Annotated in this window: 43 protein-coding genes and 1 pseudogene (1 of these 44 running past the window's edge); 24 read left to right on the forward strand and 20 right to left on the reverse strand. The window is 55.8% G+C overall.

What is annotated here, in order from left to right; all coding sequences use genetic code 11:
* Nucleotides 1–1,405 precede the first annotated feature (1,405 nt).
* The 5 genes from K9B37_RS22145 to K9B37_RS22165 all read left to right on the forward strand — a co-directional run bounded on the left by K9B37_RS22145 (nt 1,406) and on the right by K9B37_RS22165 (nt 6,020).
* Nucleotides 1,406–2,041: a TetR/AcrR family transcriptional regulator gene (locus K9B37_RS22145; protein WP_224315717.1), complete on the forward strand. Its 636-nt coding sequence runs from the start codon at nt 1,406–1,408 to the stop codon at nt 2,039–2,041.
* A gap of 84 nt (nt 2,042–2,125) precedes the next feature.
* Nucleotides 2,126–3,442, forward strand: coding sequence for an MFS transporter (locus K9B37_RS22150; protein ID WP_224315718.1), 1,317 nt, complete (start codon nt 2,126–2,128; stop codon nt 3,440–3,442).
* A 57-nt stretch (nt 3,443–3,499) separates the two neighbouring features.
* Nucleotides 3,500–4,537 carry a histone deacetylase family protein gene (locus K9B37_RS22155; RefSeq protein ID WP_224315719.1) on the forward strand — a complete coding sequence of 346 codons (1,038 nt, stop codon included), beginning with the start codon at nt 3,500–3,502 and terminating at the stop codon, nt 4,535–4,537.
* Nucleotides 4,538–4,550: 13 nt separating this feature from the next.
* Entirely contained in the window at nt 4,551–5,483 is a 933-nt protein-coding gene (locus K9B37_RS22160) for a succinylglutamate desuccinylase/aspartoacylase family protein (protein ID WP_224315720.1), read from the forward strand.
* A gap of 231 nt (nt 5,484–5,714) precedes the next feature.
* Nucleotides 5,715–6,020: a c-type cytochrome gene (locus K9B37_RS22165; protein WP_224315721.1), complete on the forward strand. Its 306-nt coding sequence runs from the start codon at nt 5,715–5,717 to the stop codon at nt 6,018–6,020.
* A 58-nt stretch (nt 6,021–6,078) separates the two neighbouring features.
* Here K9B37_RS22165 and K9B37_RS22170 read toward each other — a convergent pair whose 3' ends face one another.
* From K9B37_RS22170 to K9B37_RS22185, 4 genes are all read right to left on the reverse strand, one after another.
* Entirely contained in the window at nt 6,079–7,113 is a 1,035-nt protein-coding gene (locus K9B37_RS22170; RefSeq protein WP_439651775.1) for an amino acid ABC transporter substrate-binding protein, read from the reverse strand.
* 66 nt (nt 7,114–7,179) lie between these two features.
* A complete protein-coding gene (locus K9B37_RS22175; protein ID WP_439651776.1) occupies nt 7,180–7,797 on the reverse strand; it encodes a L,D-transpeptidase in 618 nt (205 codons plus the stop codon).
* 60 nt (nt 7,798–7,857) lie between these two features.
* Nucleotides 7,858–8,421, reverse strand: a complete 564-nt coding sequence (locus tag K9B37_RS22180) for a hypothetical protein (protein ID WP_224315723.1) — start codon at nt 8,419–8,421, stop codon at nt 7,858–7,860.
* Nucleotides 8,422–8,563: 142 nt separating this feature from the next.
* Nucleotides 8,564–10,426, reverse strand: a complete 1,863-nt coding sequence (locus K9B37_RS22185; protein WP_224315724.1) for a mechanosensitive ion channel family protein — start codon at nt 10,424–10,426, stop codon at nt 8,564–8,566.
* A gap of 623 nt (nt 10,427–11,049) precedes the next feature.
* On the opposite strand from K9B37_RS22185, the gene K9B37_RS22190 reads away from it, so the two are divergent.
* Entirely contained in the window at nt 11,050–12,189 is a 1,140-nt protein-coding gene (locus tag K9B37_RS22190) for an MBL fold metallo-hydrolase (RefSeq protein ID WP_224315725.1), read from the forward strand.
* A gap of 75 nt (nt 12,190–12,264) precedes the next feature.
* On the opposite strand, the gene K9B37_RS22195 is transcribed toward K9B37_RS22190, so the two are convergent.
* From K9B37_RS22195 to K9B37_RS22220, 6 genes are read right to left on the reverse strand one after another with little or no spacing between them, the layout of a single operon-like run.
* Entirely contained in the window at nt 12,265–14,121 is a 1,857-nt protein-coding gene (locus tag K9B37_RS22195; protein ID WP_439651777.1) for an ABC transporter ATP-binding protein, read from the reverse strand.
* Between the two features lie 9 nt (nt 14,122–14,130).
* Nucleotides 14,131–15,555, reverse strand: a complete 1,425-nt coding sequence (locus K9B37_RS22200) for an amidase (RefSeq protein ID WP_224315727.1) — start codon at nt 15,553–15,555, stop codon at nt 14,131–14,133.
* Nucleotides 15,556–15,589: 34 nt separating this feature from the next.
* Complete coding sequence (locus K9B37_RS22205) at nt 15,590–16,963, reverse strand: M20/M25/M40 family metallo-hydrolase (protein ID WP_224315728.1); 1,374 nt, start codon at nt 16,961–16,963, stop codon at nt 15,590–15,592.
* A 2-nt stretch (nt 16,964–16,965) separates the two neighbouring features.
* Nucleotides 16,966–17,886 carry an ABC transporter permease gene (locus K9B37_RS22210; protein ID WP_439651778.1) on the reverse strand — a complete coding sequence of 307 codons (921 nt, stop codon included), beginning with the start codon at nt 17,884–17,886 and terminating at the stop codon, nt 16,966–16,968.
* Complete coding sequence (locus K9B37_RS22215) at nt 17,883–18,803, reverse strand: ABC transporter permease (protein WP_224315730.1); 921 nt, start codon at nt 18,801–18,803, stop codon at nt 17,883–17,885. Before K9B37_RS22215 ends, K9B37_RS22210 begins: the two co-directional genes overlap by 4 nt.
* Before the next feature lie 54 nt (nt 18,804–18,857).
* The gene (locus K9B37_RS22220; protein WP_224315731.1) at nt 18,858–20,303 is read right to left on the reverse strand and encodes an ABC transporter substrate-binding protein; all 1,446 of its coding nucleotides are present in this window, start codon (nt 20,301–20,303) and stop codon (nt 18,858–18,860) included.
* Nucleotides 20,304–20,660: 357 nt separating this feature from the next.
* On the opposite strand from K9B37_RS22220, the gene K9B37_RS22225 reads away from it, so the two are divergent.
* From K9B37_RS22225 to goxB, 5 genes are all read left to right on the forward strand, one after another.
* Nucleotides 20,661–21,791 (forward strand): serine hydrolase domain-containing protein, encoded by a 1,131-nt coding sequence (locus tag K9B37_RS22225; protein WP_224315732.1) that lies wholly within the window; start codon nt 20,661–20,663, stop codon nt 21,789–21,791.
* The gene (locus K9B37_RS22230; protein ID WP_224315733.1) at nt 21,791–22,507 is read left to right on the forward strand and encodes a GntR family transcriptional regulator; all 717 of its coding nucleotides are present in this window, start codon (nt 21,791–21,793) and stop codon (nt 22,505–22,507) included. The genes K9B37_RS22225 and K9B37_RS22230 overlap by 1 nt, the downstream gene beginning before the upstream one ends.
* Nucleotides 22,504–23,484: a bile acid:sodium symporter family protein gene (locus K9B37_RS22235; protein WP_224315734.1), complete on the forward strand. Its 981-nt coding sequence runs from the start codon at nt 22,504–22,506 to the stop codon at nt 23,482–23,484. The genes K9B37_RS22230 and K9B37_RS22235 overlap by 4 nt, the downstream gene beginning before the upstream one ends.
* Before the next feature lie 437 nt (nt 23,485–23,921).
* Nucleotides 23,922–25,958 carry a CTQ-dependent glycine oxidase GoxA gene (goxA, locus tag K9B37_RS22240; protein WP_224315735.1) on the forward strand — a complete coding sequence of 679 codons (2,037 nt, stop codon included), beginning with the start codon at nt 23,922–23,924 and terminating at the stop codon, nt 25,956–25,958.
* Nucleotides 25,958–27,076, forward strand: a complete 1,119-nt coding sequence (gene goxB, locus K9B37_RS22245) for a glycine oxidase maturase GoxB (protein ID WP_224315736.1) — start codon at nt 25,958–25,960, stop codon at nt 27,074–27,076. Before goxA ends, goxB begins: the two co-directional genes overlap by 1 nt.
* 170 nt (nt 27,077–27,246) lie before the next feature.
* On the opposite strand, the gene K9B37_RS22250 is transcribed toward goxB, so the two are convergent.
* The 5 genes from K9B37_RS22250 to K9B37_RS22270 all read right to left on the reverse strand — a co-directional run bounded on the left by K9B37_RS22250 (nt 27,247) and on the right by K9B37_RS22270 (nt 33,017).
* The gene (locus tag K9B37_RS22250) at nt 27,247–28,089 is read right to left on the reverse strand and encodes a carbohydrate ABC transporter permease (RefSeq protein ID WP_224315765.1); all 843 of its coding nucleotides are present in this window, start codon (nt 28,087–28,089) and stop codon (nt 27,247–27,249) included.
* The gene (locus tag K9B37_RS22255) at nt 28,079–28,951 is read right to left on the reverse strand and encodes a carbohydrate ABC transporter permease (RefSeq protein ID WP_369414403.1); all 873 of its coding nucleotides are present in this window, start codon (nt 28,949–28,951) and stop codon (nt 28,079–28,081) included. The genes K9B37_RS22250 and K9B37_RS22255 overlap by 11 nt, the downstream gene beginning before the upstream one ends.
* 83 nt (nt 28,952–29,034) lie before the next feature.
* A complete protein-coding gene (locus tag K9B37_RS22260) occupies nt 29,035–30,288 on the reverse strand; it encodes an ABC transporter substrate-binding protein (protein ID WP_224315766.1) in 1,254 nt (417 codons plus the stop codon).
* A gap of 51 nt (nt 30,289–30,339) precedes the next feature.
* A complete protein-coding gene (locus tag K9B37_RS22265) occupies nt 30,340–31,950 on the reverse strand; it encodes an FAD-dependent oxidoreductase (protein WP_224315738.1) in 1,611 nt (536 codons plus the stop codon).
* Entirely contained in the window at nt 31,947–33,017 is a 1,071-nt protein-coding gene (locus K9B37_RS22270) for a LacI family DNA-binding transcriptional regulator (RefSeq protein ID WP_369414400.1), read from the reverse strand. Before K9B37_RS22270 ends, K9B37_RS22265 begins: the two co-directional genes overlap by 4 nt.
* 695 nt (nt 33,018–33,712) lie before the next feature.
* On the opposite strand from K9B37_RS22270, the gene K9B37_RS22275 reads away from it, so the two are divergent.
* The 5 genes from K9B37_RS22275 to pepT all read left to right on the forward strand — a co-directional run bounded on the left by K9B37_RS22275 (nt 33,713) and on the right by pepT (nt 42,432).
* Nucleotides 33,713–35,158 (forward strand): putative bifunctional diguanylate cyclase/phosphodiesterase, encoded by a 1,446-nt coding sequence (locus K9B37_RS22275; RefSeq protein ID WP_224315740.1) that lies wholly within the window; start codon nt 33,713–33,715, stop codon nt 35,156–35,158.
* 994 nt (nt 35,159–36,152) lie between these two features.
* A complete protein-coding gene (locus K9B37_RS22280; protein ID WP_224315741.1) occupies nt 36,153–37,010 on the forward strand; it encodes a pseudouridine synthase in 858 nt (285 codons plus the stop codon).
* A gap of 1,058 nt (nt 37,011–38,068) precedes the next feature.
* The gene (locus K9B37_RS22285) at nt 38,069–39,325 is read left to right on the forward strand and encodes an HlyD family secretion protein (RefSeq protein WP_224315742.1); all 1,257 of its coding nucleotides are present in this window, start codon (nt 38,069–38,071) and stop codon (nt 39,323–39,325) included.
* Nucleotides 39,322–40,941: a DHA2 family efflux MFS transporter permease subunit gene (locus K9B37_RS22290; protein ID WP_439651779.1), complete on the forward strand. Its 1,620-nt coding sequence runs from the start codon at nt 39,322–39,324 to the stop codon at nt 40,939–40,941. Before K9B37_RS22285 ends, K9B37_RS22290 begins: the two co-directional genes overlap by 4 nt.
* 255 nt (nt 40,942–41,196) lie before the next feature.
* Nucleotides 41,197–42,432 (forward strand): peptidase T, encoded by a 1,236-nt coding sequence (gene pepT / locus K9B37_RS22295; protein ID WP_224315743.1) that lies wholly within the window; start codon nt 41,197–41,199, stop codon nt 42,430–42,432.
* Nucleotides 42,433–42,456: 24 nt separating this feature from the next.
* Here pepT and K9B37_RS25075 read toward each other — a convergent pair.
* Nucleotides 42,457–44,354 (reverse strand): annotated as a pseudogene (locus tag K9B37_RS25075) (ABC transporter ATP-binding protein).
* Nucleotides 44,355–44,579: 225 nt separating this feature from the next.
* Complete coding sequence (locus K9B37_RS22310) at nt 44,580–45,521, reverse strand: LysR substrate-binding domain-containing protein (RefSeq protein ID WP_224315746.1); 942 nt, start codon at nt 45,519–45,521, stop codon at nt 44,580–44,582.
* 125 nt (nt 45,522–45,646) lie between these two features.
* On the opposite strand from K9B37_RS22310, the gene K9B37_RS22315 reads away from it, so the two are divergent.
* From K9B37_RS22315 to K9B37_RS22340, 6 genes are all read left to right on the forward strand, one after another.
* Nucleotides 45,647–47,572, forward strand: a complete 1,926-nt coding sequence (locus K9B37_RS22315; RefSeq protein ID WP_224315747.1) for an ABC transporter substrate-binding protein — start codon at nt 45,647–45,649, stop codon at nt 47,570–47,572.
* A gap of 66 nt (nt 47,573–47,638) precedes the next feature.
* Nucleotides 47,639–48,676, forward strand: a complete 1,038-nt coding sequence (locus K9B37_RS22320; protein ID WP_224315748.1) for an ABC transporter permease — start codon at nt 47,639–47,641, stop codon at nt 48,674–48,676.
* Nucleotides 48,673–49,545, forward strand: a complete 873-nt coding sequence (locus K9B37_RS22325) for an ABC transporter permease (RefSeq protein WP_224315749.1) — start codon at nt 48,673–48,675, stop codon at nt 49,543–49,545. Before K9B37_RS22320 ends, K9B37_RS22325 begins: the two co-directional genes overlap by 4 nt.
* A gap of 15 nt (nt 49,546–49,560) precedes the next feature.
* Nucleotides 49,561–51,237, forward strand: coding sequence for a serine hydrolase domain-containing protein (locus K9B37_RS22330; RefSeq protein WP_224315750.1), 1,677 nt, complete (start codon nt 49,561–49,563; stop codon nt 51,235–51,237).
* Nucleotides 51,234–52,346 carry an aminotransferase class I/II-fold pyridoxal phosphate-dependent enzyme gene (locus tag K9B37_RS22335; protein ID WP_224315751.1) on the forward strand — a complete coding sequence of 371 codons (1,113 nt, stop codon included), beginning with the start codon at nt 51,234–51,236 and terminating at the stop codon, nt 52,344–52,346. Before K9B37_RS22330 ends, K9B37_RS22335 begins: the two co-directional genes overlap by 4 nt.
* Before the next feature lie 19 nt (nt 52,347–52,365).
* Nucleotides 52,366–53,163, forward strand: coding sequence for a M55 family metallopeptidase (locus K9B37_RS22340; RefSeq protein WP_224315752.1), 798 nt, complete (start codon nt 52,366–52,368; stop codon nt 53,161–53,163).
* 6 nt (nt 53,164–53,169) lie between these two features.
* Here K9B37_RS22340 and K9B37_RS22345 read toward each other — a convergent pair whose 3' ends face one another.
* The 3 genes from K9B37_RS22345 to K9B37_RS22355 are packed head-to-tail and all read right to left on the reverse strand — an operon-like array spanning nt 53,170 to nt 56,058.
* Nucleotides 53,170–54,630, reverse strand: coding sequence for a M81 family metallopeptidase (locus K9B37_RS22345; protein WP_224315753.1), 1,461 nt, complete (start codon nt 54,628–54,630; stop codon nt 53,170–53,172).
* On the reverse strand, nt 54,627–55,547 hold the full coding sequence (locus K9B37_RS22350; RefSeq protein WP_224315754.1) for an SIS domain-containing protein: 921 nt from the start codon (nt 55,545–55,547) through the stop codon (nt 54,627–54,629). The genes K9B37_RS22345 and K9B37_RS22350 overlap by 4 nt, the downstream gene beginning before the upstream one ends.
* A gap of 31 nt (nt 55,548–55,578) precedes the next feature.
* A complete protein-coding gene (locus tag K9B37_RS22355) occupies nt 55,579–56,058 on the reverse strand; it encodes a RidA family protein (RefSeq protein WP_224315755.1) in 480 nt (159 codons plus the stop codon).
* Between the two features lie 189 nt (nt 56,059–56,247).
* Between K9B37_RS22355 and K9B37_RS22360 the strand changes: the two genes are divergently transcribed.
* Both K9B37_RS22360 and K9B37_RS22365 read left to right on the forward strand, forming a co-directional pair.
* A complete protein-coding gene (locus K9B37_RS22360) occupies nt 56,248–57,276 on the forward strand; it encodes a 1-aminocyclopropane-1-carboxylate deaminase/D-cysteine desulfhydrase (protein ID WP_224315756.1) in 1,029 nt (342 codons plus the stop codon).
* Nucleotides 57,273–57,671 carry the beginning of a succinylglutamate desuccinylase/aspartoacylase family protein gene (locus tag K9B37_RS22365; protein WP_224315757.1) on the forward strand. Its footprint extends 618 nt past the window's final position, so 399 of the gene's 1,017 nt are visible here — the first part of the coding sequence; the start codon lies at nt 57,273–57,275; the stop codon falls past the right edge of the window. Before K9B37_RS22360 ends, K9B37_RS22365 begins: the two co-directional genes overlap by 4 nt.

A 57,671-nucleotide genomic window follows, 5' to 3' on the forward strand; every position in this document is an offset into this window, starting at 1 on the left:
AGGTGATCTTGCAGTTCTGGATGGTGACGTTCTCGGCCCGGACCCAGATCTGGCCGCGGACATTGAGGTTGCTGAGAACCGTGCCGGCTTTGGTGACGATGATGTCGCCGGACGCCGTCAGCGTCACGCCAGCCGGAAGTCCCGTCGTCGATGAAGTCGGAAATGACATCGATAAATCCTTTTCTCAGTGAGTCTAGAAATGATGCGAGGTTCAGGTAAGCCGAAAGTCGGAGGCGGCTGATTAACGAGCAAGATTAAACAGCGCGATTGATCAGCCCGACCGAGTCACGCACCAATCCAGATGGACCTTCTGAAATTTTCAGAAGTACGGATTGGCAAAATGCGATGGCGAAATCCGTGAATGACACAAGGATAGCGCTACCCTTGATAATCATTAGCGGTCCGATAGCAGAGCTATCGTTTCACAGCGGAGATGGACAATGGCATGGCTACCCCTTGATTTCTGCTTTTACTGGCATTTAGGAAAAGCTTTTAACTTTCCGGTCAGTATTCCGCCTCTAGTCATGCGCGTAGAAAGCATGCTGCAGCTTTATTGATTCCATCCCGCAGCCAATCGCCTGATATTATTACAGATACTTGCCTATCGAGGGCGTTGCTTTGAGTTACACATTACGGCAAAGCTTATTCTTGTTCTATCAAGACACTCTCTTGTCAAAGAAAGCCAAACCATAGAAATAGGCATGCAGATGGATCGAAAATTCGAAAAATGACGACCTCATATCGGCAACTGTCGAAAAGCAGTGTGCTCTACTGACTCCACTTCGCAGGCAAGCAGCCAGCATCAAGACCAATACAGGGCCGTGCCCCAGAGACACGTGAAATCCAGATCGATGACATCTGCGTGAATATTATCTGTCTCAAAAAGTTTTTAGGGAGAAAGACCGTCGCGCTTTAATGGAACGCGACGCGCTCCCGATGAAGGTCGTGCCAGCCGCTTCCACCGAGGAGAAACGATCTAAGGTAGACAAGGTGCTTAACAAGGAAGTCGCCCCGTACTCCGCATTCGCTGCGGCTCAAGTTGCGCTGCGTGCTGCGCTCATGGATGGACCAGGACACTTCTTATGGATTCGACAAGCCTCTGTAGCGGATGCCGGACAAAACCCAGCAGGGCTTCGTCGCACAGCGCGCAGATCGTAGCTGCGAGACCAATCCCCAGCCATGCCGTCCCATCAAATTGCGGCTTGGCGACGATGCATGCCGGGAGCATATCGAAACAACATCTCGACATACTCCCTGGGGACCCGGATATTGAGTTGTGCTCCACACATCCTTCGTTGCGACCACCAAGCATCCAGCAAGATGTGCATGCGGACGGTACAAACCTCACTATTGACACGAGCTCTCACATTTACATACTGATCGATATGTATGTAAGTTGGCATGAATGGCGACAGTCCCAAATCGCAGACGTACCCAGGTCGACCGCAGCGCGGAAACGCGGGCGATTCTGATCCGCGCAGCCATCGAGCTCCTTCAGACCCTGGGCTTTGCAGGCACCTCGACAGCGCTCATTGCCAAGCGGGCGGGGGTTACGACTGGCGCCCTTCATCATCATTTCGCAACGAAGGACGAACTCCTGTTCGGCGTCCTCGATCATGCCTCTGAACGTATGCGTGCTCGTCTTGAGCAGGAGAAGCCTGTCTCTCCGGCCGGTACGCTGAACATCTCGGATACCGTGCGCCATCTTTGGGAGGTCTATGGCAACCCTGAATACTGGGCGACCTGGGAAATCATTATCGGCACACGATCCGATCCCGCTCTACATCCTCGCGTCGTCGCACATCGTCTGGAAACGATGCGCATGGTTCTACATCCCTGGCTCGAACATCACACCTCGGAAGAAGGCACGCGCCCTGAGGTGATCGCACTCTTTGAATTCATGCTGATCGCAATCCGCGGCCTGAGTCTCGAGCGCTTCCTGGACAAGGATGAGGCGTATTTCGATCGCAATCTCAAGATCCTGGCAGATCTCGTCGGCCAGCGACTCGAGGCCCTCGCACAACATAACTTCGTCCGCTGACGGCGGTCGAGGCGAGAGAGCGGGGCACGGCGCCAACCACCAAACGAAGCGGCCGCAAAGGCCAAAGAGAAGAGGGACAACAGAGTGAGCGAAAGTGTGCGTGCCTATGGAGGCGCTACGACCTTGCGCGACAGCGCAGCGCCGAGCCGACTGAAAACGATATTCGGCGGCTCGATCGGCCATTTCATCGAATGGTATGAGTGGTCCATATATGGACTTCTGGCGGGCATCTTCGCAAGCCAGATGTTTCCGGCCAGCGACGCGCTGGTCTCGCTGATCGCCAGCTTTTCAGTATTCGCCATTGGCTTTGCCGCCCGTCCGATCGGCGCTTTGGTGCTCTCGCCCATGGCCGACAAATACGGTCGACGCACGATGCTCTCTGCGACAATCATCATGGCAGGGCTTGGCAGTCTCATCATTGCCCTGTGCCCAACCTATGGGCAGATAGGCATCCTGGCCCCCGTCATCATAGTTCTGGCGCGGCTGCTTCAGGGTTTCTCGGCAGGCGGTGAATTTCAGATTGCCGTCACTTTCCTGAACGAACATGCCTCGGACCGTAATCGTGCGCTCAATGCATCGCCGCAAATGGTGTCCATCGGCCTCTCAGTGCTGATCGCAACGGCAGTTGCAGGCCTGACGACTCGCTTCATTCCGACAGATGCTCTCGCCTCATGGGGATGGCGCGTTCCCTTCCTCATCGGAGCGCTGCTGTCACTCTACGGCTTGTACATGCGCCGCGGCCTTACGGAGACACCGGCCTTCGAGAAAGACAGACACGCCCAGAAACTCAGTCTCGGAGGCATCGTCGCCTCGCTAGCCAAGTATCCGAAGGAAGCGTTCATCGTCTTCGTCGTGCAGATGAACGGCGTGCAGTATTATCTCTGGCTGATTTTCCTGCCGACTTATGCAAACCTTGTCGGCGGCCTTGATCGATCCGCCGGGTTCGCCGGCAATATCGCGGCAACCGCCGCCTATTGCATCGGGGTTCCGGTATTTGCCTACCTATCGGATCGCATCGGCCGCAAGCCGTTCCTGATCGGCTCGGCAGCATGCTTCCTGATCTTCACATATCCGCTTCTCTCGATGCTGGTCGGAAGCCCAAGTTTCGGAACATTTCTGTTCGTTGCCGTGGTCGGTGCGTTGTTCATCGCACTCAACAACTCCGTCATCGGAACGGTCTTCTCCGAGCTTTTCCCAACCAAGGTTCGCACGTCCGGGATCGGCATTCCCTACGCCGTCTGCGCGGCCATTTTCGGAGGCACGGCTCCCCTGCTGGCAACGTGGCTCCATGGACTTGGCGGTCCTTTATACATCTCGATCTATGTGGGTGTTATCTGTGCGATCACGCTTGCAACTCACTTCTTCTTGACGCCGGAGACACGGGGTCGGCCGCTCGATTGAGCGGCCAATCTCGCCTCGCGAGCCAAGACAACAACACAAAAGCAAGGATAGCTATCGATGCTCGTCGTTCACCATCCGGACCAGGCCCTCCATGATCCGGAGCTCGTCTTCCGAACCGGCAAATTCATTGCCCAGCCGGATCGGGCGGAGCGTTATCGAATTTTCCTCGATATCGTGAGGGAGGACGGTCATCAGATCGTACAGGCTCCCCTCGGGAATCTCGACCCCATCCTTGAGATTCATGACAGGGACTACGTCGAATTCCTGAAGACCGTCTATAAGCGTTGGACGGAAAATCCGGATTATGGTCCGAACGTCATTCCAAACGTGCATCCTACACACCGCATGCATCGCAAGCCCACTGAACTCCTCGGTGAACTTGGCTGGTATTCGAACTCCACCTCCTGCCCGATGACTGAAGGCACCTGGCCAGCCGTCTACGCCAGCGCGCAAGCCGCGATTCACGGCGCTGATCGCCTCTCCTCATCAAGTGGCCCGGTCTACGCTCTCTGCCGCCCTCCCGGGCACCATGCCTATCCTGACCTGATGACGGGCGTGTGTTTCCTGAACAATGCTGCGATTGCAGCTCATCGTCTCACGAAGCAATACGGGAAGGTTGCTCTCGTCGATATCGATGTGCACCATGGGAACGGGACGCAGTTCATCTTCTACGAGCGTGCAGACGTTCTCTTCTGCTCCATTCATATCGATCCACGTGTTTCTGCACCGTATTATGCTGGCCATGCGGACGAAATCGGCGAAGGAGCCGGTCGCGGCCTTAACTTCAATCAGCCACTTCCATGGGCGACACCGGACTCAGTCTGGCTCAATGCGATCGATGCAGCCCTTGCGAAGGTGCTTGAATTCTCCGCAGGAGCTGTCGTCGTTTCGCTGGGCTTCGATGCGTCTGAGCATGATCCAGTTGCGACTTTCAAAATCACCAATGATGGCTTCGCTCAGGCAGGCCGTAAGTTTTCTGCGCTCGACCTGCCGACGCTGCTGGTGCAGGAGGGGGGATACCTGAGCCCTCATCTCGGCGGGTATCTGCGTAGTTTCCTGCGCGCCGTCGAGACGTCGCAACCCGCATTCTCCTGATCGGATCACGAATATGAACGCACTTCCGTCTTTTCAAACCGGAAAGCCTCGCATCGAGCAGGGCCATGTTCGGCCGTTCGATGGCGTCGAAATCCCGTTCGGCATCATCGAGGGCTCAGAACCTGGTCCTTGCCTGCTCGTCACCGCCGGCGTCCACGGTTCCGAGTTCTGCTCGATCGAAACAGCCATTCGCCTGATGAAAAGGAGGCCTCAGGACATCAAAGGGACTCTTGTCGTTCTGCCCATTCTCAATGTGCAGGGCTTCCACAGGCGCAGCATTTACATCATGCCGGAGGACGGGAAGAATCTGAACCGAATGTTCCCCGGCAAGGCCGACGGATCGACAAGCGAGAGGCTCGCGCACTGGCTCGTGACGCAGGTCTATCCGCAGGTCGATGCCTATCTCGATCTCCACGGAGGTGATCTTAGTGAGTCGCTCGCGCCATTCACGCTCTATCCGAATGGCTGCGAGAAATCGAAGGCGCTTGCGACAGCCTTCGGCATTCCTGTCAATATCGCTGCGGGCGGAGAGGGCTATACGATCAATGCGGCCTATAAGGTAGGTGTGCCGAGCATCTTGCCGGAAGTGAGCGGTAACGGGCTCTGGGGCGAGGATACGGTCGGCGAGATGACGGCCGGTGTAGAGCGTGTCATGCACTATCTCGGCATGATCTCGGGGTCTGTAAAGTCCGTTCTCGAGAAAGCTCCGAAATTCGTCACGATGTGGGTGCCATCGGCTCCGTGCGACGGGCTCTGGTACGCCGCCAAAGAGATCTCCGATTCGGTGGCCGTGGGTGAGGTCCTCGGCGAGGTACGGGACGTCTTCGGAAAGGTGCTCGCAACAATACGCTCCGAGAAGGACGGTTTCATCCTATACCGGCTTACCAGCCTATCGGTAAACAAGGGCGAGGCATTGCTGGGCGTCGGGACCCCGCTCGCGCACTGACATCTTGGCTCAACAGTCCGCGCGACGGTGCGGACTGCTTCCCATAACGAGACATTGTCGCATTATCGGGGAACTTGATCGAGAACGAGAGCCTGCTTGAGCAACGGGCTCGGAAAGATATGTGGATTCATATGTGCCTGGATTGGATCCCTATTGCAGGGACGCCTGCCAAGCAGGAACATCATCGCCTCGGCTCTTATCGATTTCAGGATGTCGTCTGAGGAGAAGCTGATGCGAGTGCTTGTGACAAGGGTGGCAGCTATCCTGATCGGGCTTGTCTTCTTACAAAACGAAGCAAAAGCGCTGGATGTCCAGGACAAGCTCGAGCTCTGCCAATCCTGTCATGGTGAACATGGGCATCCGGAGATGAAGGGAGTTCCTATCTTGGCTGGTCGCCCCACGCAGGAATTGGCGCAGCAACTGGAACTGTTTCGCAATGGCAAGCGTGAGAATCCTCAGATGGTGATGGCAAAGCATCTAACGGATGAGGAAATCCAAGAGCTTGCTGCCTATTTCTCTCGTCAGCCGAATGGCTGACGAGCAATCGAATAGCGCTGGGAAGGCGCCCTCATTGAATTAACAAGCGGTGCCGCAATTATCTCATTGGGGGCGCGTAGAGCACGCCGCCCATGCTCCAGAGTTGGTTCAATCCACGCGGAATACCAAGGCGAGACTCGACGCCAAGGTTTCGCTCATAAATTTCAGCATAGTTCCCGACGGCCCGAACGGCGCGCAGGGCCCACGTATCTTGGAGTCCCAGCATCGCCCCAAAACCGCCCTCCAATCCTATGAAGCGGCGCACGTCCGCCTTCGTGGAGGTCGATGCCTCGCCCGCGTTCCTCGATGAGAGGCCGAGTTCTTCCGCGTTCACTAGCGCGAAGTTCACCCATCTCACGACGTTGAACCAGGCAAAGTCATCCGCACGGGTCGCCGGTCCGAGTGGTTCCTTCGAGATGACATCCGGAAGAATGATGGCATCGTTCGGGCGGGTCAGCTTCAGGCGCTCGGCATAGAGCGCAGACTGATCTCGCGTCAGGACATTGCATTGCCCTGCCTGAAAGGCATCAAGGGCCTCCGCGGCACTCGGGAAAGCGCGTTCCTCAAAAGACATCGAGTTGGCACGGAAGAAATCGGCCAGATTGAGCTGGCTCGTGGTGCCGTTCTCCACGCACACCTTCGCGCGATCAAGATCCAGTGCGGACGTGACGTTGAGCTCTCGCTTAACCATGAAAGACTGGCCGTCGTGATAGGTGATGCCCGCGAAGGCGAGGCCCAGTCCAGCTTCGCGCTCCAGGGTCCAGGTCGAGTTCCGCGACAGAAGATCGACGCGTCCCGCGCGAAGCGCGTCGAACCGATCGCTGGCGGAGAGCGGCACGAAATCGACCTTCGATCGATCGTCAAAGATGGCACCTGCAATGGCGCGACAAAAATCGACATCGAACCCTGACCAGTCGCCCTGAGCGTTCCGCTCCGAGAACCCGAACAGGCCTTCACTAACGCCGCATTTCAGAGTGCCGCGTTGCCTGACAGTCTCAAGAGTGCCAGCTATGGCAGGTAGCGCCATGATGCAGCACAGGAGGGATATGATGCCGGCGAGGGCAAAGCGAATGTGCGCATTGGCATTCGACATAACCTGCGGTCTCCATCAAACGACGCGCCTCATTTTCGGGCCCGAATGCTCGTCTAGGCTCATTCTTCACAGACTCGCTCCATGGCGGACCACCACCTTCGTCCCCACCGGCACACGCTCGTAGAGATCGATGATGTCGCCATTGGCGAGACGAAAGCAGCCAGAGGATATGGCATGACCGATCGTCTCCGGCTGGTTGGTACCATGGATGCGAAAGACCGTTGACCCGAGATACAGGGCACGCGCACCCATCGGATTCCCCGGCCCGCCAGCCATGAAGCGCGGTAGATAGGGTTGGCGCGCAAGCATCTCCGGCGGAGGGCGCCAATCCGGCCACTCGGCCTTGCGGCTCACGCGCACCAATCCGGACCATTGGAAACCTTCACGCCCGACGCCGATGCCGTAGCGCAGGGCTCGATTGTTGCCCTGGACAAGGTAGGCGAAGCGTTCCGATGTGTGGATGACCAGGGTTCCGGGCGGCTCATTGGATCGGAAGAATACCACTTGGCGCGCATAGGGACCCTCGCTGATGACTGCTTCCTCGGTCGAGATCCGACCCGGTTCGTCGTCGACCTGCATATCGAGCGCCGGCGGCGCGGAACTGCCCTGGGCCATTGCTGGTATCGGAAGGCTGGCCATCAACGTCAGTCCGGCTGCCGCCGCGCACGCTCGCCACAGGTCCATTCGATCAGAGTTCACTCGGAGCATAGACAACGTCCCGTCCCCCGCTGAGTGGCTATAGCGTCAGGCGCCGCAGCGTATGTACACGAACGTCCCGTAGCGTCTGTTTGCATCCGGATCGACAAAACGCATGACGACAAGGTTATCCGTCGCCGACAGGATCTCGCGATCCTGCGGATCGCCTGGCGGTGCTTCGAAGCCAAGATAAGTCTTGCCCGAGACGTCACCTTTGAGCTTGAGTTCATAGAGCTTTGGATCGTCGGCGACATGCATCATCACCCCATCGGTCGGGCCTTTCGCGATCGTATAAGGCTGACTGCACTGCGCCCTTGCCTCACGCTCAGTCCTTTGCCTGTCCTTGTCCGTATGGAATGACGCGGTACCCCATCGCCCGACTAGGCGCTCGCGCGCGTAGGCAGCGGGTGCCGAGGCGACGATAGAGGGAGGCGCCTCGTCCGTCGTGACCGTGCAACCTGCCATGAGGAGCGCCACGGCAATCATCGCAGACCCGAGCTGGGACTGCCGATGAAGCAGCACGCGCCAGAATTCCCCAGGAATGGTGATGGCGCGCCGCTCGTTCTCCGCTTCCTGTGTTTCTACTTCGGCAATCCGCACTCCAGGTAACACGCCCCGCTCCCGCCTTCATAGGCTGCAATCTCATTGCCCAGCGCACCACAATGGCATGCCGTTGGGCAATTGGCTCTTCGGGATAACCCCACAAACTCGACAGGCAAACCCTGACCATGAGCCGGGGCGTATCCCGACACACTCATGTTCCCGGCTGCAGGGCCGGCACCGGCATAGGCCGGGGGACGGCCATGATGTCATTCTCTTGGAAGGCGCGCTGAACAGCGGTCAGAACCGCCTTTCGGATGCCAAACTGTTTGCCTGCCCTGGCCTTGAACTTGCCTCGGACAAGCAACGTCCCGTCTTCGACGGATGCAATGCCCTGGCTTTTGAAAGGTTCGAGAAGATCAACGTTCAAGTTCGGGTCGTTCGCAATCTCCTGTCCGATCTGCTTGAACAACTTACGAACCTTCTCGACGTCGGTATCGAATGCCACCCGGAACACGAGCTTCTCGATAACCCAATCTCGCGAGTAGTTCTGGATCTTGCCGATCTGGCCATAGGGAATGGTTGCGATGGCGCCGCGCGGATGCCGCAAACTGACCGAACGGACAGAGATCTTTTCTACCGTCCCCTTAGCACCGGAGGTCTCAATATACTCACCCAGCCTGAACGCATCATCGACGAGGAAGAACAGTCCCGACACAATGTCCTTCACCAGCGTCTGCGAGCCGAAACCTATCGCCAAGCCGAAGACGCTAAGGCCCGTAATGACTGGCCAGACGTTGACGTCGAGGACGACCAGGATCGTCAAGATCGTGAAAACCAGGATGCCGATCTTGGCGGTGCTGCCCAACAAAGGCAGAAGGGTTCCCAGGCGACTGCGGGGCGCTTGCACTTCCTCGTCCGACGGGCCAACGGAATCCTGCCGCGCGATGCGAGCGATGGCGACGCCCGTCGCGTTCCATAGAAGCGATCCGATCAACGCGACGAGAGCAATGGCGATCGCCTTGGCTCGGATCCACTGCACGTCGGAACCGAGGGCCTCGAGAGCCGGCAGCGCCCACTCATAACCGAGAAGCACCAGAACGAGAATCGCGAATGCGAACCGTGCCGTTCGACGCAGTGAGGCAGACATAACAGAGGAAGAGGACGTGCGCTCGCGCCTTTCGGCCCAAACACCGATGGCGCTATCGACATGGGGCGCGACGAGAACGAGCAACAGGGTCAAGAGCATCGGCAATCCGGGAAGTGGGTGTCCCAAGGTCACCCCCAGTTGCAATACCACCGCGGTACCGAGGAGAGCGACGATCGCAATGACCGGCCATGCTTTGGCGAAGCGCTGACGGGTCGGGCTCCATGGCTGAGGTCCTGCTACGGCGACCATGATCGCACTTCGTCTCCGCCAATAGGCGCTGGCGAGGAGGAGTGTGGCAGGCAAGGTCACCGCGAACGTACCAACGACATCATGAAGACCCGGTCCGGCCCCATAGCTTCGCAGAATCGCCAACACGGCAATGCCAAAGAGACCCCAGGCCATTCCCATCGCGACAGTATCGGCAAAGGCCAACATCCCTTGAATCGACGCCGCTGCTTGGGCATCGTCAATCATCAGTCTCCGCAGCAGTTGACGTACAAGGAGGCTCAGGATTGTCGCAGCGCCCAAGGTCCTGAGAATCACGCGTCCGCTTTCATCCAGAGGAGCCAGCCGCGCCACACCGGCAATGACGAGGATCGATAGAAACCCTACAGCGAGAACTCTCAGAATGCGGGTTCGGCACAGCCATGGAACACGATCAAGGCTCCGCGAGAGTGCAAACCAAATCAGAATGGAAGCGAGTAACGCACCAACTGCGATCGCTAAAACGATGCCGGGGCTGGATCCCGCGGCTGCGATGGTTCCCTTCACGGCATTCCAATCGGTCCCGATATCTCCCATTGCATGAAGGCGCTCCCGCCCTCCGGTTTCCACCGCTGCGGTCAGATCGTTCAGCCAATCGAAAATGGAGGCGGTGTCGGGTGCGTTGGTCATGGCCATCGGTCCTTTCGGCATACCGTCGCGCATGAGATCGTTCCCTTGTTGATCATGGGAAACAGATCCATTCTCATCATCCTATGTCCAGCACATGACCTTCCGCAATGAGCTGCAGCCTGTCCGTCCAGAACGGCTCCGGATCTGTCGGGCGGCTGCAAGCGGACACGCCGATGGCATATCATCCAGGATTGTGGTGCTGGATTGGATGACTTGCATCCGATCAATGGCGCCTTTGTCCTCCTTGGCTCTGCTACGCCTTCCTAGGCGATAATTCCCTTTTGGGGTTACGTGCTCTCGTCCCAGGCATGTCGGATGCAGCATACACCCCTTGGCCGGCTGCCTCGCTCGGATAAAACCCTGAAATGGCTACCGGAAAACCCTGAACGTCGAAGAAACAGCCTAGTCTACAGATCGGCACCTAGCCGAAAGAGCCGGCGGGTATTGCGCCAGCATTCGTCCTCTTGCAAACGAGACCGGGGCTATCGTGACGACGAACATTCCCGACGAGTGCCCCCAAGCCCTTTCGCTAGGTCGCGAAAGGCTGTCTGAACCCGTACTTTGCCAGGCTCGATAGTTGTGAGGCGTAAGTGGAGCGGCTGCTCTTCCAATCTAAGTGCGCGTGGAGCAAACCGCGGGTGGATTATCGGAACGGAATGCGCGATGCTTTGTGGCCGACCGCTCCAGTCCTTGTACGCACCTCGCCCTGCACGGATCTGAAATGCCTCGAAAGTCTCACAGGCATCACGATCATGGCGCGCGATGTCATGAACCGGGTCGGACGGCTACTCAACGATGGGAATACCATGCGACCGACCGCGTTACTTGTCCTGATCTCGACGCTTCTGATCCCTGCCGCAGCTTTATCGGGCCAAGGCTTCGACGTGGTCGTCCTCGGCGCCTTAGGTGGTATTCAGGACGGCAATCTCAGTTCGTACCTCATTCGACCGCACGGGAACCATGCCGCCATTACCTGCGACGCAGGCAGCCTCGTCAATGGATTAAAGGTCGCTCAAGAGAAGGGCGTCTTTGCCGATGTCAGGGTGCCTGAAGGCTCAACCGACAGCGTCGTCGGTCATGTTCTGAAAGATCATATCAAAGGCTATTTGATAAGTCATGCTCACCTCGACCATGTAGAAGGGTTGGTGATCGCCTCGCCTGACGATAGCAACAAGACTATTTACGGCTTGCCATCGGTAAATGCTCGCCTTGAGCAGAATTACTTCAATTGGGTTGCTTGGCCCAATATGTTGGACCGAGGTCAGCCGCCACAGCTGAAAAAGTATCACGTAGCAGATTTGGTCCCTGGCCTAGTCCAGGAACTTGCTGGAACTCGAATGGCGGCCACCCCTTTCCCGCTCAGCCACGCCGGAAGCGAATCCACAGCGTTTCTCATCGAGAGCGGGGGCGATGCCATACTTTGCTTCGGCGATACGGGACCTGACGAGGTCGAGAATTCCTCTGCCATGCAAAGCATTTGGAAGGTCGTCGCCGACAAGGTGAAGCAGCGAAGGCTAAAGGCGATCATTCTGGAAGTATCGTACACCAACGACCGGCCGGACAATTTATTATTCGGGCACATGACTCCCAAATGGGTGCACAAAGCACTGCATGCTCTGGGCCAAGAGGCAGGCGGAGATGCTCTAAAGGGGCTGCCTGTTATTGTAAGCCATATCAAGTACTCATTGACCAATGCGCAACCTCAGGACGCCATTCGCAAAGAATTGGAAGCAGGCAACGATCTTGGCGTCCGATTCCTGATCCCGGGCCAGGGCGAGCTTTACCATTTCCCATAGTACCGGCTCGATCCGCCAAGAACCTTCCCTGGCGGATCCTATCGGCATCGAACAGTGCCATGAAACTAGGCCCCCCTAATTGAGCAAGACGAGGTGTCCTGTCGAGATCTCCCTATACTCACGAACCGGCGGTACGTATTTGAGGGATCGGATCGGGCTTCTCAGCTCATCGACCGACAGTTCTCGCTTCAAGGTCCGGCGAGAGGGATCTGGAATCGGAACCGCTGACATGAGCTTCCTGGTATAGGGATGCTGCGGGTTCTCGAATACCGCAGCGCGGGGTCCGACCTCTACGATCTCACCGAGATACATGACGGCAACACGATGGCTGATCCGCTCGACCACGGCCATGTCATGAGAGATAAACAGATAGGCAAGGTTCAGGCTCTGTTGGAGATCCAACAGCAAGTTACAGACCTGAGCCTTGATCGAAACGTCAAGCGCCGATACCGCTTCATCGGCGACGATAACCTTGGGGTCCAGCATCAAGGCGCGCGCAACGGCGATCCTCTGGCGCTGCCCTCCCGAGAACTCGTGGGCGAAGCGTCGCATCATATCAGCCTTGAGGCCAACTTTCTCCAACAGGTCCGCCGCCTTCTCTTGGGCCTGTCTCCTGGAGCCGAGCCCGTGCTCGAGGTATGGCTCCATGACGGCCGTGCCAATGGCCATACGCGGATTAAGACTTGCAAAGGGGTCTTGAAAGACCATTTGAATGCTGCGGCGCATCCGGCGGAGTGCTGGGCGGTTCAGCGCCATCACATCGTGGCCATCAATGACGATGCTGCCTTTGACTGGCTCGATAAGCCGCGTAACGGAGCGTCCGGTTGTGGATTTTCCGCATCCGGATTCGCCCACAATCGAGAGAGTCTCACCTTCGAAGAGATCAAACGAGATGTTCTCTACCGCATGCACAGCCGCTGTCTTGCGAGAGAAAATACCTGAGTGAATATCGAATCGAGCCGTCAGATTCTTGACGGAGAGCACGGGTGACTTCGTCTGCGCCACCGTATCGATGACATCCCGCTGCGGCTGCATATCTCCTGTGAGGACATCCACGATTGGAAAACGCAAAGGCAGGCTGCGACCCGTCATCGAGCCGAGCTTCGGCACAGCCGATAGCAGAGCACGGGTATACGGATGTTTTCCGCGAAGAAAGATATTCTCCGTCGGTCCCATCTCCACAGCCTCGCCACGAAACATCACGATGCACTCGTCAGCGATCTCCGCCACGACGCCCATGTCATGAGTGATGAAGAGAACGGACATTCCATCCTCATCCTGAAGGGTCTTGATTAGGTCGAGAATCTGCCCTTGGATCGTCACATCAAGCGCCGTCGTCGGCTCATCGGCAATCAAAAGCTTCGGCTTGGACGCGAGCGCCATGGCAATCATGACGCGCTGACGCATGCCACCTGAGAACTGGTGAGGATATTCATCAAAGCGAGAAGCCGCGTTCGGAATGCGCACCTTGTCCAGCAGTCGGATGACCTCAGCGCGCGCCTCAGACCGAGACAATGGCTTGTGAACGGTCAACGCCTCCGCAATCTGCTTCCCAATCGGGAAGATCGGGTTGAGACTAGTCATCGGCTCCTGGAAGATCATCGACACGTCTCGCCCTCGGACGCGCCGCATCTCGTCATCGGAGAGCGTGTGAAGATCCTGCCCGCCGAGATTGATCTGCCCCTCGATATAACTGGATCGCTTAGGAAGAAGCCGCATGATCGACAGAGATGTGACGCTCTTTCCCGAACCGGACTCGCCGACGATGGCGACGGTTTTTCTAGGGGGTACGTCGAAGCTCAGATTGCGGACCACCGGCTTCCAAACGTCATCACTTCTGAACGAGGTCGTCAGATTACGAACGGACAGAATGGGAGACTCTGCTTCCTGTATCGGAAGCGTGGGGCTCTGAGTCTGATTCATGGAAGTCATATCAACGCTTTAGATGGCGAGTTCGGGAACGGGCCTGGACAACGCGACATCTGTCCTGAAGGCACTCTCGATAGCTTGGGCGATCGCCAGAACTTCTCGATCCCGATGTAGCTTGCCGACGATCTGAATACCGAACGGTGTACCATATTCATCCACGCCACAAGGAATGGCGACAACCGGATTCCCGGTAACAGTCAGTGAAGACGTCAGGGCCGCCCAGTGGACGTAGTTCTCCATAGGTGCGCCATCGATTTCTCTGGGATAGAGCTCTGCGAACGGGAACGGTGTGACTGTCACAGCCGGGCAGATCAGAACATCGAAATCCGCCATGAGATGGTGGAAATCTCTCATGAGGCGATACTGTTCGCGTGCTGCCCAGCCGACCTTTCGCGCATCCATCTTCAAGGCAGCGGCAACGTTGCTGCGTACATTCGGATTCACATCGTCGTTGTAAGTCTCGAATACTGCCTCATGCTTAGCAAGCATGTAGACACCACGCAGGTACCAAAAGACATCGAGTGCATCCCTGAAGTCGGGATCCTTGTGTTCCACATCTCCGAACAGGGATGAGAAACGCTTGACTCTGTCCTGGAATGCCGCCCGCACGGCGCGTGCCACGGGCGCGATGCCAAGATCCTCGCTGACGACAATCCGCAGACTGGAAAGATCCACCTCTGGCAGGGCCTGAAACTGCTGCGGATCCAGCGGGTAAGCCATGGGATCCACGGTATTGCGCTCCGCCATGGCAGAAAGCAGCAGCGCTGCATCTGCAACAGTCCGAGCCATCGGGCCCTGGCTCTGGTAGGTACTGAAGGCCTGAGAACGGCGATCAAAGGGAACGATGCCCGGGCTGGGGCGGTAAGCGACGACGCCATTGAATGCCGCCGGTAGCCGCAAGCTCCCACCTGTATCGGATCCGGTAGCAAGCGGCATCATGTTTGTCGCCAGTACAACACCGGAACCGCCAGAAGAGCCTCCACAGGTCTTTTCCAGATCGAAGGGGTTGCGGGTAGGTCCATAGAGCTTGTTGTTGGTATTGCCGCCGGCTCCGAATTCCGGACTGTTGGTCTTACCGATGACGATCCCGCCCGCGCGGCGAACAGCTGCGACCACATGCTCATCCTTAGCAGGGATATGATCGCGATAAAGGAGAGAGCCGTAGGCGGACACGATACCCTCCGTGTCGCTCAGATCTTTCACGCCTACGGGCAATCCATGAAGCGGCGGGAGCAAATCGCCTCTCATGACTGCGCTTTCTGCCGCTGCGGCCTCCTTGCGAGCACGATCGAAGGCCTTCACCACAAGAGCATTGACGTGGGGGTCGACCGCTTCGATCTGCTGAATGCATGATTCCAGCAGTTCTACCGGGGAAAGCTTCTTCTGGCCGATGAGACGCCGCGCTTCGACGGCATCAAGCTCGCAAGGTCGAGTCATGGAGAATCTCCTCGTGTTTCTATGGCAACCGTGCTCAACGTCTCAACGTTTTGGCGAGACGTGGAAATACCCGCACGCCGGTGCGGATGCCGTTGAAGAACCCGTCGAGATCCATGCTTTCGTCCGGAGCGTGATTGGCTTGATCATGAGTCGCGTGAGGGACGACGAAACAGGCCTGCCGCAAGATATCAGTGAAGACATAGTTTGGGCCGGCGCCACCAATGCCCGGGTAGACAATCGGCTCACGTCCGTATGCTTCCTCGAGCGCTTCGACGATGACCGGCAGAGCAGGATGATCGATCGGCGTGCGCGAGGGCGTGAGGAAATTGAAGCCTTCGACCTCTATGTCGCCAAAGCCCTTTTCCTCCAGATGCTGTTTGAGCTTCTCAAGAATATCCTCCGGCCGTTGATCAGGCACGAGGCGTATGTCGATTTTTGCTTTGGCAACAGAAGGCAGGACAGTCTTGGATCCCTCTCCCGTATAGCCACTGACAATTCCCGCGATGTTGCATGTCGGCTCGGAGATCAGATTGAAATAGTAGCCATCCTCGATGCGCCCGGGGAGGAACTTGTCGATGCCGAAAAAGTCGAGAAGACCCTGCTCATCCACGGGGATCTTCGCAATGGTCTCCCGCTCCATATTGGTGAGAGGTCTCACATCGTCATAGAAGCCTTCGATGGCGACCCTGTTGTCCGGCCCCTTCAGAGAATTGAGGGCCCAGACGAGACGCCATGCCGGGTTCGGGACGCCGGTTGCACGCATGGAGTGCTGATCGATCCGTGCGCCACGAGCGGTCAACTCGGCGTAGACCATCCCCTTGAGGCCAAGGATGATCATCGGGCGACCAGACTCGTGGATATGGCTGTCCGAGTAATAGGTTAAGTCCGCCTTCAGAAGATCCCGGTTAGCCTCAACGAAGGGGGCAAGGCTTGGGCTGCCGATTTCTTCCTCGCCCTCGAAAAGGAACTTGAAGGACAACGGTACGTCGCCGGTAGCCGCGCGAAGGGCTTCGATGGTCTTAACATAGATGAAGATTTGCGCCTTGTTGTCCGATGTTCCACGACCATAAATCTTCCGGTCGCGAATTTCCGGCGCGAACGGTGGAGATGTCCACAATTCCAACGGCTCGGGCGGCTGTACGTCGTAATGACCGTAAACAAGGACGACGGGCGCATCCGGTCCCTTATCGATTTCACCGTAGACGATCGGGTGCCGAGGCGTCTCCATGACTCGAGTCTCGATCCCGACATCCCGCATTAGGCTGGCGAGAAGCTCGGCGCACTCATGCATGCCTTCATTGCGTGTAGAAATGCTCGGCTGCCGGAGAAACGTGAACAACTCCTCCAGAAAGCGCTCACGATTCGCCTCGATATACGAATCCAGTTTCCCCTGAAGTTCGATGTTCATGATCAGCGCTCCGCCATTTTTGGATCAAGGGCCAACCGCAGCCCATCTTGAAACAGGTTGATCCCGAGCACGAGCAGCACGATGGCTCCGCCTGGGAAGATAACGACGTGGGGAGCAACCAGCATGTAGTTTCGACCCGCAGCAAGCATGGCGCCCCATTCTGGAGAAGGTGCCTGCGCGCCAAGCCCGAGAAAGGACAGACTGGATGCGGTCAGAATTGCCAACGCCACACGCAAAGCCGCCATGACCCATAGGGTACTAGCGATGTTCGGAAAGATATGTCGCAGCAGGATCCGGCTGTGCCGCATTCCCGCAGATTGGCAAGCCTCGATATAAGGCTCCTCCTTGACAGACAGTGTAGAGCCGCGGGCCAGCCTCGCAAAAATCGGCACTGTGTAGATCGCAACCGCAATCATGGCGTTCACGAGGCTCGGGCCGAGGATCGATACAATGACGATGGCGAGAAGGACGCCCGGAAATGCCAGCATCACGTCGATGATACGCATGATGACCGTGTCGGTACGTCCGCCTACATATCCCGATATCATCCCGGTCGGAACGCCGATCAGCATTGCAAGCGACACTGAGAACAGTCCCTCGACTAAAGAAAGCCGAGCCCCGACGAGAACTCTGGATAAGATATCGCGCCCAAGTTCGTCCGTGCCGAAAGGATGCTCCGCGCTGGGCGGGAGCAGCATGGCCATTAGATCGTTGGCATAGGGATCGTGCGGAGCAATCCAAGGTGCGAGAATAGCCAGTATGATGAAGATCAGTACAATCGCGCCGCCCGGCAAGGCGAATTTCGACTTTCTCATCTGCTTGAGAATCTGGCGGATCCGTGAGGACGCTGGGCGCGAAGCCTCCTCGACAGCTACGGGCGCAGGTCGGGGGTTCCCGGACATGAGGTTCGCATTAGAACTCATTTGAACTTAATCCGCGGGTCGAGAATTCGATACAACACGTCCGTCAGAAGATTGATCATGACGAAGGTAAGTGCGAGAAGCAGAACCGAGGCCTGCACGACGGGGAAGTCCCGTGCTGCGATCGATTGAACAATCAGGCGACCGATCCCGGGCCACGCAAAGACGGTTTCAGTGACGACAGCGCCGCCCAGCAGATAGCCCATCTGAAGACCGACCACCGTGACAACCGGAATCAGGGCATTGCGCACGCCGTGATGACCGACAACGACGGATTCCTTCAGCCCCTTGGCTCGTGCGGTGCGCACATAATCCTGATTGAGAACTTCGACAAGGCTCGACCGTGTGATCCGGGAAATGATCGCGGCGTTCGGGATGCCCAGAGTAAGCGTTGGCAGGATGAGATTCTTCCAACTGTCCATGCCGGTCAGCGGGAGCCAGCCCAGATAGACCGAGAAGAGCAACATGAGGGAGATACCGAGGAAAAAGGACGGAATCGAGATCCCCAATAGAGAAACCGCCAGAATACTGCTATCGAACCACCCGTTCCTGTAAACAGCCGTTAGAATGCCCGTGATGACCCCGAGAAGGGTGCCGAAGACGACAGCCGACAGTCCGAGGATCATCGTGTTCCAATAACGGACGCCAATCTCTTCGCTGACCGGGCGCCCAGTTCTAAAGCTCTTGCCAAAATCGCCGGTAGCAACGCGACCAACGAATTCGCCGTATTGCATCACGAGGGGTTTATCGAGACCTAGAGACTGTCGAACGGCCGCGACGTCTTCTTTGGTCGCATCGATACCAGCAACGAGAACGGCCGGATCGCCTGGGATTAGATGGATCATCAGGAAGACGATCACGGAGACCCCGACGAGGACCGGAACCAATTGCGAGAGCCGTCGGGCGAGAAAGGTTATCATCAGTTCACTCATCGGTGAGGAGGCATGAGCCAGCGCCCCGCCTCCCCAGTTTGATCACTCGACCTTGGCGTTCACGAACAGAACGTTTTCGTTGGGCAGAACCTCGACGCCACGAACATTCTCGCGCTCACCAAATATCTGGTTCTCATAGAAAAGGACGATCCACGGAACATCGTCGTAGGATTGCTGCAGTACCTGGCGCAGCTGCTCGTTGCGCTTAGCCACCTCTACAGTGCTCCGCTGTTCGGTCAGAAGCCGATCGACCTTGTCATTGCGATAGTTGCCATAGTTGCCTGTTCCTTCACTATGCACGTTGATTGTCAGCGTGAAGTCGGGATCGCCGGTAGGGCTCCCCTTACCGAGGAGGAACATGGGGATCTTCTTTTGGCGCAGCATGGCCGAGTAAGCGCCGAACTCGGGCGATTGGAGATTTACCTTGATGCCAACCTTAGCGAGCTGCGCTTGAATAGCCTCTCCAAGCTGCTTGTCGTTAATGTAGCGACCCGTAGTGATATAGAAGTCGATAGTGAAGCCATTGGGATACCCAGCTTCTGCAAGAAGCTTCTTCGAGAGCTCTGGATTATACGGGTAGGGAGCAATCTTCGCTGAGCCAGGGATCACGGTAGACTCCAGGCCACCACCGGCCGTCCCGATATTGTTCATGACTCCGGAAAGCAACAACTTCGTGTCGATGGCATGAGCAATGGCTTGACGCACCTTCAGATCGTCGAAGGGCTTGGTGTCGAGATTCAAGCCCACGTAGATCGTGCGATAGCCAGTCTGCTCCACGATTTTGACACCTGGTGCGCCCTTAAGTCGATTCACCATGATCGGCGGAACATTAGATACGACGTCCGCCTCGCCCGACATGAGCATCAGCACGCGTGCGCTGTCTTCTGGAACGACCGTGAACTCCACGGCGGCAGAAGCTGCCTTTTTCCCCCAGTACTCATCGTTGCGGATGATCGTGAGCTTCTCACCGGGAGTCCACTTTCCAAGCTTGAACGGACCCGTTCCCGCTGGAGCGCGGCTATATTCGTTATTCAGTTTGACGCCAGCGGACGGGCTAATGATCGCGAGGTTATAGGCCGACAACTGGGCCAGGAGCGGTGCGTAAGGCGACTTTGTTTTGATGATGACGGTGTGTTCATCCTTCACTTCGACGGAGTCGATGGCCGCCGCGGAGCTGGCGCGCGGAGCGGCCGTCTCTTTAGCCATGATCCGATCGAAGGTGAACTTTACCGCGGCGGCATTGAAAGGGGTTCCGTCATGGAATTTGATTCCCTTGCGCAGATGGAATGTCCACGACAGCTTGTCTTCGCTCACATCCCAGCTCTCAGCCAGAACGCCGACCATTTCCCCGGCGCTGTTCGGATAGATAAGCGTCTCATGGATCTGGGTCACCACCCGAGCCGTCGGGATATCGGTGACGAATTGCGGATCAAGCGTCTGGGCGTCGGTGCCCGTCGCATAACGCAAGGGCTTGATGTTCTGCGCCAAGACCGGAGCGGTCCATAGGGATGCGGAAACCAAGCCGGTTCCTACCAGCACCCCCAGTCGCCGAAATAGTCGTGATGTTGGCATCTATAGCTCCTCTCTCAACACCATCTCCCTCTCAGATGGTATACCATATTGCGCTCTGGTCCGCTGAGAGGACATACACCCCGTCTCGCCGTCCCAGTCGAGGCTCGCGGTTTTTCCTTATGTTTTAAAGGAATTCTAATCGGACCGATCCGTTGATCTTTTCATATTGACCGTACGGAAACGATGGCATACCAAATTATGGCGCGCAAGACACAATTTGAACAATCGCATTGCACGCTCAAATTGCGGGCACACCGACAAATCCGGAGGCAGATGATGGATATAAACAATGCAACGACACCCGTCTGGCTCACCTCCAGCCCGGCGGAGGCAGGTTTCGACCCCCACCACCTGGAAGAGGCCGTCACGTTTGCCATCTCTAGCGAGACGCGCTGGCCCCGAGACATGTACATTGACGGGATCTTCGTCGGCTCTGCTCATGTGGACGATAAGCCGCCTTACAACCGGCCAATGGGGCCGGTCTTCGCGCGTGGTGGGGCCAACGGTCTTGTGCTTCGCCATGGTAAGCTTGTGGCCGAGTGGGGCGATACGCACCGAACCGACATGACCTTCAGCATCGCCAAGAGCTATCTGGCAATCCTCACAGGCCTCGCTTTTGACAAGGGCCTTATCGGCTCCATCGACGAGCCGGTCCGGGAGCGTGTAAAAGACGGAGGTTTTGACGATCCGCACAACGGCGTGATCACCTGGCGTCATCTCCTCGAGCAGACGAGCGAATGGCACGGCGAATTATTTGAACGGCCGGACTCCGTGGACTGGCATCGTCAGGTCGGGCCTTCCGTTACATCCGGCGCCGGCAATTCGAAGGGTACTGAGCGCTCCCTCGCCTCTCCTGGAACGCATTTCGAATACAATGACGTTAGAGTAAATCGACTGGGCCTCAGCCTCCTGCGCCTGTTCAAGCGTCCCCTCCCTGAGGTTCTCAAAGAGCACATCATGGATCCCATTGGCTGCTCAGCGACCTGGGCATGGCATGGTTATGAGACGAGCTGGGTCAATGTGGACGGCCATCGAATGCAGTCGGTACCCGGCGGTGGACATTGGGGAGGCGGCATTGTCATCAATAGCCGCGATCATGCGCGCCTGGGTGAGCTGATCAAGAACAAGGGGCAATGGGATGGCCGACAGCTCCTATCCCGGGAATGGGTCGAGACCATGTTGGTGCCCTCACGTCTCAATCCTACCTACGGCCTGCTATGGTGGCTGAATACAGACAGGCTATTGTATTCGCAAGCTCCGGAGACAAGCGTTTTTGCCCTCGGGGGTGGCTCCAACATCATCTGGATCGATGAGCCTAGAGATCTTGTGATTGTCATTCGCTGGCTCGATAAGACCTGCTCCGACGACCTGCTCGGCAAATTCACTCGCGCGATCATTGCCTGATGTCAGTGCTTGAACCCATCAACAAGGACGGCCCGCCCGAAAGCAGCGACGGCGCAAAAGTCGCGCACGTCAAGGACCGCATTCGGGAGATGATTCTGAAAGGGGAGCTAGACCCCGGACATCCTATTCGCGAGAGGACCCTGGCCAATCGCCTAGGAGTGTCACGGACGCCTATGCGGGAGGCTCTGAAGCTGCTCGCTGGAGAGAATCTGGTCGAGCTTCATCCGCACAGAGGCGCAATCGTCGCGATACTTCGGCGAAGCGAGGTCTTCGAGATCATTCAGGTTCTGGCGGCGCTCGAGGGTTTGGCCGCAGAATTGGCCTGCACCGCGATCACCGACAAAGAAATGGCGGAGCTTTGGGCTCTTCATTATGAGATGCTAGCCTTTCGGGCGCGTAAGGAACGGCTGCGCTACTTCCAAAACAATCAGGCGATCCATTTGGGCATCGTGCATGCTGCCCGTAACGCTGTCCTCGCGGAACACCACGCCATTCTCAATGCTCGCGTTTATCGGCTTCGGTTCATTGCACATCAAGCCACAGAGAACTGGGACAATGCCGTACGGGAGCATGAAGAGTTTCTGCATGTTCTTGAAGCGCGAGACGCTGCCAGGGCTCGCCCATTGCTGACCGCGCACGTCGCCAGCATCTGGACACGCTTGAGCACCATCCTCGACGAAGACGGCACTATCACCGAGCAGGTTCCCGTAACATGAAAAAGCTTCTCCGGTTTCGACCGGACGTTCTGATCACTGCTCTTATAGCTGCAGCGATCATCGCGACCTTCTTGCCAGCGTCAGGCCGTGCTGCGGAATGGCTGAATATCTTCACGCAAGGCAGCGTTGCATTTATCTTCTTTCTGCATGGCGCACGTCTTCTACCTCGAGTCGTAATGAACGGCTTTGCGAACTGGCGTCTTCACCTGACAATTCTCGCATGTAGCTTCGTGTTGTTTCCTCTCCTCGCCCTTCCGTTGCGCGGATTGGTTCCGGAATGGCTGCCGTCGGACCTTTATGTGGGCTTCGTCTTCCTTTGCATCTTGCCCTCAACAATTCAGTCGTCCATCTCCTTCACGTCGATTGCCGGTGGAAATGTCCCGGCCGCCGTCTGCGCGGCATCAGCATCAAACATGCTGGGTGTCGTGGCAACTCCTGCACTCGCGATGATAATCTTGGGCAAGCAGGGAGGCATCAATGCCCATGCCATCGAGAGCATCATGATGCAGCTCCTTGCACCATTCGCTCTTGGGCAAGTCCTACAACGATGGATCGGGAACGCGATTCGCTCGCAACCGAAACTGGTCGGTTTCGCTGAGCGGATTTCAATTGTAGCGGTCGCTTATCTTGCCTTTTCCAACGCAATTGTTGGCGGCGTTTGGAAGCAAGTTGACGCAAACAACCTCGTGGTAATGTTACTTCTGGTTGTTATTCTTCTCGCCTTTGTACTGGTAGCGACGCATCTCATCAGCCGCCTCCTTGGATTTAATCGAGAGAACGAGATCGCTCTCGTCTTCTGCGGATCGAAGAAGAGCATGGGAAGCGGCCTACCAATGGCAAACATTATCTTTGCCGGCCAGACAATCGGACTAATCGTATTGCCAATGATGATTTATCATCAGATACAGCTCATCGTATGCGCCATCCTAGCACGCGCTTTTGCGACGGAGAGCGCCAACAAAGGAATATCGGGCTGAAAAGCGCGGATCCCACGAGGAAAGCAGGAGACTGATATACAGATCTCCAGCATCCGAAGTCGTCTCATTACGACAATCAGTCCTCCGAGCTGTTCTTCATAGGGCTCACAAACGAGCGCCCATCTCGCAAGTGAATGGCCTATCACGTTCGCTGTATCGCCCTGCTTGAGCGATTCGACGTCCTCGTCACGGCAGGCGACCATAGCAACTGCTGATACGCCCGTAGAATTGCAGAATTCGCACTCAAGCAGATGCGAATGCCGTCATTTGCTTCTTTATTACATCTTAGTTAGGCCGGGGTAGAAAGCTTGACAATATTCATTCGACCAGGAAAAGACGCAGGGTTATTTTTTGCATTTCGGAATATGTGAGGCCGCTCCCGAAGGTTTCGGCGGACCAGTTCTGGAATGGGCAAGCTACGTCATATGGATAAGACCATGGCAAATAGCGACAAGAACAGGCCTTTCAGCCGACGTGATTTTCTTGCCACGGTAGCAGCTGGGACTGCTGCATATGCCATGCCCTGGCATCCGAAGTCCGCTGTCGCAGCAACAACAGCAGAGCCCGCACCCGCAGGCGCAAAGATCGCGAAAGTGCGTGTTTATCCAGCGATCGGTATCTGTCGGGTGGGTGGCAGCAGCAAGTGGTTCTTGGCGCCGGAGGTTCCTGGTCTCACGGTGCAACCGGAAGGTGGCTTCAAAGACGGCGCGTATCATATCAAGAAGCAGGTCCAGCGTTTCCGAGTTTACGCTTTCGATGCAAATGATCGCGTCATCGGGGAGGTGACACCAGGCAAGGGCCGGGTGGAGTGGCGTGTACACTTGGCAAACACGAAAGCGGCTTGGTACGGCTTCACCAATCCGCTCGATAACGGAGATCTGGCTCCAGGTGTCCCCGGAGTGATGCGAAATGCCTACATTGTTGACGACGCCGAGCGCGAGCGAATGCTCGTTATCGACGGCGGCGAGAAAATGATTTCCGGCGCATCTGTCAACATCGAAGGAGGCGTATCGGCCTATAAGTTCCAAGGTCGGTTCTGGGACAAGGTATCTGTCAATCTTGGCGAGTTGAGAACCGATGAGGAAGGACGTCTGCTGGTCGTTCCGCCAGACGGCAAATCCGCATCGCCCATCGATGCCGGTATCACGAGCTTCGCCGACAACGACGGTTGGTATGATGATTGGTGCGATGGCCCCGTCCAAGCCCGTGTGAAGCTCGCAGATGGGCAGGTACTTGAGGCCGAACCCGCATGGGTCGCCTGCGTTGGGCCAGATTTTGTGCCCGAGATTCAGCCGATCTCCACGTTATTCGATGTTGTTCAGGATCTTAATACAAAGCTAGGTTGGATTCCGAAGCCCGCCAAACCGCTTTCCTTCCGCAAATATATTTACCCGACATTTCGGCGAGTTGCGCTGATGGAATGGTTGACGGATGCGGATCGGCTGCGTCAGGGATGGCTGGAGGTCGGTGATTTCAGCGATCCACGCTTCATCGACCGCCTTGCTGATCCGAGTGGTGCAAACAAGGCATTTCGAGAGTCCGTATTCGCGCTTTTCCGAAATCCGGAAAAAACCGGACCTGAAGCATTCCGGGAAGAAAGACTAAAGATCCCATACATGTTAGGTGACGGCGTCAATTTTCCCGGCAGCCCGTTACAATGGTTTCAGTTTCCAGCGCTCCAATACAGCTATTTGAAATCCTGGGCCACAGGAGACTTCGTGAACGACCTTCATGATGCGAAGGCAGATGCCATCGGCAAACTGGAGGATCTCCCCGTTGAACTGCAGCCTTCCGCTCTGACAGAAGCAGCCCTCGAACGCTGTTCTGGTGGCGCCTTTCACCCTGGCGTCGAGCTGACCTACTATCTCCGCCACGCTCCCATGTACAGCAGGAGCTATGACGACAAGGCGGAACCCTTCAGGATTGCGCTGGGAGGTCGGCAGAGCCTCCTTCAGAATGTTGGGCGGCAACTGAACGCAGAGAAGGCCTTCAAGGGAACGGGTGACGTGCCAGCGCCTATCGGCAGACAAATGCCAGGGGATCTAACACGCTGGATGGGACTGCCATGGCAATGCGACGCGTTCAGCTGCCAACAGGTCCAATTACAAGAGAACTTCCCCGTCGCGGTATGGTGGCCAGCCCTGCTTCCGATCGACGTGCTGTCGGAGGCGTACTATGCCCAGGTTTTGAGGGCCGATCTGTCTGCGAAAGAGCGTATCAAATTTCTCAATAGTCGCGTGCCGTGGTCTCGGGAAGTCTCAGGGCTCGGCCTTCATCCAACGGATGGATACTGGCGGGGAATCACGAACATGATCTCGCTCTGGGAGCGTATGGGTTTCGTGGTGAAGCATCCTGGTCCGACGGATGCCGGTAAGCCTGAAGGAATACCGGAAGAGATCTTCGTCGAAGTTGGGCGGGCGCCGACCATGGAGCGGCGGATCGATTGGAAGCCAGGCCACGGACTGTTGCCCTGATGCGCAATGCCACTGTCCCAGTGGCAGTCCTGGGCGGCGGGATTGCTGGGGCAGCTGCATGTATCACGCTTGCAGCCGCGGGCTTAAGGCCCTTATGGATTGCACCACTCGGCCGAGGCGGCGACAAGCCCGGCGAGCATCTTGCCCCCGCCGCCTGGCCGCTTCTATCGAAGTTGGGCAGCTCCGATTTGGTTGCGCGATCTTATCATCGTCCTGCAGGCATTACGTTCTCGTCCTGGGGATCGGACCATCTGGCAGAGCGCCATTCTATGGTGCATTTGGAGGGCCCAGCCACAGTTCTTAATCGAATGCGCTTTGAGGCCGACCTTGCTGACCGTGCCCTCAACCTTGATGTTGAGCGGATAAGCGCACCGGTGGCTCAGGTCTCGCGACAAGATGATGTCTGGCATCTGCAAGTCGGGGATACCCGGCTTCGCACGTTCTTCCTCCTCGATGCGACTGGACGGACCGCTTTTGTTGCTCGGAGTCGGGCATCTCGCTTCCGAGCAGATCGCCTCGCAGCCCTCGTTGGATTTCTTGAGCAGGATCCCCAAGCCGAGGTCGTTCCTACACGAGCAACACTTGTCGAAGCGACGGCAAGTGGATGGTGGTATGTAACGTTGCTTGCTGACGATCGGCTCGCATTGAATCACTATACTGATCCGGATTTAATCCCGTTCGGTTCATCGAAAGCACAGGCGCTCCTGGACCGGCTCTCTCAGGAGACACGATACGTCGGCCGATGGATCGACGAGGCGGGCTTTCGGTTTGTGACACCAATCAAGGCAACAAGTGCCGGAACGACTTGGGTTGCACCAGCGGCAGGAATTGGTTGGGCCGCCATCGGAGACGCTGCTGCGGCTTTTGATCCCTTATCTTCTCATGGGATGACAACGGCCCTCTGGACAGCTATCGCCGGTGCAGAAGCTTCGGTTGCCGCGCTTTCAGGTGACCTCCGTCCTCTCGCGGCCTATGCGACAAAAGTTGCAACCGGCGTTCAAGAGTTCCTCTCCTCGCAACGTGAGATCTATCGTAGGGAGCAACGCTTTCTTAATGAGCCGTTTTGGAAGCGGCGTCATAGTCAGCATGCATCAAACACGCTGCAGGATGATACTTGATAATCAAGAAGCCCCGTTAGCATGACCGTGTAACGCGCCTGCCATATTTGATGTGAGCCGAGTGTCGTTGCATATTGCGCAAATGGGCTCCCTCCAGCCACTGCTGACCCCAGGTTACTTAAACACTCTCAGCCTTTGTCAGTGCCCAGGTGAGAACATATCCGTCCCGCTCAGCCTTTGAGGCCCGTGTGCGCTAATCCCTCGATGAAGTGACGCTGAGCGATAACGAAAACCAGTAGGACTGGAAAAGCTGTCAGTGTGGCCGCTGCGAGCTGGATATTCCACATCGGGCCGCCATAGGCATCGACGAACTGCGTCAACGCTTGCGGCAAGGTGAACTTCTCTGGCGAGGAAAGGAATACGATCGGCTCCAGATAAAGATTCCAGCTATGCAGAAATGTAAAGATCGCAACGGCAGCCAGTGCTGGGCGAGCCAAAGGCAAGGCGATCATCCAGAAAATTCCAATTCGCCCTAACCCGTCGATCCGCGCTGCCTCCTCTAGTTCCGCCGGAAGGCTGATAAAGAATTGCCGCATCACAAAGGTCGCAAAGACACTGGGAGCACCGAAGACAGGAATAAGAATTAACGGCCAATGAGTGTTGATGAGGCCAAATTTCAGAAAGAACTGGAACAGCGGTACGATCGTAACTTCAGCTGGTATCAACAGCCCCAGCAGAACGACCATGAAAAGCAGATTCTGTCCCGGAAATCGGATTCGAGCGAAGGCGTATCCCGCAAATGACGAGACTGCCATGGTGCCTAACGTCACGACCGCTGCGATATAGGCACTGTTGAAGTACTGCGTCGCAAACGGCTGGAGGGAAAAGACCTTACTGTAGGTTGTCAGGTCAGCGTCTCGTGGAAAGAGCACAGGTGGAAATGCAAAAATCTGCGAAGCAGGCTTGAGCGAAGAGGTAACCATCCACCACGTCGGAAACACGAAGGGAACGGAAAGCACGCATAGGAGACCGTAAACCGCGACTTTCGTTCGAGCAGATAAGCTATGCTTCATAAAATACCCACTTTTTGCGAAGCTGCCACTGTGCAAACGTGAGGATTGCCACGATGACGAACAACAGAATGGAAAGTGTCGATCCATAGCCGAAAAGATGGAACTGAAAGGCCTGTTGATAAAGATAATAGACCAGAACCGTTGTCGAAGTCCCAGGCCCGCCCTGTGTCAGAACAGCGATCTGTGCGAAAACCTGAAGTGAGCCCACGATAGTAATGATAGCGGTCAGTAGGACCGTAGGGCTGATCAGCGGAAGGGTAATGCGGAGGAATTGCTGCCAGCGACTAGCCCCATCCATCAGCGCGGCCTCGTAGAGTTCGCCCGGCACATTCTGCAATGCGGCAAGAAACAAAACCATATTCAGCCCGACATTCTTGAAGACCTGAACGATGATCACGGAGACCATTGCAGACGTCTCGTTTCGTAGCCAGTTGGGCCCTTCGACTCCGATCACAGCGAGAAGGCCGTTGATGCCACCGTCTTTCTGTAGGAGGAAGCCCCAGACAATAGTCCAGGCCACAAGTGAAACGACGACGGGCGAGAAGAAGAGAGTTCGAAACAGGATAATGCCGTGCAGCTTCTGATTCAGAAGGATCGCAAGTAGCAGAGCGAGCGACATATTGAAGGCAACGAGACCAATGGAAAAAATCCCTGTGACTCTCAGAATCTCGGGCAAGACCGGATCTGCAAAGAGTTGTCGGTAATTATCTAGTCCCGTGTAGTCGAAATTCCCAGCCAGCACGTTCCATTCGTGAAGGCTATACCAAAAGACCAGCACGAGCGGCACCACGACAAAGATCGTGATGCCAGCAAGCTGCGGCAGAATGAAAAGATATCCGATCAGTGCATCCTGGTGTGCCATCGTCCAGAGGCGCTTCTTACCTACTCCTTCCGTTTCGGCCGGGCTGATGGTCGCCACTTTCGTTCGCACGAGCATTCTCTCTCCTATCGGGCGAGCAACGGGGCGATGCGTCCGCAAATAGCGGTTAGTCCGGCCTTGATATCGGCATCTGGCTTCCAGATCTGGTCGAGACCAGCGCGGACCAATTGCTGGATTTGAGCAAAGCCGGTGTGACTCGGTTTGACTTCACCCGTTGCGATCCCTTTGATGACGACGCGTTCGATTTGCTCGGGCTTCAAGAGCGGATTCGTCTTGGCGAGTACATCGGTTTTAAGCAGCTTCTGCCGTGCTGGTGGAAAGAACTGGGCGAGTTTCTCGGAATTCTCGGGGTTTGTCATGAATGCGAGGAACCGAGCCGCTTCCTCAGGATGCTTGCCGTTCTTGAATACGCCTATCCCGGCTTGGCCTATCACCGCATAGGAGCCTGATGGGCCCGCTGGCAAAGGAAGCAGATCCCAAGAGAAGCCATCTTTTGGGAGCAAGGATGCTCGACTGATCTGCGTGATCGTCATTGCGGCGTCGCCAGCAAAGAAGTCAGCGGCTGTTCCGGGCTCTGGCATCGCTTTGTCATTGAATACAGCTTTATGAATGAACGACATCGCCTGCGCCATCTCGGGCTTATCGAAGCCGCAGGTCTTGCCGTCTTCGCTCCAAGGGCGTGCATTCCAGCCACCCCATATTGTCGCCAAGTTATCCCAACCTTTGTAGTCGAAGTCACGGACTACAAGACCCGCTTTCCCGGTCTTTGCGTTCACGATCCTGGCGGCTTCTATCAGCTTGTCCCATGTCCAACTGCCTGAAGACAGCATCTCTCCTGCACTCTTCTGCCCACTCTTCTGAATCAGGTCATTGTTGACGAAGACACCGAACGGCGATGTCGAGAATGGATAGGCGAATACCTCTCCCTTGCGCTGCCAGAGAGCGAGCGCACTTGGTGCGATGTCGCCGACATCGTAGTTTGGTGTCGACTTGAGGATCTCCGTCAGGGGCAGCAAGGCTCCGGAATTAACGAAATCGGGCGCTGAGTTTTCGAAGATCCAGGCCAGATCTGGAGCGTTTCCTCCGGCAATCTGTGTCGTCAGGGTCGTTGTGTAATTCTCGAAGGGCAACGTGTCGAACGCGACTGTCACTGTGGGATGCGCTTTCGTATAGGCCTCGGCAATCCCATTAAACAAATCAAGATGCGCCTTGTTACCGGTCCATACCGTTACGCGCAAAGATATGCTTTCCTGCGCCGTAGCTCGTTCCAGGCCTATCGGAACACCTAATACGCCAAGCAACGACAAAGTTGCGAGCATCATCTGACTGCGGCTGGTCTTCGTCACGGCACTCCCTCCTTGATTTATGTTTTAGTATCCCTTGATCTCGGGCCAGCGGAGCTCGATTCCCTGGCGCTCAAGCAAGCTCTGAAACTCGGCGAGATGAGCTTTTGCTTCATGCACGCCGTGCGGCGTCAGACCCCGCTCGATGCAATGTGCCGACAGCAGCCCGGCCACCTCTCCAATGTTCCATTCAACCGGATGGAGCCTGTAGCATCCATTCGTAATGTGGGTAGTTCCAATGTTCTTACCCGCGGGCAAAAGATTCCTCATCCGCTGCGGAAGAAGCGCTCCCAGGGGGATTTCGAATGGGCAAGAACCGACGTCGATGTAATTGTCCCCGCCGGTGGAAGGATGCAAATCAATCCGGTACATGCCCACGCCGACCGAGTCGTCATAGTTCATTGCTCCTCGGTTACCGCGAAGGGCTAGGGACAGGTCCTGTTCGACGATGGTGTAGGCTGCCTTGATCCGTCGACTCTCACGAATATATGGCGCCTGGGCAAGGCCATGCTCGGTCCCTGTCACATCGCCTCGTAGTCGGAGGCCTCTGAAGCCCGCTCCTCCATCAGTTCGTGGAGCTTCCGTCTGGAGCCAATAGAACACACACCGGGATAGTTCGTGCGCCGCCTTTAGATGCTCGCGAGCCTTCTCCTCGGGAACCTCGAAAACAGGGCCTTCGAAATAGTCGATCATCGGCCAGTTCACGAGGCAGATATCACTTGCGTAGAAACCTTCAGTGAAATTCCGGCGCGCCGCAATCCGACGAAAGGTCCAGAGATTGGCGTCGCCTGGGTTCCGACGCTGATCTGCATCGACGAGCAGCGGATCGTCATCGGGGTTCGGCGTAAAGCTACGCTCGACGATCTCGAGCGTGCGCGGATGTGGGGACTTCCACCCCAGGAGAGGACCGCCCCAGAAGGCGGGCTGATAGCGACGCCAGAACTCGTAGTTGGCTGGCTTGTCGACCGTATGGTCGCCATCGACATGATCGACCGCAAAGCAGATCGAAACAGCCTGCATGTTGAGGGGTTGCGCTTCGTCCGGAGCGCTCGGCTCCCCTGTTGTCGCTTGCGACTCGAAGCCGGTTACGTACTCCGTTCCCGTGAGAGGCAGCAATTCGCCGGTTTCGGTGGCATCGATCACGTAAGTTGCCGAAATAACCCATTCTTCTCCGCTATCGCGATGGGCGAGACGGATTGCGGTGACCCTGTCCCTATCGACCTCCGCCCCGATGGGCCTATACGGCTGAAGAACCTTGAGCCGTCCGCTGCCCCGGTATGGCAAAAGCATATTTTCGAGAACGCTTAGCGCCACTCTCGGCTCATGGCAAAGGCGGCTGACCCAGCCCGCCCCTGGATTCAAATCCCTCCAGCGTCGAGAATGCTCTGTCAGTGGGAAATGCTGGCGGTAATAGTCACGGATGCCTTCGCGCAACGCCCTATAGCTCGCGGTTACCCCGAATTGTTCGACCCACGAATGTTCGTCGGGAGGCACGGCTTGGCTTGTCAGCTGCCCACCAATCCAATCGAACTCCTCCGTCATGATGACTGAGCGCCCTGCCCTAAGCGCGGCCAACGCAGCAGCGACCCCACCCAATCCACCACCAACGATTAGAATTTCAGCATGGGCTTCTTTCACAGTAACCTCTTCGTCTCAGTCAGAAAGCCAAGCGTCTCGCCTCGCACCAGTTCACAAGGAAGAAGTCGCTGCCGCTCATGCAGATGCCCCTCAAGAGAAGCCGCTAGCATCTCAACTGCAAGGCGCCCCATTTCCTCTCGCGGGATATTGAAGCGCGTAAAGTTCACTTGTGTCGGTATCGATCCCGTCGGATTGCCAAGCGCTACGATGGAAAGATCGCCCGGCAGATATAGCCCCATCTCGCGTGCTGCCTCTTCGCCCTGTACAGCATCTGACAGGTCTTCGTAAAAGATCGCAGTCACACCCGCTTTCCTTAGGTCCAACAGGGCCTCGTTCACAGGCCGAGGATCGGCGGTGTCGATAACAAGCGCTTTCTCGCCCGACCGCGTCGCTTCATGGAATCCACGCCAGCGGTCCGACGATGCCTCGATGCCCGGCTTGCGTCCGACATAGCCGAACGCGCGGTGACCGAACTTCAACGCCTGCCCGACAAGAGCTGCCGTTGCCGTTGCATAATCGGCTCCGACGTAAGGCACGGGTCCGCCCGCGTCGTCTCGTCGTCCAATAGCGACAAAATGGTAATCGCCAGAAACCAGCTGAGCGAGTTCCGCTCGATCGAGTTCACGACCTAACACAATACAGCCGTCGGCGAGGCGCAACCGATTATTACTGCTGAAAATACGCCTTTCATCTCCGCCCTTTGCAGCGGAAGTAAAGAGAAGCACGTCGTAGCCAAATTGCTGAGCGCCCTGCTCAATCCCAAGAAGAAATGGTAGGAAGAAATCAGCCTGCGCGCTCGGAAAAACCGGCTCATAAGAGAAGACGCCTATGATCTGGTTGCGCTTCTGCACCAACCGGCGCGCAATCGGATCCGCAACATAACCAGTCTCACGAATGACACGAGCGACCCGCTCCCGCGTCTCTATCGGAATCCGATCTATAGCGTTGGCTTGGCCGTTCAGGACAAGCGACACCGTTGCTTGGCTCACTCCGGCCAAGCGCGCGACATCGCGTTGCGTTACCCGTACCTTCAAGAGCCGACCCGCTTTGCTAATACGTATTTCCAACCAACTTCAACGCGAAACTCAACGGTGGCAATTATTCTTTAGACTTAGTTACCGACGCACAAGATGACGGACGATCTCCGGATGCGCCTCGTCCCAGCCGGATAACTTTGACATCCAAGCCAAACCTAGCAGGAGATGCTCGCACAGGTCCTCGGCATGCGGTCTTTGCGGGCCACTACCCGTGCCGTGGCATTAGCCCAAATTGGGACCCGGAGTACTAAGGCTCGACATGCCGACGTATAGGTCTTGTGCCCAGAAAGAGGCGCTCTGCGATCCGACTTGTGGGGACACTACGCAAGATCTTTGATTGGTTGTCCTTTTGGCGGCCGCGAGCATTAAAGAACTGGCCTGTCTACAACAATCGAAACGGTTAACCTTCTTGCTTCAATAAATATTAATCTCGAGGCAACACGGTCCATTAGATCTGAGTGGAAAGCAAAGCTTCAAGTTTGAAGATCATTGCTTCTGCAACGACGGGCCTTATCGCTATAAGCTCGGCCGGATAACGGGATCTGATATTTAGGGCGGAAGGTTGCCTCATGAGTCGCAAACTGCTGCCTCGCGATAATATCTTAGACATTTATAATTCGTCTGGCCAAAATACACTGCAGCTCTTGAGTAACCCTGCATCGCCCTCAGATCGGGAGCGGGACCCCAAGTCGACGCCGCGGCAACCCAGCCCGCGCGATCGATCCATGTCAGCGGCAACCTCGACAGTAGCAGTGAAGGATAAGGCAGAACAGGTACTGGACATTGAAAGAGCCGCGGTTTCGCTCAAGGAAAACCGTCGTAAAGGCCACGACTTCGGACGACAGGATATTCTAACCGGTCTGTATAGCCGCAACGATTTCCAGGATCAATGTGGCGAAATCCTTGTAAGGGCTCGCACCGCCGGACAACGCCTAGCGCTTATTTTGATGGGGCTGGATCGGTTCAAAGATCTCAACAATGCATTTGGCTACAGAGCGGGTGACGAAGCGCTCGCCAACATTGCAAAAAGTCTAAGCGCCCTTCTGACAGAGAATGATCGGATCGGCAGGTTTGGAAGCGATGAATTTGCACTCCTGTTGGCCGGTCCAAGCAATACCGGCGACGTAATGTCTGCAGTCACCGGGCTGCTCGGAGCCGCAACGTCCGCTATGCGTCGATACGTGCCTGGGCTGAGATCCGGAGCAAGCGCCGGTGTTGCTCTCTTTCCGGAACACGGAGCAGAAGTCCACGAACTCATTCAGAGCGCAGACATTGCTCTCGATCGCGCGAAAGTGGAGGCAAAGGGCCAGGCTCAGGTCTATGAACCCCACATGCGAGCTGCGGCGCTAAATCGCCTGGGAAAGCTCACAGCATTTCAGAAAGCTATCGAGAATGGTGAAATCAAGCCGTTCTACCAACCCCAGGTGCGACTATCCGATCGCCGCTCTTACGGATTCGAGGCGTTAGCACGGTGGGTAACGGCAGAGGGGCACATCATTCACCCGGGTGACTTCAAGATCGTCCTTGATGATCCGGATGCTGTCATCTTGCTAGGAGAACGGATGCTACAGTCCGTCAGCCATGACTTGCGTCATTGGCACAGCATCGGCATTCCAAACTGCAAGGTCTCTGTAAACGCGGCTGCATCAGAACTCAGATGTGAAGACTACGCAGAGAAGGTTGCCGATCTCTTTGCCTCCAATAAAGTTCCTCTATCACAACTCACCATTGAGATTACGGAATCCGTTCTGCTAGACGATACGACATCAAAAATTGCTCGGACCTTGTCCGATCTTCGAAAGCTCGGCGCATGCATATCGCTTGACGACTTTGGAACGGGGTTCGCCTCCCTTACTCATCTCAAGAGTTATGCAGTCGATCAAATTAAAATCGACCGATCCTTCGTGATTCATCTCATGTCCAATTCAAATGATCGCGCAATCGTTCGCGCCACGTTGACCTTGGCACGCGGTCTTGGAATACGGACCGTCGCCGAGGGCGTAGAGGACATTGCGCAACTTAAGAGTCTCCAGGCACTTGGTTGTGACTATGGGCAGGGCTTCTTCTTTAGTCCAGCATTGCCCGCTGATCAGGCTGGAGCATACTTTCAGGCGCACCGAGCATATAAGAAGGCACAACTGCACCAGTTCGTAGTGCCTCCCGCATTCTAAGAATGCAGTTCTTTGTGCCTTTTATCAAGCATGAAGAATTTGTAACGAAAAATAGCTCGCGATTCCAGGTGGAGAGGCTAATAGGTTCATCTCCTTCGCCACCGCAGTTTAGGTCTGAGTAGATCGCACATAAGTCACGATAATCCCCCACTCTGTAATCCATGTTGTGATGTACAACTATAGGATCGGTGCTGCGGATGATTTGACAAGTAGTCCAGGATGTACCAGCATTGGATTATCATGCCGGATTTCATACAAGATCGCCGTGGCCTGCATCGAGCAGGCAATCTCATCGCGGGTGGGTAGCCCCGAGCTTAATGTGCAACTGCGCAACGAGTTCGGGGCGCTGAAGATATCTAAGCTTTAGATATCTTAAATGCCGGATGCTGGCGCATCGAATGGCGCCGCGTGCTTCAAGGTTCCTTCAAAATTTGGTCCCCGCGAGGGAAGGCTTGTTTGCGCACGCGACAGGCTAGCTAACTCCATTCATCGAGTAGAGGCGTGTCCGCAACTCAGATGCATCGCAACTGAACTGCGGACAAATTCGTTCTGATCAATGCTCATTTCCATGTTAACACAGCGCAAAAGTCACACCATGAAACAATCGCAGAATAGATTGCTATCCGAATCTTCATCATCAGACGAGCAGGTCTTTCACCTCACGCCGCGAGCGAGTTTTTCTCCAGAGGAAGATTCAATATCAGAGACAGACGATGATGATTTCGGTCCGATAGCTGCATGACTTGTGTTGGCCGCCGACAGGACATGAAGAACAAGATCGGCAGCGATGCCGCGCTTTGCGGCACATTGATAACTCTGAATCACGAGGCGCTATCAGTGCCCCTGACCCATGAAGCCGCCGTCGCAGTGTGTGGCCAGCATAGCGCGGATCCCTTAGGCGAGCACCCGTCGACGCTCTCATTATGCGGAGCCACACCAAAGGCATTCGCCCACCGGCATCACTTCACCAATCTAAGGCAAGAGCATTCTTTCTATGAAACGGACGCCTACAACACGGAAATCGACAGGACTGCAACGTCTATCCCACTCAGCTGTGAGTCTTTCGCGCGCCCTCTCGAAGCTTGGATTCTGCTTCCGCACGCAGGCTGAACTCTTGATCGCAGAGGGGCGCGTGTGTGTTAACGGTGCGATGACTCGCAATTCGGACATCCGCATCGATCTCGAAAATTCTTGCATCGCTGTTGACGATCGACCTATCGCAGCGGAGCGCAAAATCTACATGATGCTCAACAAGCCACGCGGCTTGGTCACAACTCGCAACGATCCGCAGGAGCGGAAAACCGTCTACGATTGCCTAGAGGGGCTCGATCTGCCTTTCATCGTTCCGGTAGGTCGCCTCGACAAAGCAAGCGAAGGCTTACTGCTGCTAACCAACGATACGCGCTGGGCTCAGCGCGTACTAGACCCGGCGTCGAATATCGAGAAGGTATACCATGTCCAGATTGACTGCTCGCTTGATGAATACCTCCTGAAGCAAGTTGAGGCAGGCATTGTGCTCGATGGCGAATACCTATTCGCAAAATCAGCTCGAACTCTCCGCTTCGGCAAACGAAACGCATGGCTTGAAGTTGTTCTGACCGAGGGAAAGAATCGCCAGATCAGACGGCTATTTAACGCTATGGGTGCGGAGGTGCTTCGTCTTGTAAGGATCGAGGTCGGCGGATTACAGCTGGGCGATCTGCCCCGCGGCATGGTCCGGAATCTCAAGCCCATAGAGAAGGCGATGCTGGACGTTCAGGTACATGCCCTTCCTGGCCGCTCAAATCGCCGCGCAATGGCTTCGTCAAAGACCCCTCATATCGGATCGGGATATCATCGAGCGCGTGCTTGAGCTTGATTTGACGTACGGCGGCCGGCTCATTGCCGATGATAAGCGACACCGGATGCCTAGCTGTGAAGCCTGAACCACGCGCGTACCCAATGGATCTTATCCAATATCATCGGGTTGCAATCGTCGCTATGGGTCACTTGCACAAATCCTACGCGACGATCAATGACAGCTGTCGGTTCACGTCCGGTCCGTCACCAAGCTTTATGATCGGGCTAACAAATTAACGCCGCATACCCGGCGAGCGCCTTTTGGGTGCGGTAACGTATACGCTCACCGGTGGCGAGGTTAAGGTTACGCTATCAAAAGTTCCGAGCCCTCACCACTTTGGATCGATGACGTTATGCATGAGGTGTACCATCCCATCAGATGGCTTAGATAGACACGGTCTCGTCTAGAGATTTTCGAACTCAAGTACCTATCTATACTTTTTTATCTCACGTAATGTGTGTGGGCCCTCGACTCTGTCCAGTCGCCGCCAGTTCGGCCCAAGTGTGAATCTTCCTCGCTTAGAGAAGTGCATCCTCTGCGATGATCATGTAGAGTCACCACCATTCCTCCCTTGTCGCGTCCGATACCGAAGTAAAAGACAAAGTAGCTCTAAGTACAACTCACTGTATTGCGCAAGGAAGTTGCCTCTGATGAATGGGATCGAACCTCAAATAGAGTCGTCATAATTTTTGCATAAACCCTTCCGACGCAGCGCCTTTGAAGCCCGATCAAAGACAACGTCGCGGAAAGGTCGACTGGACTGTATGCTTGCCCGCGGGGCTTCAACTTTCCTCTACAAGTAACTGAGATTGCTTAGCACGCGAAGAGGGAAACCTGGCCCCATTTGCCACGCTTACGGAACAGGATTGCTGCCGGATCTGTTTTACCCACGTATAAATGCCTTTTCCTCGTTCCAGATCGACTCGACGACTAAGGCAGAGATACAACGGCGCAGGAATACGCGCTTATCCTTCCTGCGGAAACGAAGGCGGATGCTTGTCGTCGATCGGCCATGGTAGGATATAAGTCACGGTCGCAAAAATGTGAGGCAACGAGCTCTGGAGATGGGCATGCTCGATGACTCACCACAACAGGTTGGGAATCCTCACCAAGACAAGTTCGCAAAGCGAGCGAACTCGTCGAAAGGCGAGCCAGTTCTGCGAGATCGGGAGGCCAAGGACGGGTCGCTCAACGACGACGTAAGAACCGATACAACTGATGAAAATCGAGCTTCCTCTGGAAAGAGTCGAACCAAACGACTACTGGATATCCTCAAGCATAATCCCGTTGCTGTAACATTCGGTTTGATAGTTGCCGTTCTAGCAACCCTTGGAGGCTATCTCTACTGGGATTACGCACGCCATTTTGAATCAACTGATGATGCTTTTGTCGACTCGCGCCAGTTCTCGATCGCGCCAAAGGTTTCGGGCTATCTAAGGGCTGTGGCCGTGACCGACAATCAGCACATCAGCGGTGGAGACCTTATCGCTCGGATCGATAATCGGGATTATCGTATCGCTCTGGAGCAGGCAGACGCCCAGGTCACGGCTGCCGAAGCCAATGTCCAGAATATCGATGCTCAGATAACGGCCCAGCAGGCACAGATCAGCGAGGCCCAAGCGCAGATCGTACAGGCGCAAGCTGCGCTGACCTTCGCTGAACAGGAAGCCGCTCGTTATGAGGATCTAGCCCGTCGCGGTGCTGGGTCCATTCAACAGGCACAGCAATCCTCCTCAAATCTTAGGCAACAGGGAGCTAATCTCGAGCGCACGCAAGCAGCGACGACAGCTGCACAACGACAAATCGACCCCCTGAAGGCACAGCGGCGTAGTGCGGAGGCAAGCCTCGCTCAGGCCGAAGCTCAGCGCGACCAAGCTCAACTCAATCTCTCTTATACGACCGTCACAGCCGCCCAAGCTGGCCATATCGTTCGTCTGACCGCAGCTGTCGGACAGCTCGCCCAGGCAGGCACGAGTTTGGCGATGTTCGTGCCGGATGAGATCTGGGTCACCGCGAACTTCAAAGAGACGCAGCTTGCATTCATGCGCCCCGGTCAGCCCGTAACCATGACGATCGATGCCTATCCGGCGCGTACCATCCACGGCCGCGTCGACAGTATCCAACCCGGATCAGGGACTGCCTTCTCGTTACTCCCGGTAGAGAACGCGACGGGCAATTATGTAAAAATAGTCCAGCGGGTTCCAGTAAAGCTGACAATGGACGGCCTTCCCCGCGACGTATCAATCGGTCCTGGAATGTCGGCTGTTCCGACGGTCCGGGTTCTACCCCAGCCCTCGCTGTTCGAACGACTGACGAGGTGGATGTGAACGCGAATCCGGCATCTGCTCATGGCGTTCCAACCTCGGCGGCCAGCGGCTCGGTTGGTGGACAGGGTTCCTGGCTGGTCGCGATTGTAGTCGCCGTCGCGACCTTCATGGAAGTTCTGGATACCACGATTGCCAACGTCGCACTACGTTACATCGCCGGAAGTCTTGCGATCAGCATTGACGAGGCGTCATGGGTAGTGACGACTTATCTTGTCGCGAACGCCGTCGCGCTGACCGCCAGCAGCTTTCTGGCGAAACTGCTGGGACGGAAAACCTTCTTTCTCGCATGTCTTGTGCTCTTCACTGCAAGCTCGATTCTTTGCGGACTCGCTTGGAGTATCCAATCGCTACTTTTCTTCCGCATTCTTCAGGGCCTTGGTGGAGGCGGCATGGTGCCTGTGTCTCAGTCGATTTTAGCAGACTCCTTCCCGCCGCAGAAGCGAGGTCAGGCCTTTGCCCTGTTCGGCATTGCTGTTGTTGTCGCACCTGTCGTCGGCCCCACACTTGGTGGCTACATTTCCGATAATTACTCCTGGCATTGGTGCTTCTTGATCAACGGGCCCGTCGGACTCGTATCGATGGCGCTCGTTTTCATGCTTATCCGAGAACCGCGGGCCGCGACAGAGGAGCGCCGCAAGCTGCGCGAACAGGGCTTTCGATTCGATACGATTGGTTTTCTCCTAGTCGCTACCTTTCTTGGAGCGCTTGAGGTCATTCTTGATCGAGGTCAGCAGGATGATTGGTTCGCATCGAACTTCGTGATCTCTTTCGCCATAGCAAGCGGGCTCGCATTTGCACTCATGATCCCTTGGGAAATTCGCCATCGCAATCCTGTTGTCGATATCCGCATGGTATTTACGCGTCAGTTCGGCTCCTGCTTCGTGGTTATGCTGGCGACGGGCGCAATTCTGATTGCCACCACTCAGGTCCTGCCACAACTGCTGCAGGAGAATTTTGGCTATACTGCCATGTGGGCCGGTCTCGTACTATCGCCGGGTGGCTTGATTACGATGATAATGATGATTGTCGTAGGACGACTCTCTGGCCAAGTCCAACCAAAGTACTTGATCGCGATTGGAGCATTCGTCATCGCCCTCGCAATGTATAATCTGACTAATCTCTATGGCGCACTCGACTTCTGGTTCTTTGCGCGCTCGCGCATGTATATAGGGATAGGTTTGCCTCTCATTTTCATTCCTATTACGACGGCGTCCTATGAGGGCATTCCGACCGACAAAACGGACCAGGCGTCCGCCTTAATCAATGTTGCACGCAACGCCGGTGGCTCGATAGGCGTATCTCTGGCGCAGAATGTACTGGCCCATCGAGAGCAGTTCCATCAAAGTCGGCTCGTTGAGCACATCATACCTTCAAATGCTCAATACCAAGAGACTCTACAGCAAGTTATTAATTACTTCATCGCTCACGGCAGCTCTCCTGAGACCGCTCGAGGCCAAGCCTTGGCATGGATCGGCCAGCAAGTGCAGGTTCAAGCCTCCATGCTCGCCTACGTCGACGTGTTCTGGACTTTAATGGTGATTTCGTCGGCTACAGTAGTCCTTGCGATGATTCTCCGGAAAGTCAAACTTGGAGACGCCGTCGCTGTTGCACACTGATGTGATCGAGCAATCTAGCTCGCCCAATAGCGATATTGTCGTGGCTAAATTCGGAAAATATCCTCAGAATGCCCGTGCGACTATGCACCTCGTTCTGACGCCAGCCGGCAAACAGTGCGGGAACAAGGATAGTCAACAAAGGCGCCTAAATACGATTTCATGAAGTGTTGTAAGGGCTCTTCCGTGACCCATTCACGAAATCAATTTCCCCAGCTACAAGTTTACTAGCCTCCCTTTTTAATTTGGATGCCACCTATGACCACTACTGTTACCGACCGCTTCCTTCGCTATGTTGTCATCGACACCCAGTCGAACGCAGCATCTTCTACCCAGCCTTCGACCGAGAAACAGAAAAATCTAGGGCGTCTATTGGTTGAAGAACTACTCGCAATTGGAGTTTCCGATGCGCACCTCGACGAGTATGGTTATGTCTACGGAACTATTCCGTCAAATACATCTAAGAGCAACGTCCCTGTCATTTGCTTCTGTTCTCATATGGATACGGCGCCAGATTTCTCTGGCACCAGTGTCAGGCCGCAGATCGTCAGCAAGTACCGGGGCGGCGACATCCAACTGCCGGGCGGCTCTCGTCAAGTCATTCGCGTTTCCGAGCATCCCGTATTGGGCGACCTAATTGGTAACGACATCATCACTTCCGATGGCACGACGCTATTGGGTGCGGACGACAAAGCCGGCATTGCCGAAATCATGTCTGCCGCCGAGGTCTTGATTAACAACCCCGATATCAAACATGGCACGATCCGTATTCTCTTCACTACTGACGAAGAAATCGGCCGGGGTGTCGACAAGGTCGACCTCAAGAAGCTTGGTGCCGACGTCGGTTACACAATGGATGGCGAAACCGCCGGAACCGTCGAGGATGAAACCTTCTCTGCTGATGCGGCGGAGATCACTATCGAAGGCGTGGCGATTCATCCGGGCTTTGCCTACGGCAAGATGGAAAATGCCATCAAAATCGCCAGTTCCATCGTTGACCGTCTGCCGAAGGATATGGCGCCTGAGACGACGAAGGGTCGACAAGGCTTTATCCATCCAATTGCTATTTCCGGCATAATGGAAAAGGCGAGCATCAGCTTCATCATCCGCGACTTCACGGAGGAAGGTCTCGGGAGCCAAGAGACACTGCTTCAGAACATTACTAAGGAGGTCATCGCAAGATATCCCGGTTCCAACTACACCTTCACGGTCAGGGAGCAGTATCGCAATATGAAGGTCGTGCTCGACCGGCACCCGGAGATTGTCGATTATGCCTGCGAGGCGATCCGTCGCGCCGGCATGACGCCTGTGCGTGGCAGCATTCGCGGTGGAACGGATGGCTCACGCCTCTCCTTTATGGGGCTGCCCTGCGCCAATATCTTTGCCGGTGGCCACGCCTTCCACTCTCCGCTGGAGTTTATCAGCAGTCAGGATATGGAAAAAGCAGTAAGAACGATTGTCGAACTCGCTAAGCTCTGGGAGGAACGTGCATAAGCGCTCCTTATATTTCTTATCAGCTCATGCGGGGCTCGCTTCACGCACGAAATGCGTCGAAGTTACTTCTCGCATGGGATGATGAATAGGGACAAAATTCAGGGGCCGAACGGCACTTGGAATTTCGTCAACTATCGGTTTACGACCTATAGGCCGGCGCGATGGATCGGCGACCGGCACGGTAGCGAGAAGTTTTCGTGTATAGGAATGCTGCGGATTCGAAAAAACCGACCGTCGATCTCCGATTTCCACGATCTCACCCAAGTACATTACCGCTACTCGATGAGCGATCCGTTCCACAACAGCCATATCATGGCTGATGAACAGGAGTGCGATCCTCATCTCTTGCTGAAGATCCATTAGAAGATTTATGACTTGTGCCTGGATCGTCACATCAAGCGAGGCGACTGCCTCATCTGCAATAATTAGCCGCGGCTTCAGAGCCAATGAGCGGGCGATGCAGATCCGTTGACGTTGCCCGCCGGAGAAGGCGTGAGGGTAACGCTCGAGATGCTCAGGTGCAAGTTCCACCTTGGCCAGCAACTCGGCGGCTCGAGACCGAAGTACTCTGGACGAGCCCAAGCGATGAACCCGCATTGGGTCTATCAGGGCTTGAGCAATGGTCATACGCGGATTTAGGGATGAAAATGGATCTTGGAAAACCATCTGAGCTTCACGGCGGAAGCTCGCCATAGCTTTACGAGACGCGCCTATCATTTCTACGCCATCGAAGCGTACTGAGCCAGATTGCGGCTTGTCCAGCTGCATGATGCTGCGCGCGACTGTAGACTTTCCGCACCCGGACTCACCCACAAGCGCCAAGGTTTCACCGGGAAAGATATCAAAGGAGACCTTTTCTACGGCATGCACGCGACCGGTCGGTCGGCCCAAGACACCAGCCCTAAGATCAAACCGTGTCACAAGATCGCGGACCTCGACAAGCGGTTTGGTACTTGCATCAGTAGGAGTGGGTATCATCCTATCTCCTTAACCGGCGAGCGCGCCGGCTCATAGACTACAAGGGGAAATTTTTCGGGAGCGTCCCTATCAGCCATACTTCCGAGACGGGGCACTGCAGAGATCAGCGCCCTCGTGTAGGCATGCTTAGGATTCGAGAAGATTTCATGAACTGAATTCGTCTCGACGATCTCGCCTTTCAGCATGACGCAGACCCGATCGGCAATTTCAGCGACGACGCCCATATCGTGAGTGATAAACAGTACGGACATGCCGATCTCAGTTTGCAATGCACGCACAAGGTCCAATATCTGAGCCTGGATTGTCACGTCGAGCGCCGTCGTTGGCTCGTCGAGAATCATCAGCGACGGGCGGCATGCGAGAGCAATGGCGATCATGACCCGTTGGCGCATTCCTCCCGATAACTGGTGAGGATATTGATCCAAGCGCCGGATCGCATCCGGGACCCGAACGAGCTTCAGCACATTTAGAGCAATCGCGCGCGCTTCGCTTTTGGTCTTATTTTGGTGATGAGTAACTGCCTCAGCAATCTGATCACCGACCGTAAAGACGGGGTTCAAGCTCGACATTGGATCCTGAAAGACAATCGATATTTCGGATCCCCGGAGTTTCTCGACGTGCTTTTCTGGGAGCTTAACTAAGTCGATCACTTGGCCGTTCTTCAGTCGCATCATAATTCGCCCGGCCGTAATTCGCGCACCGTCGTGCTCCGTAAGTCGCATAACCGTCATTGCGGTAACGGATTTTCCGGAACCCGACTCGCCTACGAGAGCGAGAGTTTCTCCTCGGGCTATATTGAAGGATACTCCACGAACTGCTCTTAGAGGCTTTTGAGCCTGATTTGCGAAACTGACCTCAAGGTCTTCGACAGCCAGGATCACATCATCAGGCAGCACTGAGTCTCTCCTTCGATCGCAGGCACAAGCCTGCACATGGTTACCCATGGCGGAACTTACATCGAACGCAATCAGGCAAGATGCTGTCAATAGCCTCTGTGAGAGCTCGGGCTGTATATATGCTCAAGTAAAAGCCAGCTAAATGATCAAACAGCGATCAATTGATGAATGATTGCACAGAAACGGCAGATATTCCCTTCAGGAAACTACATTATGCATTTTTTGCATCCATGCTTCACTTTTCACATATTCACAGCGATTGGATGCGGATAATCAGCGAGGAATGGAAAGATCTCTCCCAGGCCGCCTTTCCGCATTATGGAGAAGATGCTTCCAAAGCTGTTCTCCAGCCCGGCTCAGAGGTCCCGCGCGCCGAAAGATACGAATTTCCATAGCGAGGGACATTTGCTGCCCCCCGATTTGCACGAGTTCGCCGTCTAGAATGCCCTTGCGAGCGCAGCTCTGAGGCAGCCAGGCGACCCCGTGGCCTGCCATCACCATATGTTTCAGACTTTCTGCCAGCGACGACTGATAGACGGTGCTCAGATTCAAAGGCTGTCGCCAACGCGAACGGATTAACGATATGATTTTGCCTAAATAGCCGTCATTCCAGGAGTACGCGAGGAACGGGATCTCCTCACCATCGGACCGATCAATATCGTAGAGCGGCTTACCCGGACTATCCACCTTCGAGACAAGGATCAGCCGATCGGTACCGAGCAGCAATGACTCGAACGGGCCAGTTTTCAATACTGGAGGGCCGTCTGGGTGATCATAGGTGATGGCAAAGTCGCACCTATTTGAGGAAAGATGCTCGATGCACTCCATGAAGTCGGCGGCGTGCATGCTGCTACGCGTAGCTAAACTCGCCATCTGCGGCGAACTCATCCATGTCGGAAAGAAATAGATCGATAGGGTATGGAGCGCAGCAAATGTTACAAGCTGAGAGCTGGCACCCGCTGCGTTGCGACAATCCGTGCGCAGTCGGTACATCTCACGCACCTGCTCCTGGCACCGTGGGAGGAAGACGTTTCCTGCATCCGTCAGATGAACCGGGTAAGTGCTCCGGTCTATGAGGTCGGCACCGATCCAGGCTTCCAAGGACTTGATGCGCCGACTGAAGGCAGGTTGGGAAATACTGCGCGCTAGTGCGGCGGTGGAAAAGTTACGGGTTGCGACAAGCTCCAGAAAGTCTTCGAACCAAGCGAGTTCCATAGACTGCCCCATGCATTTTTTGCATGGGCAATCCTATCTGCACATTGGACAGCGACACAAGTGTGCCCGTAGCCTCATCTCCAAAATGAGAAGATTGCACGACTCCAGCCAGCAGGGGATATTTGATGAAGCGAACTTTGACTATCGTCGCAAGCCTAATACTTGGCGCCGCCGCTTCCTCGGCAATCGCCGAAACCAAGAATCCAGGGACATTCGTCTTCCTTTGGGCAGACGATGTCCAGTCTTTCGACCCTGCTTATATCGCGAACACCCCCAGCTCTTACGGGGTACTAAACGTATATAGCAGGCTGCTAAACTATAAAGGATCTGAGATTTCGGATTTCGTTCCGGCCATCTCAACTGAAGTGCCATCCTTAGAAAATGGCCTTATCAAGCAAGGGCCGGACGGCTCAGTCAGCTATACCTTTCCAATTCGCAAAGGCGTGCATACGCACAAGGTCGGCTTGAAAGGTGCCGGCGGTAAGATTTCCTGGGAATACTATGACGGCCTGTCTGATGCGCAAAAATCGTCCATAGAGCCGGGATACGGTGAAATCACACCAGACGATGTGCGTTATACCTTCCTTCGAGCCATCCTGATGGGACAATCATGGATGTCCAACGCCATCACGGAAGTCGTAACCGCCGGAAAGTACACAGATATCGCCAAGTGGGTAGAAGCCGAGGGCGGCGGCGCGAAAATCAAGGAAGCCAAGCCAGAAATTCTTCGGAAGGTTTATGATCAGCTTGCTTCACAGATTACCGTCGAGGGTGACAAAGTAACCTTAAAGCTCCCGAAATCCTTCCCTGCCACTCTTGGCGTGATTGCATTGCCGTTCGGCGCTTCGATCGTTGACAGGGAATGGGTTGCATCCGTTGGCGGCTGGGACGGCTCCGGCGATACTTGGATCAATTACTATCGTCCAGAACTGAGCGCAGATCCGCTATTCGCACAAGAAAATGGCAGCGGACCGTTCATGCTGGAAGACTGGAATCGAACCGAGCGACGCATCACACTGAAGCGATTCAATAGCTACTTCATGGGCCCAGCATCCCTGGAACGCGTTGTGATGCGCACCGTTCCTGAATGGACCACGCGTCGACTTCAATTACTCTCGGGAGATGCAGACTTCGTCACAACCCCGGTGGAATTCCTTGACGAGCTGAGCAAGACCGACGGGATCAAGGTCGTTGACGGACTTCCTAAGGTCTTCGGGCGCGGCCTGTTCTTCGCCTGGCCCATCGACGATGTCGATAACCCTGCCATCGGAAGCGGAAAGCTCGATGGCGCGGGTATTCCACCCGATTTCTTCGCAGATATCGACGTTCGAAAGGGCTTCAATTACGCCCAGAATTACGATGTTCTGCTGAAGCAGGTTCTGCTCGGCAAGACCGTGCAGTCGCGTGGCCCAACGGTGCGCGGGATCATGGGCTACCGACCGGACTCGCCGATCTATTCATACAATCCGGCGAAGGCAGCTGAACACTTCAAGAAAGCCTTCGGTGGAAAGCTATGGGAAACCGGCTTTACTCTTACGGCCTATGTACAAGAAGGCACGCCACAGGGCACCGCCGCACTGTCCGCTTTGCAGCAAGGCCTGCAGCGTATTAACCCGAAGTTCAAACTGAAGATCCAATCGTTGCCGTGGGCCTCGATTTCAGACAAATTGAACAACCGGGCAAAGCCGGCATCTCCTCTGACGTATATGGGCTGGGGACCTGACTATTCCGATCCAGGTGGACCGCTAGGTGCTGCGTCCTACTATTTATCTCCGACAGGACTTGTCGGGGGAATGGTCGGACAAGGCTACCGCGACTTGATGGAGGAGAAATTCAAGCCGCTGCTTGACGAGGCTTGGGCCTCTAACGATCCAGCTGTACGCGAGCCAATCTATGCCAAGCTCCAGGAGATGTCGTACGAGTATGCCACAACACAGTTTCTCTGGGAGGACTTCGGCTACATCGTGACCCGCAGCAACATCGACGGTTACGTGAACAACATGATCCTGTACGGAGCTTGGGATTTCTACACGATCAAGAAGGCGAACTGATCTTGGTATGTAGCCGGGCAGCTAGCCTGCCCGGCCGTCCTGCTCTCGTATCGAACGGAACTCCGTGTGCTGAACTATGCCTTTCGGCGTCTGCTGATGCTGCCTGTTGTCATGTTTGCTCTATCTCTGATGATATTTGCGTTGCAGATGTCTCTGACGCCGACCCAACGCCTGGCTGCCTATGCTCCCTCTCCCGATTTTCTCAAAGGCGGTCAGGAGAGCATTCGTATGCTCATCGAGCAATACGGCTTGAACGACCCGTTCTACATTCAGTATGGCCGGTGGATTGGAAATATCCTTACCGGAAATCTGGGCTGGTCAGAAACTGCGCGGCAGCCAGTGGGCACAGCGCTCGCTTCATTACTGCCAGCAACGATAGAGCTCGTCTTCCTAGCATTCTTTCCTGGACTCCTTCTAGCAATCTATCTCGGCTCTCGCGCCGGCATCTATCTCAACCGCTGGCCCGATCATCTTATCCGCGTGTTCACCATTCTGGGATGGTCCTTTCCCGTTTATGTCTTCGGCTTACTCATGCTGCTGGTGTTTTATTCCGCCCTTGACTGGTTTCCGCCAGGGCGTCTCAGTCAGTGGGCCCAAGCAGTTGTCGCGTCGCCCAGCTTCGTTCGCTATACAGGAGCGAACACCGTCGATGCGTTGCTGAATGGCAATCTTTCAGTTTTTCTGGACGCACTCCGCCATCTCGTAGCGCCTGTCGTCACACTTATTTACGTCAATCTTGCCAATATGACGCGCGTCATGCGTACCTCGATGCTCGAGACGCTCAGGCAGGATTATGTGCGGACAGCACGAGCCAAAGGCATGCCGCGCCGCGTCGTCGAATTACATCATGCACGGCGCAACGCACTGCTTCCTGTAGCGACGATCGCGGGCATGGAGCTAGCCTACATGATGGGTGGCGTCGTCATTACCGAAACGATCTTCGACTATTCGGGCCTGGGTCAGTTTGCAGCCAAGTCTGCTGCGAATCTGGACTTCCCAGCGATCTTGGGCTTCGGACTCTACTTCGCCCTGGTCCTTGTCGTCCTTAATCTCCTGGTCGACCTCATCTACCCGCTTCTCGATCCCAGGGTGAAGACAAAGTGAAAGTCCTCCGCTACCTCGCTGGTAACCCAATGTCGCTTCTTGGGGTCGCGATCCTTCTGGCGTTCGTATTGATTGCTGTCTTCGCTCCGGTTCTTGCACCGCCGCAAGAATTTCAGATGACACCCTACGACACGCCGCGGGCCGGCTTTCTTGCTACACCGCAACCTCCATCGGCTGACGCAGTCTTCGGCACGACCGAGGGCCAATACGACATTTATTATGCTGTCATCTGGGGAACTCGTACAGCCTTCAAGATCGGCTTAGGCGTTGTCGCAATCTCGGTTCTCGTCGGGACAATCGTCGGCGCCACTGCTGCATATTATGGCGGAGCGGTCGATGAAATCCTGATGCGCGCCGTCGACGCCTTCATGGCGGTGCCTTTTCTGATCGCCGCAATGGTCCTCACGGCCTTGCTTGGAAAGGGAATTGTCCCCGTCACAATAGCCTTGGCGACATTCGGTTGGATGGGATATGCGCGGATCATTCGCAGTGAGATTCTGCGGATCCGCGAGATGGATTACGTCCACGCAGCCAGAACCTACGGAGCGAGCGATCTTCGTCTCATTGCCCTACACATCATCCCGAATGCCTTCTTCCCAGTGCTGGTCCTTGCGACGATGGCGACAGGATCGATGGTCCTTTCCGCCTCCGCGCTCAGCTTTCTCGGAGTCGGGACTGAAGAAGGTTATGCGGATTGGGGACAATTTATTGCCTATTCGCGAAACTGGATCATCGGACAACCAGGGAACCCGTTCCAATACTGGTATACCCTCGCATTTCCGGGAGCTGCAATCTTTCTATTTGTTCTGTCGTGGAACCTCGTAGGCGACACACTGCGAGATATTCTCGACCCCCGTCATACCCGTTGACAAAGGAGATGGTCGTTGACTGCGCTCACTTCTGCCGCCATCGAGCAGTTTGAAGATTTGATCCGCCATGAGGTGGAAGACAAGGAGATTCCCTCGATCTCCTACGCTCTCGTCGATCGTGATCGCCTCTTGGCCCAGGGCCACGTCCAGCGTCACGACCTTAGGTTTGATATGCGGGACGATACCTGCTTTCGGATCGGCTCAATTACCAAGACATTCACTGCTTTGGCGATCATGCAACTGGTCGAGCAAGGGCTTGTTGATCTCGACGTCGATGTCTCCGAATATCTACCGGGCTTTCAGCCCCTAAACCCTTTCAAGGGCCGCGAAAGCGGCCCCTATGGGACCCAGATTAGTCTCCGCAAACTGATGAGCCATACCGCTGGCGTCGTCAGAGAACCTAAAAGCGGTCACTATCTGGATGCAAATCGCCCCCCTCTCTCCGAAACGGTAGCGGAACTTGCTACATCGACGCTCAAGCAGGATCCGAGCGCTGGCGTCATGCACTATTCGAACGCAGGCATTGCTGTGGTTGGAATGGTGATCGAAAAACTTACGAAAAAAAGCTATTCGGAATACATTACCGAGAGCATTCTAAATCCACTTGGAATGCACAACACCTCGTCCGGAATGGCGCCAGGTATCCGTGAGCGGCTGGCTCCAGCTAATATGTGGACATTAGAGGGTGATAGCCCGGCGCCAGTTTTCAGTCTCGGCGGATCACCAGCCGGAAATATTTTTTCAACGACGGGCGACATGGCAAACTACGCGCAATGTCTTCTTCGCGGCGGATTTGCGCCGGGCGGTCGTTCCATCGTATCGCCCGGATCATTGCGGCAGATGTGGACCCCAATTGGTAAGCGCCCCGCAGGTCACGACAAGGCTCTAAGCGGCTATGGTCTGTGCTTCGGTATTGGAGATATCGACGGCTGGACTTCAGTGGGCCATGGCGGTGCCGTCTATGGTTATGCCTCCCAGATGATGCTTCTGCCGACGGCCGGAATTGGTGTTCTCATCTTTGCGACTCTCGATTTCGCGAACCAAATCGCTTCGCGTCTCGGAGCAGATGGGCTGCGAATCGTTCTCGCTGAACGCGGTATGGGGCCGCGTCTCCACCGGTTACAGAGTTCACCACCGATTTCTGAAGAACAGCTGGCGGTATTGCCCGGACATTACCGGCACGAGGCGGCCAGCGAAGTGGTCGAGATCAAGAGCAAGGGAGGAAAGCTCTATTTGATGGGCGAAGGCGTTCCGCTTCAAATCAAGCCGGTTTCCGGCAAGGATTTTGTCATAGATGGTCGTATCTACGGTCGTGGTGCAGACTATCCGCACATGAATCTGTCGTTTCCAAAACCCGGTACGCTCGCATGGAAAGGCGCGAATTGGTCGCGGATCGACACACTTCCGCCTGAGAAGGTTCCGCCCGAGATCGCGCCCTATCTGGGCGAATACGGCCCGGACTTTAACATCAGTTATCTCTATTACCGGCATGGCGAGCTCAGATGCCTGATCGAATATTTTTGTACGCATGTATGCGAGCCAGTCGACGCGGGTCGATACCGCATGCATGGCCTTCTCTACGAAGAAGAAATCCTTGAGCTCGATGCAGTTGACGATCAAGGCCAGCGTGGCATTCGTGTCGGTCCGATGTTCCTAGTACGCCGCCATGCTCAGACGGAGGGCGCGCATTGAGCAATGCTCAAAGTGCCGATGGGCAATTGAGGATGGAATCTCCTCTAGGCCCTCGTATGCGGATTGGCGGGCGCGAGGTCGACTACTTTTGTGGCACCAGTTATTACTGCTTGCATAGCCACCCGGATGTCATTGAAGCCGCTTGTGTAGCAACGCGTCAGTTCGGCATGGGTCCTGGTACGCTCGCACAGATGCAAGTCTACAACGATCTCCAAGATCAGCTACGCACGTGGTTCAATGCTGAACATGTCGTCACCTTAATATCGGGCTACTCAAGCCCGATGGCGCTTCTTCAAGGTTTACGCGACGCATTCGATATTGTCTTCGTTGATGCGGCTACCCATTACAGTGCTCGCGACGCTCTGAGGACGTTGGTGAAGCCGATCCACAGTTTTCGTCATCTCGACCCTGGGTGTCTGGCCGATGCATTGGCCCGCAATGTCGCGCCAGAACAACGCCCCGTCATTGTGACGGACGGCGTATTCCCCTCTTCCGGTGCACTTGCTCCATTGCACGAGTATCGTCGTGCCATGGATCGTTTTGAAGGGGCGCTGCTGGTCATAGACGATTCCCACGGCGTTGGTACATTGGGACCCAGCGGGCGAGGTTCGCTCCAGCACGCCGGGCTTGAGAGCGACGGAAACTTCTTCGCTGGAACATTGAGTAAGGCTTTTGGGGCGTCGGGTGGTATTATTCCGGGCAGCGGCGAACTTGCAGAGAAGATCGCAGCCAATGCGATGATTATGCGTGGCGCTTCACCGCTTACTCCTGGAGCGGCAGCGGCAGCCGCTGCGGCCATGCATATCCTTCAATCGAACCCGGAGATGAAAGACAACCTGGCTCGTAATGTCAAACAATTGCGGAGCGGATTGCGCAGTTTAGGATTTGATGTACCAGAAACACCGGTCCCTATCATCAGTGTTTGGGGAGGACCTGATCTAGAGCATCTACGCCTTAAGCTTGACGCTAGGGATATTATCGTCAGGGTTGTGAAGCCTTCGGGATATTCCGACGCGCCTGACGTCCCAACGATGCGTCTCGCAGTCTTCTCCGAGCATACTCCCGAACAGATCGATCGGCTCCTGTCGTCGATCGCTGAGCTTATCTGAAATGAGGAACACGCGAGATATGAAAGTCTTTATCAGCTCCGACATTGAAGGCACAGCCGGAATAACTGCTTGGGACGAAGCCAAGAAAGGAAATCCGGACTATGCGGAGTTTCGCGAGTATATGACAGATGAGCTAGTCGCGGCATGCGAAGGGGCAAAGGCGGCTGGTGCAACCGAAGTCTGTGTGAAGGACGCCCACTCCACTGCAAGGAACCTTATCCTCTCCAAACTTCCTGAATATGTCCGTATCGTACGAGGCTGGAGCGGACATCCCGACATGATGATGTTCGGCATTGATCACAGCTACTCCGCTGCCGTCTATATCGGCTACCACAACAAAGCCGGAACGGACACCAATCCGCTAGCACATACGCTGACCGGAACAATATCGAAGCTTCTTATAAACGGTGAGGTTGCGTCTGAATTTACGATCAATGCGCTATGTGCAGCGCGCTATCGTGTACCGTCGACGTTCCTTGCGGGCGATGCTGGCATGTGCGCAGATGCAAAAATTCTAGTATCCGGCATCAGTACTGTTGCAACGAGTGAAGGCTTCGGCCCGGCTACATCATCCCTATCGCCAAGCGCCTCCGTAAAAGCGATCCGAGACGGCGTAGAAGCCGCATTGTCGCGGGATCTGGCAACTTGCATGCCGCGGATGGCCGACAGTTTCGAGCTGATCATTGAATTCACAACACCGGTCGAGGCCTTTCGTGGCAGCTGGTACCCTGGCGTCGAACATATTGCACCGCGTACTCTTCGTTTCGTGTCCGACGATTTCTTCGACATTCAGCGCGCGATCCGCTTTATCACTTAAAGCGGATCAGAAGCCCAGTTCAGGCATCGGGTCGAGCGGCGCAATTGGCCGGCGAATCTTCGTATAAGGAATTTTCGCCGGATCCGGCGGATAGGGACCTCCGCAATTCACATAGATAATCTCACGAGCGATGGGCGCAAACCCCGCGTAGAAGTGACTGGCAGACTTCACGGCCACGATCTTTTGCGCTTCTGGATCGATCGCGAGATTACGGAACACATCAGGATGAAACGTCTGTGCCCGTTTCGATGCGAGAACGACAGAGAGTGCTCCAACGCGGACAGCGACGGCCGCGCCGAGAGACACACGACTGCTCTCGAAGGGAACTGCCAAGTCCTGCGTGAAAGCAACAATCTCAACATTGGCGTCGACAGGTGGGCCGGAACTCGGCGCCACCTTTCCACCAATCCGAAGTGCGAGCCGTGCACCGACCCCAGCCGCGCGGCAGAACTGGACGGCCACGGGATCCCACAGAGCACCGACTGCTGCCGGAACCGACGGATACTTCAAGAGTTCCTGGATCAGGAAGGTGCTGTCCCCTGCAACGCCGCCGCCTGGATTGTCCCAACGGTCAGCCAATATAACGGGGCCACCATCCATGTCCAAGGCCGCCCTCACCGCCTCCGTGGGCGACGGCATCGGCGGCAGACGGTTGGCACCAAACGCGAGCACATCCTTCGCGAGGGTTCGAGCAAGCACCTCTCCCCGTTCGGGTGCAGCATCAGATATCACGATGATCTTAGTTCCCACATCGTGGACATCTGCGGCCGGGAATCCATGAACGATGGAAATGCTGAGGATCCCATTTCGACCTTCCAACGTCTTGATCCGATCGACGAGTGAGCGGCCCGGTTCACGGCTCGTGATGAAGTTGGCAATAGCGCGGCAATCGACCACCGACATAATCGGCTTGATCTCAGAACGAGCCGCCCGCAAGGCGAGATCGACTAGGTCCTCCGCACAGTCTAAAAAGTCCGTGTGTGGCACTTCCTTAAAGGTGACGATGACAGTAGATGCAGCAACCATGGCATCGCTGAGATGACAGTGGGGATCAAGTTCGACCCCGATGACCGCATCCGGCCCCACTATCGCGCGGGCACGAGTAAGAAGATCGCCTTCGCAGTCGTCATAACCATCTGCGACCATCGCGCCATGCAAACCGAACAGTGCGATATCGACTGGCATGCAGGCTCGAAGTTGGCCAAGAATCTCCTCCCTGAGGCTTTCATAGGCGTCACGGCTTACGAGTCCTGCCGGCTCGGCCCAGGTCGCTGTCCCCTCGATCAGGGTAAAGCCTTCCTTACACGCTCTTCGGCGAGCTGCGATGAAGGGAGCTGAGCAGAGTGTTGGAGTTTCAGGATGCTGGCCTGGGGGTGCGTAAAATGCGTCTTCGAAGGCAGCTCGGTCGGTCGGGATTGGAGAGAAGGTATTGGTCTCGGTAGCGAGGGAAGCCACGAAGATCTTCATGAGCGATCTCTCCGAAACGAGTTGACAACTTCATCGCGATGAGGTTGGAGCCGCAGGTCGACAAGGCTGTCCTTCACCTCCCGCAACCGCGCAAGCATCGGTTCACCGAAACTTAGAGCGAGTGCTGTGGCAATCACATCGATCAGCACTGCATGAGCAATGCGAGAAGTCATCGGGGCATAGACCTCCGTATTCTCTTTTGCATCTACGGCGAGCAGCACGTCGGCAGCATCCGCAAGGGTCGTGCCAGGACGCGTCACGGCAACTACGGTCGCGCCGACATGCCGCGCCATTTGTGCCATCTTTACCGTGTCGCTGACCTCGCCTGTGTGAGAAAAGCACATAGCGACGTCGCCGGGACGTAGTGTGGCGGACGCCATGCGCTGCAAGTGAGTGTCACCATAGGTCACAACCGGTATACCGAGACGCATAAGCTTATGCTGCGCCTCAATGGCTAAGATACTTGCAGCGCCGGTGCCGAAGCAGTCAATTCGACGCGCGTCATGCAGAATGCCGACGACGCGCCTAAGCGCATCCTGATCAATGGACTGACGTACCGAATTCAGAACGTAGACGCTGGAGTCAAAAACCTTCGTGACGATGGTATCGAGTTCATCGTCAGGGGCGACTTCGCTGTGCAGATACGGAGTGCCGGAAACAATGCTCTGTCCGGTGAGAAGCTTCAATTCCGGATAACGCTGAAGCCCAAGCGCGCGAACGAAGCGCAGCACCGTCGGCTGACTGACGCCGACCGTTTCGGCAAGGGTCGCAATCGACATGCGAATGATCTGCTCAGGGTGATCGAGCACGAAGTCCGCCACTCGCCTTTCCGACGGAGAGAGATGTACCCGTTGGGCTGCCAACTTCTCGAGAAACCGATTCGAAGTTAATTGGACGTCTAGTTCGGTCCCGGACATCGCCAGATCTCCCTTCCCGCGTGCAACATCGTCACGGCGAGGCGACTTCTAGAATTGCTTCCACCTCCACGCAAGATCCAAGCGGGAGCGTCGCCACCCCGATGGTGGTGCGGGAATGACGTCCTCTTTCGCCCAGGATCTCGACGATGGCATCGGAAGCGCCATTCATCACGGCTGCAAGATCGGTGTAGTCGGGTTCGGCATTAACGTAGCCGCCGAGCCGGACACATTCCTTGATCGCATCAAGGGATCCAAGTGCGAGGCGTGCATGAGCGAGAACATGAAGGAGGCAAAGGCGAGCCGCCAAATAGCCGTCTTCCGGCGAAACCACACTGCCAATTTTTCCGACGTAGCGTTGCGGAATTTTGCCGTCAGGACCAAAGCAAAGCTGGCCCGAGACATACAGCAGATCGCCCGTTCGTTTTGTATGGATGTAGTTTTTCACCGACTTCGTTATAGCAGGAAGCTCAATTGCGAGACTTGCTAATTTTTCGTCTGACTTATCAGGCATTTAGCTTCCTATTTTGCGACGCGTGCATTGGTTTTGAACAGGCTAAAATCACCTGCCACACATACGAACTTGAAGATATGCGATGTCTTTCTCAGGTTGACTCGGCCATTCATGTAATTAATCTACACGGAGCCTAGGCGGGACGCAACGTTCCGGACCTGGAAAAAGCCGGCCGCGAGATTTCAAGCCATGCCCCCTCTTGTTCGCGATCCCACCACCGGGCTTGACCGCCTGGCACTCGCCCATCTGCCAACGCCGCTCGATCCAGCGCCTAAGCTGGCTTCAGCTCTCGGATTGGCGCGATTATCCGTGAAGCGGGAAGATCTCTCGGGTTATGCCCTGGGCGGCAACAAGCTGCGCCAGCTCGATTTCATTCTTGCCGAGGCGCTTGCCGCAGGAGCAGACACCCTCGTCACGACCGCGGGCAGTCAATCCAACTTCTGCCGTTCGCTTGCAGGAGCCGCCGCCAAACTCGGCCTGAGTTGTCACTTGCACCTGCGCGCCGCAACCGGCACTGACTTGGTCGGGAATCTTCTGCTCGATGAGGTTCTGGGGGCCACCGTCACTTTCACACAAGTCACCGATCCCTGGGATTCGCAGATCGTACAAGAGCTCTCCAATATTGCTGCGGGTTACGAGCAGCAGGGCAAAAAGCCTTTCATCATACAACTCACAGGAGTCAGCGCCGCCACCGCCATCGCGGGGTGGATGTCCGGTGCAGCAGAACTCATGCAAGATGCGGAAGCAGGCCCAGGCATTCCCGATGTGGTGATCTCTGTCTGCGGCTCGGGGTTGTCTCTCGCGGGCCTCGCTCTTGGTTTCAAGCATCTCTCCTGCCCGACCCGATTGATCGGCATCAGTGCACAGCAGCCCGCAGCCCGCCTGAAAGCATGGATCGTCACAGCTGCGGACGCCGCCGCGACGCGCCTGGGCCTTTCATGTCGACTTACGCCCGAGGATTTCGATATCGTGGATAGTGAAATCGGCCCAGGCTACGGTAAACCGTCGGCAGCAAGCGTTGCTGCCGTCAGGCTCGCGGGCCGCACAGAGGGTTTGTTGCTCGATCCAATCTACACGGGCAAGGGGCTCGCAGGCCTTCAGGCCTCTCTGCGATCCGGGCTGGTGCGGCATGAACATTCCGTCATCTTCGTCCACTCCGGTGGGACACCGGGCTTGTTCGCCCATGCCGATGCATTCGGAACGGACAGGGCCGCATGACAACGCAACCGGGGCCGGCGCGGCTCGATATTCCCCTCGACAGACCGGGGCGCACCATCGGAGCCCTTAGACTTCCTTGGTCCCATGATCGGTCGGCCTACGGCCAAATCGTCATTCCGATCGTAGTCGTTCAGAATGGAAGCGGGCCGACAGCACTTCTCACCGCGGGGGTTCACGGTGACGAATATGAGGGCCAGATCGTGCTTGGCCGTCTTGCCCGCGCTCTTCGACCCGAGGCCATCCAGGGGCGGGTCATCATACTGCCTTGCGCTCATCCTGCCGCCGCATTGGCAGGACGACGCACGTCTCCATTCGACGGTGGCAATCTTGCGCGACTGTTTCCAGGCGATCCCCACGGCGGACCGACGAGCCAGCTTGCAGAGGGCATCTCCCGA

The organism is Microvirga puerhi (assembly GCF_020089865.1).
In the GTDB taxonomy this organism is placed as follows: domain Bacteria; phylum Pseudomonadota; class Alphaproteobacteria; order Rhizobiales; family Beijerinckiaceae; genus Microvirga; species Microvirga puerhi.

Bases quoted from the DNA above. Each gene is read 5' to 3' on its own strand.
- K9B37_RS22145 (WP_224315717.1), top strand. From the start codon at position 1,406: ATGGCGACAGTCCCAAATCGCAGACGTACCCAGGTCGACCGCAGCGCG.
- K9B37_RS22155 (WP_224315719.1), top strand. From the start codon at position 3,500: ATGCTCGTCGTTCACCATCCGGACCAGGCCCTCCATGATCCGGAGCTC.
- K9B37_RS22160 (WP_224315720.1), top strand. From the start codon at position 4,551: ATGAACGCACTTCCGTCTTTTCAAACCGGAAAGCCTCGCATCGAGCAG.
- K9B37_RS22165 (WP_224315721.1), top strand. From the start codon at position 5,715: ATGCGAGTGCTTGTGACAAGGGTGGCAGCTATCCTGATCGGGCTTGTC.
- K9B37_RS22170 (WP_439651775.1), bottom strand. From the start codon at position 7,113: ATGTCGAATGCCAATGCGCACATTCGCTTTGCCCTCGCCGGCATCATA.
- K9B37_RS22175 (WP_439651776.1), bottom strand. From the start codon at position 7,797: ATGGACCTGTGGCGAGCGTGCGCGGCGGCAGCCGGACTGACGTTGATG.
- K9B37_RS22185 (WP_224315724.1), bottom strand. From the start codon at position 10,426: ATGCGCGACGGTATGCCGAAAGGACCGATGGCCATGACCAACGCACCC.
- K9B37_RS22190 (WP_224315725.1), top strand. From the start codon at position 11,050: ATGCGCGATGCTTTGTGGCCGACCGCTCCAGTCCTTGTACGCACCTCG.
- K9B37_RS22195 (WP_439651777.1), bottom strand. From the start codon at position 14,121: ATGACTTCCATGAATCAGACTCAGAGCCCCACGCTTCCGATACAGGAA.
- K9B37_RS22200 (WP_224315727.1), bottom strand. From the start codon at position 15,555: ATGACTCGACCTTGCGAGCTTGATGCCGTCGAAGCGCGGCGTCTCATC.
- K9B37_RS22205 (WP_224315728.1), bottom strand. From the start codon at position 16,963: ATGAACATCGAACTTCAGGGGAAACTGGATTCGTATATCGAGGCGAAT.
- K9B37_RS22210 (WP_439651778.1), bottom strand. From the start codon at position 17,886: ATGAGTTCTAATGCGAACCTCATGTCCGGGAACCCCCGACCTGCGCCC.
- K9B37_RS22215 (WP_224315730.1), bottom strand. From the start codon at position 18,803: ATGATAACCTTTCTCGCCCGACGGCTCTCGCAATTGGTTCCGGTCCTC.
- K9B37_RS22225 (WP_224315732.1), top strand. From the start codon at position 20,661: ATGATGGATATAAACAATGCAACGACACCCGTCTGGCTCACCTCCAGC.
- K9B37_RS22230 (WP_224315733.1), top strand. From the start codon at position 21,791: ATGTCAGTGCTTGAACCCATCAACAAGGACGGCCCGCCCGAAAGCAGC.
- K9B37_RS22235 (WP_224315734.1), top strand. From the start codon at position 22,504: ATGAAAAAGCTTCTCCGGTTTCGACCGGACGTTCTGATCACTGCTCTT.
- goxA (WP_224315735.1), top strand. From the start codon at position 23,922: ATGGCAAATAGCGACAAGAACAGGCCTTTCAGCCGACGTGATTTTCTT.
- goxB (WP_224315736.1), top strand. From the start codon at position 25,958: ATGCGCAATGCCACTGTCCCAGTGGCAGTCCTGGGCGGCGGGATTGCT.
- K9B37_RS22250 (WP_224315765.1), bottom strand. From the start codon at position 28,089: ATGAAGCATAGCTTATCTGCTCGAACGAAAGTCGCGGTTTACGGTCTC.
- K9B37_RS22255 (WP_369414403.1), bottom strand. From the start codon at position 28,951: ATGGCACACCAGGATGCACTGATCGGATATCTTTTCATTCTGCCGCAG.
- K9B37_RS22260 (WP_224315766.1), bottom strand. From the start codon at position 30,288: ATGCTCGCAACTTTGTCGTTGCTTGGCGTATTAGGTGTTCCGATAGGC.
- K9B37_RS22275 (WP_224315740.1), top strand. From the start codon at position 33,713: ATGTCAGCGGCAACCTCGACAGTAGCAGTGAAGGATAAGGCAGAACAG.
- K9B37_RS22280 (WP_224315741.1), top strand. From the start codon at position 36,153: ATGAAACGGACGCCTACAACACGGAAATCGACAGGACTGCAACGTCTA.
- K9B37_RS22285 (WP_224315742.1), top strand. From the start codon at position 38,069: ATGCTCGATGACTCACCACAACAGGTTGGGAATCCTCACCAAGACAAG.
- pepT (WP_224315743.1), top strand. From the start codon at position 41,197: ATGACCACTACTGTTACCGACCGCTTCCTTCGCTATGTTGTCATCGAC.
- K9B37_RS22310 (WP_224315746.1), bottom strand. From the start codon at position 45,521: ATGGAACTCGCTTGGTTCGAAGACTTTCTGGAGCTTGTCGCAACCCGT.
- K9B37_RS22315 (WP_224315747.1), top strand. From the start codon at position 45,647: ATGAAGCGAACTTTGACTATCGTCGCAAGCCTAATACTTGGCGCCGCC.
- K9B37_RS22340 (WP_224315752.1), top strand. From the start codon at position 52,366: ATGAAAGTCTTTATCAGCTCCGACATTGAAGGCACAGCCGGAATAACT.
- K9B37_RS22345 (WP_224315753.1), bottom strand. From the start codon at position 54,630: ATGAAGATCTTCGTGGCTTCCCTCGCTACCGAGACCAATACCTTCTCT.
- K9B37_RS22350 (WP_224315754.1), bottom strand. From the start codon at position 55,547: ATGTCCGGGACCGAACTAGACGTCCAATTAACTTCGAATCGGTTTCTC.
- K9B37_RS22355 (WP_224315755.1), bottom strand. From the start codon at position 56,058: ATGCCTGATAAGTCAGACGAAAAATTAGCAAGTCTCGCAATTGAGCTT.
- K9B37_RS22360 (WP_224315756.1), top strand. From the start codon at position 56,248: ATGCCCCCTCTTGTTCGCGATCCCACCACCGGGCTTGACCGCCTGGCA.